This window comes from Parapedobacter flavus (genome assembly GCF_035818675.1).
Classification (GTDB): Bacteria; Bacteroidota; Bacteroidia; order Sphingobacteriales; family Sphingobacteriaceae; genus Parapedobacter; species Parapedobacter flavus.
On the sequence record NZ_JAYKZZ010000027.1, the window covers coordinates 1 to 57,341 of the forward strand.

47 protein-coding genes are annotated in these 57,341 nt (G+C 49.2%); 24 read left to right on the forward strand and 23 right to left on the reverse strand.

Annotation, left to right across the window (positions count from 1 at the left end; genetic code table 11):
* A partial coding sequence (locus tag U9S71_RS18530) for a cold-shock protein (protein ID WP_326329270.1) occupies nucleotides 1–151 on the forward strand: 151 nt, incomplete at its 5' end.
* Nucleotides 152–280: 129 nt separating this feature from the next.
* A complete protein-coding gene (locus U9S71_RS18535) occupies nucleotides 281–1,348 on the forward strand; it encodes a fatty acid desaturase family protein (RefSeq protein WP_326329220.1) in 1,068 nt (355 codons plus the stop codon).
* 67 nt (nucleotides 1,349–1,415) lie between these two features.
* On the opposite strand, the gene U9S71_RS18540 is transcribed toward U9S71_RS18535, so the two are convergent.
* Genes U9S71_RS18540 through U9S71_RS18555 form a run of 4 tightly spaced genes read right to left on the reverse strand, consistent with a single transcriptional unit; the run spans nucleotide 1,416 to nucleotide 9,501 of the window.
* Nucleotides 1,416–3,074 carry a DUF4998 domain-containing protein gene (locus U9S71_RS18540; RefSeq protein ID WP_326329221.1) on the reverse strand — a complete coding sequence of 553 codons (1,659 nt, stop codon included), beginning with the start codon at nucleotides 3,072–3,074 and terminating at the stop codon, nucleotides 1,416–1,418.
* Nucleotides 3,075–3,098: 24 nt separating this feature from the next.
* Nucleotides 3,099–4,373 carry a DUF4959 domain-containing protein gene (locus tag U9S71_RS18545; protein ID WP_326329222.1) on the reverse strand — a complete coding sequence of 425 codons (1,275 nt, stop codon included), beginning with the start codon at nucleotides 4,371–4,373 and terminating at the stop codon, nucleotides 3,099–3,101.
* A gap of 23 nt (nucleotides 4,374–4,396) precedes the next feature.
* Nucleotides 4,397–6,361 carry a RagB/SusD family nutrient uptake outer membrane protein gene (locus tag U9S71_RS18550; protein ID WP_326329223.1) on the reverse strand — a complete coding sequence of 655 codons (1,965 nt, stop codon included), beginning with the start codon at nucleotides 6,359–6,361 and terminating at the stop codon, nucleotides 4,397–4,399.
* Between the two features lie 11 nt (nucleotides 6,362–6,372).
* Nucleotides 6,373–9,501, reverse strand: coding sequence for a SusC/RagA family TonB-linked outer membrane protein (locus tag U9S71_RS18555; protein ID WP_326329224.1), 3,129 nt, complete (start codon nucleotides 9,499–9,501; stop codon nucleotides 6,373–6,375).
* Nucleotides 9,502–10,019: 518 nt separating this feature from the next.
* On the opposite strand from U9S71_RS18555, the gene U9S71_RS18560 reads away from it, so the two are divergent.
* The 6 genes from U9S71_RS18560 to U9S71_RS18585 all read left to right on the forward strand — a co-directional run bounded on the left by U9S71_RS18560 (nucleotide 10,020) and on the right by U9S71_RS18585 (nucleotide 18,862).
* The gene (locus U9S71_RS18560; protein ID WP_326329225.1) at nucleotides 10,020–10,490 is read left to right on the forward strand and encodes a 3-oxoacyl-ACP synthase; all 471 of its coding nucleotides are present in this window, start codon (nucleotides 10,020–10,022) and stop codon (nucleotides 10,488–10,490) included.
* A gap of 62 nt (nucleotides 10,491–10,552) precedes the next feature.
* Nucleotides 10,553–11,116, forward strand: coding sequence for an RNA polymerase sigma factor (locus U9S71_RS18565; protein ID WP_326329226.1), 564 nt, complete (start codon nucleotides 10,553–10,555; stop codon nucleotides 11,114–11,116).
* 79 nt (nucleotides 11,117–11,195) lie between these two features.
* On the forward strand, nucleotides 11,196–12,404 hold the full coding sequence (locus U9S71_RS18570) for a FecR family protein (protein WP_326329227.1): 1,209 nt from the start codon (nucleotides 11,196–11,198) through the stop codon (nucleotides 12,402–12,404).
* Nucleotides 12,405–12,601: 197 nt separating this feature from the next.
* On the forward strand, nucleotides 12,602–16,033 hold the full coding sequence (locus tag U9S71_RS18575) for a TonB-dependent receptor (RefSeq protein WP_326329228.1): 3,432 nt from the start codon (nucleotides 12,602–12,604) through the stop codon (nucleotides 16,031–16,033).
* 11 nt (nucleotides 16,034–16,044) lie between these two features.
* Nucleotides 16,045–17,478, forward strand: a complete 1,434-nt coding sequence (locus U9S71_RS18580) for a RagB/SusD family nutrient uptake outer membrane protein (protein ID WP_326329229.1) — start codon at nucleotides 16,045–16,047, stop codon at nucleotides 17,476–17,478.
* A 13-nt stretch (nucleotides 17,479–17,491) separates the two neighbouring features.
* The gene (locus tag U9S71_RS18585) at nucleotides 17,492–18,862 is read left to right on the forward strand and encodes a sulfatase family protein (RefSeq protein ID WP_326329230.1); all 1,371 of its coding nucleotides are present in this window, start codon (nucleotides 17,492–17,494) and stop codon (nucleotides 18,860–18,862) included.
* A 55-nt stretch (nucleotides 18,863–18,917) separates the two neighbouring features.
* Here the strand turns inward: U9S71_RS18585 and U9S71_RS18590 are convergent, their stop codons facing one another.
* The 9 genes from U9S71_RS18590 to U9S71_RS18630 all read right to left on the reverse strand — a co-directional run bounded on the left by U9S71_RS18590 (nucleotide 18,918) and on the right by U9S71_RS18630 (nucleotide 34,101).
* Nucleotides 18,918–19,619, reverse strand: a complete 702-nt coding sequence (locus U9S71_RS18590; RefSeq protein WP_326329232.1) for a porin family protein — start codon at nucleotides 19,617–19,619, stop codon at nucleotides 18,918–18,920.
* A gap of 252 nt (nucleotides 19,620–19,871) precedes the next feature.
* A complete protein-coding gene (locus U9S71_RS18595; protein ID WP_326329233.1) occupies nucleotides 19,872–22,640 on the reverse strand; it encodes a family 78 glycoside hydrolase catalytic domain in 2,769 nt (922 codons plus the stop codon).
* 50 nt (nucleotides 22,641–22,690) lie between these two features.
* A complete protein-coding gene (locus U9S71_RS18600; RefSeq protein WP_326329234.1) occupies nucleotides 22,691–23,857 on the reverse strand; it encodes an SGNH/GDSL hydrolase family protein in 1,167 nt (388 codons plus the stop codon).
* A 26-nt stretch (nucleotides 23,858–23,883) separates the two neighbouring features.
* Nucleotides 23,884–25,212, reverse strand: a complete 1,329-nt coding sequence (locus U9S71_RS18605) for a hypothetical protein (RefSeq protein ID WP_326329235.1) — start codon at nucleotides 25,210–25,212, stop codon at nucleotides 23,884–23,886.
* Between the two features lie 42 nt (nucleotides 25,213–25,254).
* On the reverse strand, nucleotides 25,255–26,481 hold the full coding sequence (locus tag U9S71_RS18610; protein ID WP_326329236.1) for a DUF4998 domain-containing protein: 1,227 nt from the start codon (nucleotides 26,479–26,481) through the stop codon (nucleotides 25,255–25,257).
* Nucleotides 26,482–26,505: 24 nt separating this feature from the next.
* Nucleotides 26,506–27,723, reverse strand: a complete 1,218-nt coding sequence (locus U9S71_RS18615) for a DUF5000 domain-containing lipoprotein (protein ID WP_326329237.1) — start codon at nucleotides 27,721–27,723, stop codon at nucleotides 26,506–26,508.
* 19 nt (nucleotides 27,724–27,742) lie between these two features.
* Nucleotides 27,743–29,659, reverse strand: a complete 1,917-nt coding sequence (locus U9S71_RS18620) for a RagB/SusD family nutrient uptake outer membrane protein (protein ID WP_326329238.1) — start codon at nucleotides 29,657–29,659, stop codon at nucleotides 27,743–27,745.
* A 10-nt stretch (nucleotides 29,660–29,669) separates the two neighbouring features.
* Entirely contained in the window at nucleotides 29,670–32,816 is a 3,147-nt protein-coding gene (locus U9S71_RS18625) for a SusC/RagA family TonB-linked outer membrane protein (RefSeq protein WP_326329239.1), read from the reverse strand.
* A gap of 349 nt (nucleotides 32,817–33,165) precedes the next feature.
* Nucleotides 33,166–34,101, reverse strand: a complete 936-nt coding sequence (locus U9S71_RS18630; RefSeq protein ID WP_326329240.1) for an AraC family transcriptional regulator — start codon at nucleotides 34,099–34,101, stop codon at nucleotides 33,166–33,168.
* Nucleotides 34,102–34,300: 199 nt separating this feature from the next.
* Between U9S71_RS18630 and U9S71_RS18635 the strand changes: the two genes are divergently transcribed.
* The 3 genes from U9S71_RS18635 to ilvD are packed head-to-tail and all read left to right on the forward strand — an operon-like array spanning nucleotide 34,301 to nucleotide 37,979.
* Entirely contained in the window at nucleotides 34,301–35,176 is an 876-nt protein-coding gene (locus U9S71_RS18635; protein ID WP_326329241.1) for an amidohydrolase family protein, read from the forward strand.
* Nucleotides 35,173–36,246: a Gfo/Idh/MocA family protein gene (locus U9S71_RS18640; RefSeq protein WP_326329242.1), complete on the forward strand. Its 1,074-nt coding sequence runs from the start codon at nucleotides 35,173–35,175 to the stop codon at nucleotides 36,244–36,246. Before U9S71_RS18635 ends, U9S71_RS18640 begins: the two co-directional genes overlap by 4 nt.
* A gap of 41 nt (nucleotides 36,247–36,287) precedes the next feature.
* Nucleotides 36,288–37,979 carry a dihydroxy-acid dehydratase gene (ilvD, locus tag U9S71_RS18645; protein ID WP_326329244.1) on the forward strand — a complete coding sequence of 564 codons (1,692 nt, stop codon included), beginning with the start codon at nucleotides 36,288–36,290 and terminating at the stop codon, nucleotides 37,977–37,979.
* 5 nt (nucleotides 37,980–37,984) lie between these two features.
* On the opposite strand, the gene U9S71_RS18650 is transcribed toward ilvD, so the two are convergent.
* The 3 genes from U9S71_RS18650 to U9S71_RS18660 all read right to left on the reverse strand — a co-directional run bounded on the left by U9S71_RS18650 (nucleotide 37,985) and on the right by U9S71_RS18660 (nucleotide 39,770).
* The gene (locus U9S71_RS18650; RefSeq protein WP_326329245.1) at nucleotides 37,985–38,560 is read right to left on the reverse strand and encodes a DUF4142 domain-containing protein; all 576 of its coding nucleotides are present in this window, start codon (nucleotides 38,558–38,560) and stop codon (nucleotides 37,985–37,987) included.
* A 78-nt stretch (nucleotides 38,561–38,638) separates the two neighbouring features.
* Nucleotides 38,639–39,253, reverse strand: a complete 615-nt coding sequence (locus tag U9S71_RS18655) for a hypothetical protein (protein ID WP_326329246.1) — start codon at nucleotides 39,251–39,253, stop codon at nucleotides 38,639–38,641.
* Nucleotides 39,254–39,263: 10 nt separating this feature from the next.
* Nucleotides 39,264–39,770, reverse strand: a complete 507-nt coding sequence (locus U9S71_RS18660; RefSeq protein ID WP_326329247.1) for a hypothetical protein — start codon at nucleotides 39,768–39,770, stop codon at nucleotides 39,264–39,266.
* 250 nt (nucleotides 39,771–40,020) lie between these two features.
* Between U9S71_RS18660 and U9S71_RS18665 the strand changes: the two genes are divergently transcribed.
* From U9S71_RS18665 to U9S71_RS18680, 4 genes are all read left to right on the forward strand, one after another.
* Nucleotides 40,021–40,269, forward strand: coding sequence for a hypothetical protein (locus U9S71_RS18665; RefSeq protein ID WP_326329248.1), 249 nt, complete (start codon nucleotides 40,021–40,023; stop codon nucleotides 40,267–40,269).
* A gap of 4 nt (nucleotides 40,270–40,273) precedes the next feature.
* Complete coding sequence (locus U9S71_RS18670) at nucleotides 40,274–40,669, forward strand: hypothetical protein (RefSeq protein ID WP_326329249.1); 396 nt, start codon at nucleotides 40,274–40,276, stop codon at nucleotides 40,667–40,669.
* A gap of 199 nt (nucleotides 40,670–40,868) precedes the next feature.
* On the forward strand, nucleotides 40,869–41,516 hold the full coding sequence (locus U9S71_RS18675; RefSeq protein WP_326329250.1) for a response regulator transcription factor: 648 nt from the start codon (nucleotides 40,869–40,871) through the stop codon (nucleotides 41,514–41,516).
* A gap of 25 nt (nucleotides 41,517–41,541) precedes the next feature.
* A complete protein-coding gene (locus U9S71_RS18680; protein WP_326329251.1) occupies nucleotides 41,542–41,784 on the forward strand; it encodes a hypothetical protein in 243 nt (80 codons plus the stop codon).
* A gap of 16 nt (nucleotides 41,785–41,800) precedes the next feature.
* Here U9S71_RS18680 and U9S71_RS18685 read toward each other — a convergent pair whose 3' ends face one another.
* From U9S71_RS18685 to U9S71_RS18705, 5 genes are all read right to left on the reverse strand, one after another.
* Entirely contained in the window at nucleotides 41,801–43,783 is a 1,983-nt protein-coding gene (locus U9S71_RS18685; protein ID WP_326329252.1) for a PAS domain S-box protein, read from the reverse strand.
* A 99-nt stretch (nucleotides 43,784–43,882) separates the two neighbouring features.
* Complete coding sequence (locus tag U9S71_RS18690; protein WP_326329254.1) at nucleotides 43,883–44,374, reverse strand: hypothetical protein; 492 nt, start codon at nucleotides 44,372–44,374, stop codon at nucleotides 43,883–43,885.
* Nucleotides 44,375–44,402: 28 nt separating this feature from the next.
* Complete coding sequence (locus U9S71_RS18695; protein ID WP_326329255.1) at nucleotides 44,403–44,861, reverse strand: PA2169 family four-helix-bundle protein; 459 nt, start codon at nucleotides 44,859–44,861, stop codon at nucleotides 44,403–44,405.
* A 116-nt stretch (nucleotides 44,862–44,977) separates the two neighbouring features.
* A complete protein-coding gene (locus U9S71_RS18700) occupies nucleotides 44,978–46,183 on the reverse strand; it encodes a phospholipase D-like domain-containing protein (protein ID WP_326329256.1) in 1,206 nt (401 codons plus the stop codon).
* Nucleotides 46,184–47,338: a baeRF3 domain-containing protein gene (locus U9S71_RS18705; RefSeq protein WP_326329257.1), complete on the reverse strand. Its 1,155-nt coding sequence runs from the start codon at nucleotides 47,336–47,338 to the stop codon at nucleotides 46,184–46,186.
* Between the two features lie 134 nt (nucleotides 47,339–47,472).
* Here U9S71_RS18705 and U9S71_RS18710 point away from each other — a divergent pair, with 134 nt between their 5' ends.
* From U9S71_RS18710 to U9S71_RS18735, 6 genes are all read left to right on the forward strand, one after another.
* A complete protein-coding gene (locus tag U9S71_RS18710; protein ID WP_326329258.1) occupies nucleotides 47,473–48,423 on the forward strand; it encodes a CvpA family protein in 951 nt (316 codons plus the stop codon).
* 11 nt (nucleotides 48,424–48,434) lie between these two features.
* Nucleotides 48,435–49,115 carry a DUF421 domain-containing protein gene (locus U9S71_RS18715; RefSeq protein ID WP_326329259.1) on the forward strand — a complete coding sequence of 227 codons (681 nt, stop codon included), beginning with the start codon at nucleotides 48,435–48,437 and terminating at the stop codon, nucleotides 49,113–49,115.
* 108 nt (nucleotides 49,116–49,223) lie between these two features.
* Nucleotides 49,224–50,486 carry a M23 family metallopeptidase gene (locus tag U9S71_RS18720; protein WP_326329260.1) on the forward strand — a complete coding sequence of 421 codons (1,263 nt, stop codon included), beginning with the start codon at nucleotides 49,224–49,226 and terminating at the stop codon, nucleotides 50,484–50,486.
* Between the two features lie 16 nt (nucleotides 50,487–50,502).
* Nucleotides 50,503–50,679, forward strand: coding sequence for a hypothetical protein (locus U9S71_RS18725; protein WP_326329261.1), 177 nt, complete (start codon nucleotides 50,503–50,505; stop codon nucleotides 50,677–50,679).
* Between the two features lie 10 nt (nucleotides 50,680–50,689).
* On the forward strand, nucleotides 50,690–51,607 hold the full coding sequence (locus U9S71_RS18730) for a YihY/virulence factor BrkB family protein (protein ID WP_326329262.1): 918 nt from the start codon (nucleotides 50,690–50,692) through the stop codon (nucleotides 51,605–51,607).
* A 367-nt stretch (nucleotides 51,608–51,974) separates the two neighbouring features.
* Entirely contained in the window at nucleotides 51,975–52,490 is a 516-nt protein-coding gene (locus U9S71_RS18735; protein ID WP_326329263.1) for an RNA polymerase sigma factor, read from the forward strand.
* Nucleotides 52,491–52,580: 90 nt separating this feature from the next.
* Here U9S71_RS18735 and U9S71_RS18740 read toward each other — a convergent pair whose 3' ends face one another.
* Nucleotides 52,581–53,066, reverse strand: coding sequence for a YciE/YciF ferroxidase family protein (locus U9S71_RS18740; protein ID WP_326329265.1), 486 nt, complete (start codon nucleotides 53,064–53,066; stop codon nucleotides 52,581–52,583).
* An 82-nt stretch (nucleotides 53,067–53,148) separates the two neighbouring features.
* Between U9S71_RS18740 and U9S71_RS21105 the strand changes: the two genes are divergently transcribed.
* Both U9S71_RS21105 and U9S71_RS18745 read left to right on the forward strand, forming a co-directional pair.
* Nucleotides 53,149–53,280 (forward strand): KTSC domain-containing protein, encoded by a 132-nt coding sequence (locus tag U9S71_RS21105; protein WP_436410340.1) that lies wholly within the window; start codon nucleotides 53,149–53,151, stop codon nucleotides 53,278–53,280.
* Between the two features lie 76 nt (nucleotides 53,281–53,356).
* Nucleotides 53,357–53,743, forward strand: coding sequence for a response regulator (locus U9S71_RS18745; protein ID WP_326329266.1), 387 nt, complete (start codon nucleotides 53,357–53,359; stop codon nucleotides 53,741–53,743).
* 183 nt (nucleotides 53,744–53,926) lie between these two features.
* On the opposite strand, the gene U9S71_RS18750 is transcribed toward U9S71_RS18745, so the two are convergent.
* On the reverse strand, nucleotides 53,927–56,302 hold the full coding sequence (locus tag U9S71_RS18750) for an alpha-L-rhamnosidase C-terminal domain-containing protein (protein ID WP_326329267.1): 2,376 nt from the start codon (nucleotides 56,300–56,302) through the stop codon (nucleotides 53,927–53,929).
* 351 nt (nucleotides 56,303–56,653) lie between these two features.
* On the opposite strand from U9S71_RS18750, the gene U9S71_RS18755 reads away from it, so the two are divergent.
* Nucleotides 56,654–56,824, forward strand: a complete 171-nt coding sequence (locus tag U9S71_RS18755) for a hypothetical protein (protein WP_326329268.1) — start codon at nucleotides 56,654–56,656, stop codon at nucleotides 56,822–56,824.
* Nucleotides 56,825–57,341 lie beyond the last annotated feature (517 nt).

The window sequence follows — 57,341 nt, forward strand, 5'->3', positions numbered from 1 at the left end:
ATTCGGTTTCATCACCCCCAATGACGGCGGAAACGACGTATTTGTTCATACTTCGGGGTTGAAGGACCGTATCCGTGAAAACGATGAGGTTTCCTTTGAAGTCGCTCAGGGCCAAAAAGGGCTCAACGCAGTAAATGTCAAATTGATTTAATCCATTTTTCAGGTATTGTATAGTAACCATCCGGTGATCTAACCGGATGGTTTTTTTTAGGGGTACGCCCTATCCTGCTTCTAAATCCGTATATTGGAGCGCGTTATTTTTAAACACACTCATTCATACATGTCCAAGACTAGTTTCAACAGCATAAACAAGCCCTTTGCCTCCACGCTTCGCGCGCGGGTAAACGACTATTTCAAGACCCGGCAGCTCGCCAACACCGGCAACCGGAAGCTCTATATTAAAAGTGTTACACTGGTCACCACAGCCATCGCGCTGTACGTCATATTGCTTGCAGTGACCATGCCGATATGGCTTTCCTGCCTGCTGTGTGTTTTGCTTGGCATCAATTTCGCGGCCATCGGGTTCAACATTATGCACGAAGGGGGGCACCAAAGCTTTTCCAAAAGCAAGCTGTTAAACTCCATATCAGCGTATAGCTTGAACATGCTGGGTGGCACCATATACTTCTGGAAACAGAAACACAACATCAACCACCATACGTATACCAACATAGACGGTCTGGACCACGATATCGACGTGAAGTTTATGCGTATGCACGCCGACCAGCCTCATCGCTGGTTTCATCGGTTTCAATTTGCCTACTGGTTTGTATTGTATGGCATTTCCTATATCGCTTGGGTATTGTTCCAGGATTTCGAAAAGTATTTTTCGGGTAAGATGGGACAACAGGCCGAACGTAAAACCATGCCGTTGCGTGAGCATTTTATCTTTTGGGCTACCAAAATCGGTTATATAGCGGTTTATTTGGTTATTCCCATTGTTGCGGTAGGCTGGCTGCCGGCATTGGTAGGCTGGCTCATTGCCGGTGTTGCTTGCGGATTGTTTTTGGCGGTTGTCTTTCAGTTGGCCCACGTTGTCGAAGCCACCCAGTTTCCGGTTGCGGATGAAGGGAGCGGAAAAATCGAACAGGAATGGATGGTGCACCAATTGAGCACCACGGCCAATTTTGCAACGGGTAGCCGTACGGTTTCGTGGTTGCTCGGCGGGCTCAACTTCCAAGTGGAACACCACCTATTCCCGCGCATCAGCCACGTGCATTATCCGGCCATCAATAAATTGGTGAAAGCCACGTGTAAAGAATTTGGGGTAACCTACCTGGAGCATCGTACCATGGTGGGTGCACTTGCCTCTCACCTCCGGCATATTTACCGGCTCAGCCGGGCATAACATAACCAAAAAAGGCCATTCCCTTTTTAATGGGGAATGGCCAATATCCTAAAAACCGGTTTCGCGGCTACTCTTTCGTAAACCTGAAATTTGCGAAGTAATAGACAATGTCTGCGGGAGGATCGAACGTAAGCGATGGTTCGCCGCCTACATTCATGACCACGACCCGGTTGTGTCTACCCAACGCTTCGGATAAATCGACCGTCACTTCTGTCCATTTCTCCAGATCGGCGTCATTGATCTTAAAGTCATTTGCATTAGGCGCCCAATACTCCTGCCCAAAATTGCTGTGCTGATTAAATGCCCACATGTAATTCATAAACCGTGGCCAAAGGCGTTGATAAGGCGCGTATATACCGTCGAACGAACTTTTCGCCGGCGCGTACACTTTGAATTTAAGGTATTTGTATTCTTCGACATTATACCGGTATTCGGTCGGCAAAGCGAAAGCGAAGGATGCACTGCGGTTTTTCAGAATGGTCTTAAACACATTTTGTAAACCTGTACCTGCAGGAGCGTCCGTTGCCGGATAGGTGATATCCATACGCCAAGCACTCGATTGCAATTCACCATCAAGGAAGTAATTCGCCGGAATCAGCACTTCATCCGGTGTCGTGACCAACTCCACTATACCGCTTTCTACATACGGGCTCAGCAGGGCGTCCAAACCCATGGTGTTCGGCACATAACGTACCTTTTCAATGAGACCCGACTCCAGCATATCTTTAAGCGTCTGTGCATTTGCCGATGGAATGTCGGCCACCTTCCGTGCAAATGGCACCCAATCGCCACCGCCAACGGTCATTTGGATGCCACTGCGATCATAGTCGAGCGTGGTCATTTCAAACAAATCCCCGCCCGTCAGGTCGAGTTCCTTGAGGTTTTGGAAATAGAAAATATCCTGCAACGAATTGGCGTGTATCGGGTAGACCAGCTTGGTGATTGACGCTACGCCATCCGCCGTGAACGTGGTTACCCCATTGGCTTCCAATATCGACCGCTCTGTAGGTGCAAACGGGGTGCTACTGGTGGGCATATTGATGACCAACTCTTTGGTAAGCGGTATTGAATCGAGGATCGGAACGTTATTGATCTTGGGTACCACATTGTAGGTAATGGTTACCGTCGTCGGTTCGCCCGATTGCAAATTGGGAATGAAGAAACGCGAGTCAGCTCCCCGCTCATCGGTATGCGTCTCACCATCTTTATCAGTATAGCTAAACGACAAGCTTTTGTAATCTAATAATACCGAGGAAAGACCGTTCGGCCAATCGACCACCGCGGAAGAAGGCGACGTGAGAACCCGGGGTGCGCTAAGGGCAAGCCCTGCTACATCGCTGTCGGTATAAGGAATGAGCGCAATTTCATGCGGCACCGATTTGTTGTCAAACTCATCGATGGTATAAATCTGGAAACGGTACAACTTGGGCTGGGTGAGCCCCGTGATGTTCACCCACGAAACCAATGAGTCGATCACGATCCGTTGGTCGTCGTACTCCACGACGGTTTTCTTTGCTTTCCCTAAATTGATTTTATCACTGGCGATACGGCCCGCCTTCATCAAATCGATTTCAACCCGCTCATAACCGATATGCCCTACGATGGTATCGTATTTAGCAGGGTAAACCACTTCGCCCGAATACTCATCCAAGCTATCGTACATGCCATCGCATGCACCTAAAAAGGTGATGGATAGCAAGGAGAAAAATATGATTCTGCTTAACATGTCAACTGTATTTTGAAAAACGCGTTATTGATTGGCCTTACGCCCATAGAGGGTGATTTCAGACAAACAGTTTGCGTCTTCAAGTGTATAATTTCCGTTAAAACTCTTTATCGCCTCATACCTGAACCAACGGGTTGGCTTGGTATATTGTGGGTCATCGGGGTACATGTAGGCTTCATCGCCCGCTTCGCCGGCCTGGACGTATTCCAGTTCACTGAGCCCTACCGGTACCGGTATTTTGTGCATGGAAATAAACACCCAATCTTGGGCGTCATCGTCCCACGCGTACATATTATACATCCCTACATTTTCCGACTGGTAGTATTGGCCCCTATTGATGTTGGATAGCCCCCCCGAGTGCCGCTGCACGGTCACGATGCGGCTCAGCTCATAATAGTCGCCCATATCGATGATGAAGTTCCACGGCATATTGCCGTCGGCTGTATTGCCGGTGCGTCCACGACTGTGGGTGTGCATGAAATTAAGGTTATCACCCTGATCGATGATGCCATCGATCACCTTCGCCGAACGTCCTTCGAGGCCGTCCCCAAACACCATCGGCACACCGCCGATGCTGTCGTTGGCATCGGGCAAAAACCAGTTGTCTTTAGGTATCTCGATGTCTTCGTATAACGAAAGGGAACCCTTATCCACCGGCTCGGTGATGTTACCGAACTGGTCCTCTACCCGTACACTCACCTTTACCTGGTCTTGGGGCGAGAGGTACAGGTCGCGGATAAACCGCCGATCCTCCGCCAAATTCGAGGAGAATACGGTCGTCAACTGCCGTTGCTCCCCATTGAGCGTAAAACTATAATCGACATACACGTTCACGTTCTGCTCCAGCTCGTTGGTCCAATCGAGGAAAAACGAGCTGAAGCCCGACTTCACTTCGATGGACGAAGCCACGCGGCTAAAGGCCGGTTCCAACGGCGTAATCGATACGGTCACCGGGTCGGAGCGGTTGCCCGAACGATCGACTGCATACAGCGTAACTTCATGCGCATCGGTACTCCCGAATCCGTACACATCGAGTGAATCGATGAAGTAAGACGACGAAAAAGTGTACTCCTTACCATTTTCGGCCGTGTATACCGCTTCTACCTGAAGCAGGTCTTCATCCGTCGGCAGGTCGTAGAAAAACCGTGCGCCACCGTACAATGGTTTTTGATCAACGATGGTGATCTTACCCGGCGCATCGCTATCGTTAACGTGGCTGGCATATCGGTTTTCCTCCTTGCAAGACCCGATAATGAGCAGCGTAGCCACCAGCATTGCAACATATTTTATCTTATTCATAATGCTCCTTATGTTATGGATGGTTACCATCCTGGGTTTTGGATCAGATTTCCATTTGTGTTCAATTCATTCAAATCAATGGGCCACAGGTAGTCGGTAATGGTAAACCGCCGGGCCTGCTTCACTTCAAGCTGGAAGAACGATTCACCTGTGGTACCGGTATGGGTCCATCCCCAAACCGGCGAAGAAAATTCCGCTACCGCCCGCTTGTGCCGCCACATATCCCAGAAATGCTGGCCTTCGAAAGCAAGCTCAACCGCGCGTTCCTGAAGAATGATGTCGCGCATCCCCTCCTTCGTCAGGTGCTTGTTGACCGTTTTCGCCAAGCTGGCATCCGACCAAACTTCTTCCACATCGGGGATACCGGCCCGTTCACGGACCAAGTTCACGGCATCATACACCTCCTGAGTCGGCGCGCTGCCGTATTCGTTCAACGCTTCCGCTTTCATCAGGTACAGATCAGCCATGCGCACCAGTGGATACGGATAACGGATTACCCGCTGCCATGCATTGGACTGTGATTCGGGGTGTACCAGTTTTTGTACACCGATACCCGTCGTCAGGAAATCCGTGGCATGAGTAGACGAATTGTAGCCCCCATCGGCACCGTTATACATCATCGTGTTTATCCGTACGGTGTGCGCACGCCAGAACCCACCCGTGATCCCCAAATTCGCATAAAAGCGGGGTTCGCGGTTGAGGTACATATTAATGGTCTCCGCCCCCGGCTGCATGATACCGTTCAACTCGGTATATTCCGGATCGAGCAAGCCCGGGGTTTGGGTAAGCTCGTGCATGGAGGCCGTGTTGTAGGTCAAATCCTCGTCGAGGGGCAACCCGTTGCGGGTATAATACCGTTCCACCATCTTATACGTAGCGGCCATCCATTGCCATGAATAGGCTGCGGTATTCACCACGCCATCGCCGTAACCCTCGGGAAGGCGGATATTGGTGGAGTGGGCCAGCTCGCCCTGACCGTAGTAATTGTGGTTAGAATAACCCCATACCAGCTCGTTGTTCCACGGGTCGCAGATCACCATACGCAGATCGTACAGCGTACGCATATTCTCCTCGTTTGCCGCAAAGGCTTCACGGTCGTAAATAAACGGCTCTTTTTCAAAATGGTAAAGCCCCAAGCCGTTCTGCTCGCAAAGCGCAATGGATTCATTGATGGCGTCGAGCGCCTGTTTCCATTTTTCATTATCGTATTCGAGCGGGAAGAAAGGCTGGCCGTCGTGATCCACGAAATCGCCGAAATACTCTTGGTTGCCGTTGAAGAACGGGCTGGCGCGGTAAAACAACACCCGGGCCTTGATGGCCTTGGCTACAACCTGATCAACCTGGCCCATGTTGCTCTCGGTGGTCCGCTCGGTAAGGTCCGGGATGGCCTCATCCATCAGGGTCAGGATATAATTGAAGCAATCTTCCACCTTTGAGCGCGGCAAGAAGAGTTCCTCTTTCGAGGACTCAGGCGACACCATTTCGGTTGGAAGCACGATGGGCCCGTACTGCCGCACCAGTAAAAATGCATAATACCCTTTCAGGAAGGTCACCTGCGCGGCCCATTCGGCTTTTTCCAAATCGCCCATATCCCGCACGGTGTTGATGTTCTGTAGAAACACATCGCATTGGCGGAGGCCGTCGTACAGGCTTTTCGCCCCTTCGGTGCCCGACCAGGTGCCTAACTGCGGGCTGGTGGCACTCTGTAAGCCCCGCATGATGCGCATGGCCCGCAAGTTGCCTACCGCCGTGTTGAGATCCAGCCGGCCAACAAACTCATCGCCCAACGACCACATGGTTAAATGCGTATCATCTACCCGGGGGATGTAACTGTATACCCGCGCCAATGCTTCATAGGCGGTTTCCCGGGTATCAAAGAGATCTTCCAAGGTCATGGTGTTGTCTGGAACCACATCGAGATATTTGGAACAAGACTGCGACAATAATGTTGCACACACCACTAACCCAACTTTCAAAAACGTCTTCATCTTTATTTATATTATAGAGACAACTGAATTCCTATGTTAAACCTTCTGTTTGGCGGATAACGCAATCCGCGCCTACCCATTTCGGGGTCCCACAGCTTAAAGCTGCTGAACACCAGCGGATTTTCCGAACTCACGTAGATACGCGTGCCCGGGCCTAAACCAATACGCTCAAGCCCTTTGGGGCTGAAGCCCAATTCCACACTTTTTAACCGCAGGAACGAGCCGTCGCGCAACCACCAAGAGGATTGCTGGAGATTATTATCAATCGGTTCCGTGGACAACCTGGGCCAGAACGCGTGCACATTCGGATCGGTTTCCGTCCAGTAATCCCGTGCCACCACTTCCAACGCATTCCGACGGTTGACAAATGGCGCAATGCCCTCGTCATTATCATTTCCGCCACCTACACCCGGGTTGATGAAAAACGACACCCGATCGTTGCCCTGGAAGAAGAACGAGAAATCAAACTGCTTGTAACCGGCCGACAAGCCGAAGCCGTATTGGATTTCCGGCACCGTGGGGAAACCCAGCGGCACCTGATCGTTCCCGTTCACTACGCCGTCGCCGTTGATATCCTTATACTTGATATCGCCGGCCATGTATTCGCCAAAATCCTGGCGGGGTGAATTGGCGATTTCCGCTTCGTCCACAAACAACCGCTCGGCCACCAACCCCCATTGTTGGTTGATGTTATGTCCGAGTCGGCTCAAGTACCTATCCGCATAATCGCGTTCATCCAATTCCAGGTATTCGTTGGTCGCATAGGTAAAGTTGGCACGTCCATTCAGCCAAAACTCATTGTTAAAGAAATGCTGGTACGTGATGGAACCGTCGAAACCCTGGGACAATGCCTTACCTACGTTTCCGCTGATGCTCGCCTCCAAACCTGCTGTCGATGGAAAATTCTGGCGTACCATATAGATGTTGCTCCGAACATCCCGGAAAAAGTCGCCTTCGATTTTCAGCGCTTCGTTGAACAAACCGATTTCGAGGCCCAGATTATATTTTTCAGACACCTCCCAGGTAATATCGGCATTGGCGTACCGGTTGATGTAGTATCCGCTATAGGCGTTCATGAAATTGGTCCCCCAGCGATACCCATTAATTGTCGTATTTGTTCCACCCTGAAGACCGATATCGGACAGGTAGAAGAAGCGCCCCGAACGATTGGCGATGGCATCGTTACCGACCAGTCCCCACGTTGCACGGAGCTTCAACGTACTGAAGATATCCGTTGCCGGCTCAAAGAACTTCTCGTTGGAAATCAGCCAGCCGCCACCAAACGAAGGGAAAAAACCGTACCGCTTGGATCCATCAAATTTTTCCGACCCGTTATACCCGTAGGCAAATTCGAAGAAATACCGGTCGTCATAGTCGTAGGTAGCCCGCCCGGAGTTACCCATATTGCGTTCGGGCAACGTTTCGTAAATCGACGTGCTATTTCCGGACGTGAGCAGCTTCTCTTCCATCATACCTACGGTCATCAAGCCGACGGTATGTTTTCCGAATACGCGATCCCAATTAAACCGGCCTTCGAAATAGTAATGGCCGTCAGCATTCCGTCCCGGCACCACATTACCCAAGAAAACCGACCCTGAATTCGGATTCAGTGAATACAGTGTGTAATCGCCCGTCACTTGGTTGTAGTCTTGCAACGAATAGAAAAACGGACTATAGGTTCGTCGGCTTTGGTACTGGCTCCAGATGTTGGCCGAGACACGGCCCTGGAATTTTAATCCCTTGGTGACAAAGTCCAGATCCTGCATCAACGTCGCTTGGGTGGTCAGTCGACTTTCATTGCGATCTTCATACCCCCGTACCATCGACGCATAAGGATTAGCTTTCATGCCGCCGCCGACCCAGGTGTTACCGAAAAGGGTATGATCGGCAAACTCGTTGGCTGCATCGGGTTCATATACGGCCGGAAAATCGACCGGATTACTCTGCATAACCTGAAAGAAAATATCCGTTGCCGATGCCCAAGGCCCGGTATAACGCTCAAACTGCCCTTGAATCCGGGTATCTAGTGTCGTCGTCGGTGTGAGCTTGAAAATCACGTTCGAACGGATGAACGCCCGGTTGATATCAATGTTATTATTGAAATTATTGCGGTTATCCACTTTCAACAGTCCGGTTTCTTTCTCCCAACCGGCGGATACATAGTAATTGGCCACTTGCCCGCCGCCCGAGAGATTAACATTCGCCTTGGTATTATTCGTGGACTTATTGAATAACGTTTCCTGCCAGTCCACATTAGGGAACAACATGGCGCTCTCCTTATCGATGGTCGACTGGATCTTTTGTTGCGAGTAGTAGGCACCTAATAGCGGGTCGCGGGTAATCCGCGCCTCGTTATAAAGCTGCATATACTCCACCCCGTCAAGCAACTTGGTCATCTGCACCGGGGTCGTTACGTTGAAGTCTATCCGTGCGTTCACCTGCACCGGCCCCTCGCGGCCCGACTTCGTGGTGATCATAATGATACCATTCGCCCCGCGGGCGCCGTAAAGTACGGTGGCCGACGCATCCTTCAGGATGGAAAAGCTTTCGATATCATCTGGCCTGAGCCGCGCCAAGGCATCCGTCGATGCTTCGAATCCATCAATCAAGATAAGTGGCGATGTTTGGTAACCAAACGTGGTAACCCCCCGGATAAAGAACTGCGCATTATCTGCGCCCGGTTCGCCCGTGGTTTGGAACGACACCATCCCCGGAATACGGCCGGCGAATGAGCTGGTCAGGTTGGAAGACGGCACCCGCAGGTCCGCGGCCCGTACGGTGGTAATCGACCCGACGACACTGGTCTTCTTTTGGGTACCGAAAGCCACCACGGTAACTTCATCCAATTGGCTCTCGTCGTCGTATAACAGGATTTCCAATACGTTACGATCACCTACGGCCTCTTTTGCAGGCAGTTTACCCACAAACGAGAACACCAGCGTATCGCCGATGGCCGCTTCAATTGAAAACTCCCCGTTCGCATCGGTCTGCGTAGCAAGGGGCTTCCCTTGCACGGATAAACTGACCCCCGCCAACGTGGCTCCGTCTGTGGCGTCTTTCACAACCCCGGAAACCTGCTTGGTTTGGGCCTGGCTTACTCCATGCAATAGTAGTAAAAACAAAATTCCAATAATTCTCATGGCATTTTAATGGTTTTTAAAAAAGCGAATACACTCTTGGTTTGCTTGCAACATCGTACAAACAATAACATCATTTTACGCATAGCACCACCGTACCACCGTACGAAAGCGTATGCCTGATTTTCGATTGAACTCGCGCTACCTCTTATTCACATACAAAAATTGGCAAGAGGCGCTTCGGTTGCTAATCGTCTAAAAAATCGTTAATTCCTAAATGGGTTACTAGTAGGTGCCTTCGCAATGAAAGGCTTGTAAAGTGTCTGTTTCTCTCCATACTCGTTTAGTTTCTAGTTTTAATCGGCAGGTGACCACGTTCTACGATCGTTTAGTTTGGCTGTCACCGGCTTGTTACATACAAATGTATATTATATTTTGGTAACTAGAAATTTTATTTCATTAAAAATTCTTAAAATTTTCAAGTATTGTATAAACGGCAGGGGTTGTGATGTCCCAAACATTTTATCGATATTCACCCCGCATTGCAAAAAATGGAAACCCTCGATAAGGAAGATACATATATGGATAAAGCAACAGCACCTGAAACCACGAAGACGGCTCTACTGGCGGCGTGCAAGGGTTACGTGAACCAACGCATCGCAAATGCGCAGCAAGCCATCGCTTCGGCAAACGACGCAGCACAAGACGACACCAAAAGCAGCGCTGGCGACAAATTTGAGACCACGCGCGAGATGATGCAACAGGAATTGAAACGACATCATCAGTTATTGGCGGATGCGAAACGCATGGAGCACGTGCTCGTTAATATAGATATGCGTATGGACCAGGGACCTGTAAGGCTAGGAAGTTTGGTTACCACAAACCGTGGCATCTTTTTTATCGCCATCAGCATGGGGCAATTGCAGATTGGCAATGTGTCGTACTGGGTTATTTCAGCCGTGTCACCGTTGGGCCAACGGCTTATGGGTATGCAAGCCGGCGAGCAGGTTGTATTCAACGGTACGGAATATCAGGTATTATCTTTTTGTTAAAAAGTGGATAAGCATGGGGAGACAACCCTCTTTCCGCCTGCTTTGTGATATATTCGCAAGCGATGAATACCCAAGATTATGATTATCTACATTTATTAAAGAAGGGTCATCAACATGGCCTGCGGCATTTCATGGAGCTGCACATGCGGACATTGACGTATTTTGCGCAAAATATCGTTAAAGATACTACTGTTGCCGAAGAAATTGTCCAAGATGCCTTCGTTAACGTATGGAATAGACGCGAGCAGTTCGAATCTACGGAACATGTAAAAGCTTTTCTCTATCTAGCAACACGCAATGCTTGCATTAACCACTTAAAGACTTCTTATACAAGGCACCAAGCCAACGCTGAGGAGCTTTCGGAAAACCTCCCGCTTTCGGATAACGATGTACTCACTAAAATGATTCATGCGGAAACGATTACGCATATACATGCGGAGCTGGAGCGGCTCCCACCACAACAAGCCGCCGTTTTTCGCCTCAGTTATTTCGAAGGTTTCACGACCGACGAAATCTGTGAGGCATTGGGAATTTCTACCAATGCCGTGTTCCTTGCCCGGTCAAGAGCTACCCAAGCGCTGCGGTCGATTTTTAAGCACAAAAGCCCGATGATTAGCCGTCGATAAAAAATTTATTTTTTATCGACAGGTTTCCGCCGCTTTCTTGTATCTATTTATACACAGGTAAAAAACCAATCACATGCCCTTGTCTGAAGACATATCTTCATTGATCTTAAAAATGCTTCAGGAGAACATCACCCCCGAAGAAATAAATCGGTTGGAGACCTGGACCGCAGCAGACCCTGCGAACCGGAAATTGCTTGACCAGTTCCTCGATCAGGAAGCTGTGATCGCCGATACAAAAGCGTTCGACGAGCTCTGGGGTGGTGAAAACGGCACAACGCGCTTCGACAGGATGGAGCAGGCTGTACGGGCCAAAACGTCCATGCCCGTAAAGAAACTGAGTCGCCGATGGTTACGATATGTTGCTGCAGCCATCGTCTTGCCGCTGATCGTTACCGCTTGGTTGATGTTCGATCTTCGGATGGGCCCATCGGATGGGACAGCACCGACGATATCTCAAACCGCTGACATCCAACCCGGTGGAAACCGGGCCGAGTTGACCCTCCCCGGCGGCCAAACCGTTGTACTGGATGAATGGCAACGCGGCATATTGGTGGGCGATACGTTAAAATACACCGACGGTAGTGCTGTGCTTTCCGCTTCAGCGGACGATGCATCGCGAGGCAAGCTGTCGCCAATGGTTATTTCGGTCCCCCATGGCGGCCAATACCAAGTTACCCTCTCTGATGGCACCATGATATGGCTCAATGCAGCCTCTACATTGCGATATCCAGCCAAATTTTCGGCAGAAGAACGCGTCGTTGAGTTCGAAGGTGAAGGCTACTTCGTGGTTGCACACGATAGCGACAGGCCTTTTAAAATCATTAATCAACGGCAGACCATCGAAGTGCTCGGCACGGAATTCAATCTCAGTGCCTATCCGGAAGAACCCTTGGTACGCACCACACTAGTTGATGGAAATGTGACCGTCAGTTACGGCGACCCTGCCATCCGTCCACTTCATTTGTCGCCTGGACAGCAAGCGGTGGTCGACGGCTCATCCGGCCATGTCGAAACCGTGGATACGGCCCCTTTTACCGCTTGGAAAGATGGGTTCTTTTATTTCGATGGCGATTCGCCAGAAAGTGCTTTTGCGCAGCTGGGCCGGTGGTATAACATCGAGGTGGTTTATCCACACCATGTACCCAACGTACAATTCTATGGTAAACTCGAACGTAATAAATCATTGGGTGCTATCTTGAAAATACTGGAAAAGGCGGGCTTGGTCTTTCAGGTTGTTCCGCAAGACGAAAGATATCAGCTCATCATCGGTGGTAAAACAAAAACATAACCAAAGCGATTAAGTAACCGAAATAGTCATCATTAAATTGAAAATTATGGAAAAGACCGTACCAGAATAATCACAGAAATAGTGCAATAAAAAACCGGATGATGCTCACAACACCACCCGGATAATGTCTGGACATCGTAATGCCAGCGTATTGCTACGTGGAGTTAACCAATTTTATTATCCAAACATACAAATATATGAGTTTTTCACAACTTGTGATGAGCGATATTCATCTCATCAAATACCGGTTCATTTTGATTATGAAGCTAACCGTTTTTATTACACTGGTATTCGTGCTGCAAGCTACGGCCGAGAGCAAGGCTCAGAAAATTACCTTGACGGCGCGCAGCATGCCCCTCCAGGAAGTCATGAACACCATTCAGGACCAGCAAGGGTATTCATTTTTTTTCCTAGGCGATCAGATTGCCCAAACACGGATAAGTGTTGATGTGAAACAAGCCGAGCTAGCCGAGGCGATGACCGCCATATTGGCTGAGAAAAACCTCGACTGGTATATTGAAGACCGTACCATTATCATTGCTCGCGCCGAAAGCAACCCCTCGACTACCCGTACTAACCCAACATCGTTACAAACATCCCAAAATACCGTGGTCGGACGGGTTACCGACGAAGAAGGGAAGCCACTCGCTGGGGTTACCGTTCGCGTGAAAGGCACATCAACGGCGACCACCACCGACACCGATGGCCAGTATACCCTTACGGTTCCCAGTGGAGGCACCACCCTTTCTTTTTCCATTGTAGGGTTTGAATCCGGCGAGCAAACCATCGGCAGCCGAACTTCGGTTAACGTCACTTTGAAAGCGACAATGAGCGACCTGAGTGAGGTGGTCGTTATCGGTTACGGCACCATGAAACGCAGTGACCTGACGGGTTCCGTTACCGATATTTCGGCAGAAGAGCTCGGCGACCAGCCGGTTACCTCGATCGACCAGCAATTGGTTGGCCGGATTGCGGGCGTACAAATCCAACAGGGATCTGGTGCCCCCGGGGTTGGCACCTCCATTCGAATCCGTGGCGCGGGCTCATTGGGTGCCGGCAACGAGCCCCTGTATGTCATTGACGGCATGCCTTATTCATCGTCGTCCAACTTGATTCTCAACCCGCTTTCGTTTATCAATCCGGCAGATATTGAAAATATATCGGTATTGAAAGACGCATCATCTACCGCCATCTATGGCTCCCGTGGTGCCAATGGTGTGATTCTAATTACCACCAAAAACGCAGGAAAAGAAACGAATGAGATCAATGTCTCTTCTTATGTAGGTATCAATCAGGTTCCGCAGCAAGGGCGACCTGAGATGATGAATGCACAAGACTTTGCCATCTACCAGCGGGATCGTATCGCGGCAGGTGTACGCCAACGGCTGGACCGCGAACCGGTTGAGTCCGACTATCCTGCAATTTATCAAGACGTGGAGCACATCGGTGAGGGCACCAATTGGTACGACCTTATCCTGCGGGACGCCATTGTACAGAATTACTCGGTTGATTTACAAAAATCGATGGACCGCTCGAGATTTTACCTCGGCTTCGGTTATTACGATCAGGAAGGCGTTGTTTACAACTCGGGGTTCAAGCGGTTCTCCACAAATTTCAATTACACCTATCAGTTTAATGATAAGATACAAATCGAAGCGTCGCTACGCCCCTCGTATGTAGACCAAGATCGCATCGCGAGTGGTTCGAGCCGCAGTGAGGCCATGAGTATTGCACTTTGGGCACCCCCCAACATGGAGCCTTATGACGAGGCAGGGAATCTCATTCCCTATATCCAAATGCCGGCGAATGTGTATGCGTCTAACCCATGGAGCTTCCCCAATCCGCTATTTATGTTGGAAGAAACCAGCCACCGGTATAACGAGCTTCGTAACCTCGGGAATGTCGCCTTCCAATGGGACATTATTCCGGGACTGCAATTCCGCACCGCCTTGAGTACGATATACAGTACCACCAATACCAATACCTTTAGACCGAGCACGGTCGGCTCGCCCAATGCGGCGCCACGCCCGGAATCGGCTTCTGCAGGTCGCGTACGTAGGGTAGGATTCAACTGGCTGGTAGAAAACACCCTCACCTACCAAGAGACCTTTGGCGATCATGCCTTTTCTGGCTTATTGGGGTACACTACACAAAAAAACAGGGACCGATCGCTGATCGTCAATGCCGGCCCCTTTGCCAATGACCTTATCGAGACCATCAATGCCGCTCCCGGCATCACCTCTTGGGACGAAGGCATCAGCGAATGGAGCATGATTTCTTACTTGGGTCGACTAAACTATACGTACAACGACCGATACCTGTTTACCGCCACGCTTCGTAGCGACGGCTCATCGCGGTTTGGCACGAACAACCGCTTCGCTTTATTTCCGTCGGCAGCCGTTGCCTGGCGGATGTCGGAAGAAGCATTCCTCAACGACGTAAGTGCCATAGACCAACTGAAACTACGGGCATCTTATGGGCGCAGTGGCAACAACAACATCGGCAACTACTCGCACCTCTCATCGGTAAACGCCACCCAATATGTTTTCAATAACCGAACGGTATCTGCCGCTACGGTTAGCCTTTCCAATCCGTATTTAGGGTGGGAGGAGTCGGAACAAATAGACGCCGGACTGGATTTGAATATACTGGACAACCGGATCGCTTTTACCGCCGATCTCTATCGTCGCCGGAGCGTACGGATGCTACTTAACGACTATATCCCCACCATCACCGGATTCTCCACGCAGTTGGTAAACAAGGGAACCGTGGAAAACAAAGGCATCGAGTTGGCTATCGATGCCAGTCCATATCGCGGTGCATTTACGTGGGATGTAGGCTTCAACATCGCATTCAATCGCAACAAGATCATATCTACTAACGAAAACAATGACCCCATTCTATCGGGCAGCGTAGACGGGCGGGCCTCAAACTACTCCGCGGTCGGGGACCCGATCGGCATGTTCTATGGTTTCATACTGGAGGGCGTTTATTCGCAAGCCGACATCGACAATCCCGACGTTCCGAAATACCCCGGCGCGACTGCCGGTTGGCCCAAATATCGTGATATAAATGGCGATGGCTCGGTGGCAGAAATACTGGACTACACCTCATTGGGTAGCCCACACCCTGATTTTACCGCTGGATTCTACAGCACGGTAACTTACCGTAATTTTGATTTCTCGGTTGCTTTAAGCGGGCGCCAGGGTGGGTACATCATGAATGGTGTGCGGCAGACAACCGACAACCTCCAAGGATTATTCAATATCGGGAAAGAATGGGTCGACCGTTGGCGCGGGCCGGAAAACCCCGGCGATGGCATGCACGCCGCCGGCCCACAGATCGTTCACCGAGTCAATACGTTATGGCTGGAAGATGCATCTTACCTACGGATCACGAACCTTGCGCTCGGCTACACTTTACCTACCGGATTATTCAACGGGTCGGATGTGTTTAAGCGTTTCCGGGTGTATGTAAGTGCCCAGAACCTGGCGACGTTCACGAAATACAAAGGAGCCAACCCAGAGGGGCAGGCATCAAACGTGGACAATACGCTCTCGCCGGGTTTTGACTTTAACGCCTATCCGATTCCCCGTGTCATCACCGCTGGCCTAAATGTTAAATTCTAATCTCTGAAATCATGAAAATTCATTCCATCATACTCATCGTTGCGTTGTTGTCGGTCTCCTGTTCCAATAGTTTTCTAGACCTCTACCCGGAGACCGGTCTCAACGAGTCTAATTTTTACCAATCGGACGAAGAGTTCGTTTTATTGGTCAATGCAAGTTATATTCCACTACGCAACCTAGGCAAAGTCGTAAACTGGGATGTCAACGAGGTCAAATCCGATAACATGACCACCCAGGCATTGAATACCAACATCGAACAGAGCCGAAGTGACAATTTTAAGCTAAGTTCAGCTAGTATCAGGCACGAAAGTTTCTGGAGCAACTCGTATACCGGAATATACAACTGCAACATCGCTATCCAGGCACTGGAATCTATCGACCACGCTTGGTCAACGCCGAACTTAAAGAACCGGTCATTGGGCGAAGTGTACTTTTTGCGGGCGTTATACTATTTCGATCTGGTGCGCCAGTTCGGCGGTGTACCCTTGGTTACCAAAGAAATCACCGGCCAAGAGGCTGTAGGCATCAAGCGCTCACCCGTTGATGCCGTTTATGCACAGATCGTTTCGGACCTCGAAACCGCCATCGAAAACCTTGGTAATATCGGCGACACCGAAGAACTGGGCCGGGCAAACGTGGGTGCAGCCCAAGCCTTATTGGGTAAGGTTTATCTAACGACCAAAAATTACGATGCTGCAGAACAACATTTGCTGGCCGTTATCCAATCCGGTCGTCATGGATTGCTATCCGACTATGCGGATGTATTCGACCCCACAAACAAGGATTACTACGAGACGCTATTTGCTATCCAGTATGCGGAAAGTGCAGGTGCATTGGCCAATACGTTTATCTTTTTCAATGCGCCCGCCACTTCGGCCGGCGAGGTTACCGGGCGTCCGAACGTTGCCCTACCCGTAGGCAGTTCGATACGGCCCACCCCCGAACTACTGAATGCATTTGAAGAAGGTGATAAACGGTATGATGTATCCATCGGTAAGTGGGTTGGGCCCGATTTGAACGGCATAGAAGACGAGTTTTTTTACTGTGCCAAGTACAAGGGTCCGCAGAGTGCTACCCTGGGGTGGAGCGGTGATAACTTCCCGGTTCTCCGCTATTCGGATGTGTTGCTGATGTATGCTGAAGTCTTAAATGCGCTTAACCGCACCGCAGACGCGATACCGTTTGTTGAACAAGTACGGCACCGCGCCGGATTGATGGATGACATTTCGGGCCTGAGCAAAGCCCAGCTAACATCGTTGATTGAACGGGAGCGGCAGGTCGAATTCTGCTTTGAAAATCAGCGTTGGCACGATTTGTTGCGCACAGAACGTGCCATCGAGGTATTGCGTGCCCAAGGAAAGGACATCCAGCCTTACCACCTTCTCGCCCCCATTCCGGCAGAGCAAGAATTGATTAACCAACTTGAACCGAACCCAGGTTACTAAAATTTGATGGATCATGAGATTACTTATCTTCTTATTTTTATCGCTATCGCAATTGGCCTGCTCCAAGCCGGCGGAACCCAAGACCCCTACCCCACCACCGTCGGCGTCTAAGCCAAATATTATTTTTATCGTCGTTGACAGTCACCGAGGCGATGCCCTCGGTGTTGCGGGCAATCCGTTTGTCATCACGCCGAATTTGGACCAGCTGGCCCAGTCGGGCGTGATGTTTGACCATGCCTACGTTACTACGGCCATCTGCTCGGTAAGCCGCGCCAGTTTATTGTCGGGTCAGCACCGCGCCCGTCATGGCATTAATGACTTTACGACCAGCTTCACCCACCAGGCGATGTTGGAGACCTTTCCCGTTTTGCTTCGGGCAAACGGCTATAGTACCGCATCTATCGGCTCGTATGGTGTAGGTAATGTGGCGCCTAGCGGCTACTACGATTATTTTGAATCGGGTATCCCATGGATGGCCAACGGGGTTCATAATACGGATAATATCGTCCGTAAAGCCGAAGCTTGGTTAGAGAAGCAATCGGACGACAAACCCTTTCATCTGTATTTAGGTTTCAGCGCAGCCCATGAGATTGACCCGAAGGCTGATGTCCCTGCCCACTACCTCGTGCCGGAAAGGCATCAGGTACTGTACAACAATGTAACTATTCCGCGACCCGAAACAGCCGACGAACGTTACTGGGAGGCGTTCCCCGATTTCTTCCGCACCGATGAGAACATCGCTCGCGAACGGTGGCACGGTTTCTTTTCGTCTGACGAGCTTTTCCAGCAGAATGCAAAAGATTATTACCGGTTGGTAACTGGCTTGGATGAAGCCGTTGGAAGGATCCGGGAGAAGCTGGCCTCGATGGGTGTTGCCGACAACACGATCATTGTCTATACGAGCGACCACGGCGTTTCCCTCGGCGAGCACGGTATTATGGGGAAATGGTACGGTTTTGATGTCGGTATCCACGTTCCGTTGATTATTTATGACCCCCGCAAAGACGCACTGCACGATGTCGAAAGTCAGTCTATGGCATTGAATATCGATGTGGCACCCACCATTTTGAACATGGCCGGAATACCGGTGCCGTCGCGGATGCAGGGTATTGACCTGATGGATCTCGCTGGTGGCAAAATCGACGGACGTGATGCGTTCTTCTATGAACATACGGTTTTCGATACGCCGCGATTGCCAAAAGTGGAAGGCGTGGTTACGAAAACAACCCGGTACATGAAATACCCCGAGCACGATTACGAGGCGCTCTACGATTTTGCAAATGATCCTGAAGAGCGTGTCAATGTAGCTGAGGACCCCGCATACGCGGAGACCTTAGCGGAGATGCGCGCATTATTTGAAAAAGAGCGAGCGGCAGCTCGTTAAATAAAAAATCTCCGGCCAGCAATGTCCGGAGATCTTTTTTATCTACCAATAGGCCCTAAAACCCATACCCGATAGTGAGGCCATACCCATTGTTACGTATGCTACCGTCGGGTTCTTTACCATCTACCTCCGGCATCAGGTTAGCGATACCAAACTGACCTTGGAGTTGGAGCGTCAGTTTTGGTGAAAACTGGTAGCCTACCACCACGTTCGCACCGTAGTCCCAAGGCTTTCCGTAGAGATAACTGCCATATTCACCATCTGCCACATCGTTCTTAAAAATGACGTCGCCACGGCTTTCGGCGAGTACAACATCGCCAATGGCCACGTTCCCCTCAGCCTCCCACGTGCCACCAATCCCGTACCCTACGTATGGGCCGGCCCCCACCACGAGGTTTCCCGCACCTATCCATAGCTTGTAAATCAGATTGAGCGGTACTTCGACATAAGATACCGCCGCTTGGAATTCATTATCGGCATCCGCCAGCCAACCGCCGTCTTGTTTGAACCCTTTACCGACGTACATGGCTGCTGGCTGCAGGTATAATCCCATTGCCAGGGGAATATCAACCGTGAGGCCAGCCTGCACACGCGGTATTATCCCGGTATGTTCATGCTCGCCGCCTGCATCAGTGAAACTGACACTCGAGAAATGGACACCCGCGCGTAGGCCAACGATCGTTTGAGCTTGAGTAGAAAAGGAAAGTGCAATTAATAGGACGATTAATCCAGGAATCAGGGTGCGTTGAGTGGTCATTCGATTTTAATCTTGTTTAGTGGTTAAAAATATGTAGCCGCGCCCCCATTATTCTGATGTTCAGTGATAGGCAAAGGCAGGCGGCGTTATCGAAAGATAAACGGAGGCAGCGCGGGGAACGCTACACGGGCAGCGAAAAAAATTTAATTAATTTATCAATCCAGCTTTTCCTGGCATCGATTACCGAGAATTACTTGGCACAGCCGGAACTCAAACGTCCTGGGGAGTATTATACGAAGGAAATGAATGCGCTCATTTAGCGGTCTTAAACCGATAATGCCCCGAACCGGTTAGCACCACGGTATAGTCCTCGTCATCTCGCAGGCGGGTGATTCCTTCAGCCTGATCCAACGCTTTCCCACCCTCACTCATCACCGTACCATAGGCACGTGGAATCCAGATTTCGGCTTGGGTATTTACCGGTATGTCGACATCCAATTCGAATCCGTTTTCCGCAATGCGCCATGAACTGCCGATGGTACCATGAACCGATTTAAATTCGCCTTCGGCATGGCGTAAGTCGCCCGCAGGTTGTGGCTTGATTTTTATGCGCTTAAAACCGGGTGCGGCCTCGTTGATGCCCAGTAACGACCGATAGAACCATTCGCCAATGGATCCGAACATCGGATGGTTTTGGGAGTACGTATTGTCGGAGTATTTCCATGTTTCCCAAATCGTTGTCGCGCCATTCTCGACCATATGGCCCCATCCGGGGAATGTACGTTGGTTTGCTACGCGATACGCCAGTTCATTATCATCTCTTTCGCGGAAAACATCAAACATCATTTTCGTACCAAAAATACCTGTCGATACATGCCAATCTTTCTCATCAAAAGCGGCATTAAGCAGCTGATACACCCGCTCGATATCCGCATCATCAACTACCCTACCCCATAAAGCAAACAACTGGTCGGACTGTGTTCCGCTACCAACGATACCACTCTGTTTGTTTACAAACTCAGCGGAAATCGCCTTCTCGATTCGAGCCGCTAACGCGGTGTATTTCCGTTCGTCGCCCGATCGCCCGAGAATCCCGGCAAATTCGGCCATCAGTTTCGCGTGAAGGTGATAGAAAATAGAAGCGGTCAACGGCTTATTCTTGGGTTCCAACGACTCATGGTCACCGAGATCCGTGCTAAACAAGTTATTAGAAGTACGGGCATTGAGGAATTCGATTTGCTTTTGTAGCGACGCATAGTATTGCTCGATAACCCGCTTGTCGCCATAAAAATCATACATTTTTTTGATAAGGTACGGGTATCCCGCTTGATACCCCAGTGGTCCGGACCCATCCCCGGGGCCATCATCGGCAATCCCAACAAACGGGGCAGTTTCGGTAATGCCCCCTAAAGGGCGTTGGTCATTGGCATGATCTCGTATCGTCTTGGTGTAAAACTGACTCATATCATAATTGAACATAAATGTCTCCGCACCACATAATATATCACCGCCATACGCTAATTTCTCACGTGCCGGACAATCGGACAGGACGCTGAACACATTGCTTAAGAATGTCCACTGGATGACGTTATCCAATTTATTAAATAAATCGTTTGAAGAAGAGAAATAACCCGCCTTTTCCAAATCCGCACTCATGCGTAACCCTTCAATATCGTCCAGCGTTGGTTGGCCCGGCCATCCGCTCACCTCCACGTATCGGAACCCGTGAAAGGTAAACTTCGGCGCCCACACTTCCACTTCTCCTCCTTTAAGGATGTAACTATCTTCTTGCCATGCAATCTCCGGTGCGCCGGGCCCACCATTACCGGCCTTAATCTGGCCGGCCACCGTAGTCATCAGGTTCACGTGCCCGTCGGGATACCGATCTTCGCCATACCGTAGGGTAATCTTGGTACCTGCGGGCCCTTTTACACGAATACGGGCTACCCCCGCAAAATTCTGCCCCATGTCGTATACAAACACGCCCGGCTCTACCTCATTCACTTCGATCGGTTTCACCACTTTCGTTATACGAACCGGTGGTTGTTGCTGCACCGTCATCACCCCCTTAGGCCCGTCAACTACGGTAGCGCCTGTCCACCCCGCTAAACTTCCTTCTACCGTACACCAGTTCGGGTCTTCCAGCCTTGCGTCATGGTGTTCGCCCAAATAGATGCTATTTCGTACAATGGGTCCCGGCGCCGTTTGCCAGGTATGATCGGTGTCAATTACATCAACCGAACCATCCTTATATTCCATTCGAATCATGGCCTTGACTTTCGGGCGCCCGGTGGCTAGTGCATCCCGCCAGTTGTACACCCCCCAGAAACGGAGTGGAAGCGGGTTATACCAACCGTTACCTAACATCACGCCTACGCTATTTGCACCTCTTCGTAATTGATCGGTAACATCATACACCGAATATAGCACCTGTTCATCATAAGCAGTCCATCCCGGCTCCAGTAGGCGATCACCGACTTTCTCGCCATTCAGATACGCCTCGTAATAGCCCAACCCACTGATATACATCCGTGCCGATGCAATGCGCTTCTTCGCATCAAACGATTTGCGAAATAATGGGTTACGATCATCCTGGTAAAAATCAGCATCTTGAGCGAACGGCGAACGGCCATCGGTTATCCAATCCCCTTGCCAATCGCCACTCGTCAAGGCAGCCGTCTCAAACCAATTGATTTCGGACCACCGAGAAACGCCGCCGTCTTTATCATAAACACGCACGCGCCAGAAGTACCGGGTAAACGGTTCCAGTGGCTCCCCTTCATACACCACATGGATACTCTGATCGGTGTCGACCTTTCCGGCCGACCACGTGCCACCTATTCCTTTCCTGATCTTCCGCATATCTGTGGAGACAATAAGTTCGTAAGCCGTCTGCCGCTGACCCCTTTCATCCGAAGACAGTATCCAGCTAAACCGCGGATTGGTCACATCGATGCCGAGCGGATTGACCCGGTACTCACAGGTAAGGGATGCAACTGAAATAGGATTAGCAAAGAGGCTGGTGGAAAAGAAAACAAAGTAGCCAATGGAGGCTACGAATTTATAAAGATTAGAATACATCGTCGTAATTATTAAGTCGGAATGAGCGGTTATCGAACTTGTGAATTTTGTTACTTATAGATTTCCGGCACATCGATTAATGTTCTCAAGAACATCAATTTAGACCCCTTTACATTGGGATGATGGTATATTTTACCCCAATCGTAGTCTTCGAAGTACATCGTGGTCTGATCAACATCTTTACCGTCATGATCAGCGGAGGTAGCCAGATCAAACCTGCATCCCTTAATTCCATATTTCTGCCTGATCTTTTCTATCATCACATTTGCGTCAATATGGGTATTGCTTTCATTGGCTGGGATATTATTCAGAATCGGGATCGCGCCTTGACTTTTTATGTACGCTACCAGTTCGCTTAGGTTTTCTTCCGTATTACCACCATTTGTACCGATGGTTACCATCACATATTTCGCTTTTATGTATGGCAATTCGTTTTTAATACGGTCAAGCAGCTGGTGGATGGTCGTTCCTCCCCGCCCACTAGACATCGCCTTCCCCTGCACACGATTGATGATCAGCTGTGTCCAAGATTGGTGAAAATCTTCTGTCGGAAAATAACCTTCTGGCTCCGTTATGGAATCACCATAAATCAACAAGGTCAAATCCGTTTCCTTCGATTCAACAATGAGCTGTTTAACCCAGGCGTCTGATCCCTTTTTTAGACCGAAGCAATAATAATCATGCTGCAGCCCGACGTAAAAGCCTGACTGCACCATACCCCGCCCAACGCCACCGCCACCATCCATGGTAGCAAATAATTCGGCCGATTGGCCAGTGAATAAATCAACAATCCGAATACCGGATGTCTGATAATCCCGATGAATCTCAACTAAGTACTCATGGGAGGCGTCCAAAAAATCAACCTGTTTGTAAAGGGCTGGGGTAGTTGCTATACCTATTCGCTTGCTACCCATATCTACCTGGGCACTGAAGTCCCCCTCGTTACTGCTGAAAACCATCTCAGCATCGGCCGACAACCGGACATGGTAGCGTATCAACCTCCGCCCCAAGGCAAAGTACTTGTTTAACTTCACCAATTGGTCGTTCTCACGTAAGTGCAATCCATCGTCGGTATACGTCAGATTCGTTCCCAAAAGCTCGGGATAGTCGCGGTTTTCCGACAGCACTTGATTGTAGAGGATACTCGTTGGAGAGCTGGCTTGACCGAAGCAGACCACGGGGCCTAAAAAAGCGAGAAACGAAACAATAAAACGCATAAAATAAGGAACGTATAATGATTTACCTATTGACGCATTGATTTCAGCACGATGTAGGGTGCGCTTACAGTGGTTAAATATACCGGGCCCCGCGTGTAGTTGGGCGGGTAAAAACACTCCCAGGGACCGTTGAAATCGCTGCCTTGTCGGAAATCGCTTTCGCGTAGTTCGCTGATATATTCTTTAATGAGCTGGGCCGCCAAATCGTTATCGGATTGGGCAATGGTATAGGCCACCCATCCCGTGGGCGTACCCCAGTATGCCCCGTTCTGGAATTGGTTGGGGGGCACAATCCCCTTTTCCCAATAAGGGGTACCATTAAAACCTTCTCCATCAATGATATGCCGGACATTCCCTTTATAGGATAGCGTGCCATCTACATAGGCTTTAGCCAAATGCTCAGCAGCCTTAACTGCATGGTCTCCTTCTAATAACCCCAAGTAAACAGCTAGTGCGGTGGCCCACACGTCAGGGTGGCTCCCGGTGGCTGTTGAGGCTTTTATCATCCCGTTTTTATCGGCAAAAACAGCAGGCAATGCCACTTTAATTTTCGCTGCAATACCGCGATAGGTTTCGGCTTTGCTGTCGTTTCCGAGTTGTTCGAATAATGCCGACAACTGTAGCGCCGCGCGATACTTAAGGATGGAAGAGTAGCTCAGGTACCCCGTGATGTAGATGGCATCCCTAAAACCGAAATCGACTCCCCTAAACGCGTCATTCGTATAGACAATGTGGTTGTCCTGTCGGGAGGGCGGCACTTTAAACGCGATCTCCAAGCGATCTATCAAAGACGTACCATTGATTTCCTTCTTTAGCATATCGATATCGTTGGCGTCGTTAATATAATAGTGAGCCATATGGATAAAGTAATATTGATCGCAGTACGGCGGAACCATGCCGAAGTCCGCTCCCCCCTGTTCGTCGTAGTCATAGGTTCCCGGAAAATAAATAGGCAACAAATCGTCTACACGTACATGGTCTGCGATGGCCCCAAAAGGGACCATGCTACCTCGCTTGGTTATCCAGGTTTGGTCGCACTGGGTGGCAGCCGTAAGCAATAGCATGTGTTTCTGCTCTTCCTGGCCTACGAGCCCTGTTTCGAGTGTCATGGCGTGATCGCGAATCCAGAATGATGGGTACGTTTCGCGTCCGCCGGGCCGGATCAATACGCCCTCGGTATTGTTTGCTCCATAGGGGGCAACCAGTTCTTGGCCGGGATAAATGCGTGAACTATCCAACACCGCTTGGGTTAACCCTTCCAGAAAGGTGAAATCGTTTTTATTAATAATGGATTGTGCCTGCATACCCTGAAGACATACCATTTGGCAAATCAATACAAACCCAATTTTCTTCATGATTCTTGACTATATAAAGTGGTGATAAAACGCCTCCAATGACTATTCATTGATTACCTCACCGGCAAAACTTAATTCCATAACGTGTGCACTTGGTCTATCCGGCTTCCAAACCTCCAGAATTCGAAACCGAATATAGCGCACAGCCGTGGTTGGATCGTCAAAATAAAAAGTCTCCCCTGTTGATGCTACTGCGATATCCTCATCGCTAAGTTCACCAAGCGGTAGGCCCGACGGCTTTACGGATTGAAACTCCCCTAGTTTCACCCATCCATTGTCACTTCCATCACTACTCGGATCTTGCGATCCCCAAATTTCAAACTTTTTCGGATTACCTTCATTAAAATAGGCATTGTCCACTTCGCGTTGCCAAAGCTTCATCTGATGTAAAACAGCCAACGTTCCCAAATCGATAGAGAACTGCACAGGGTATCCGAGCTCTGGCGTATGGAAACCGCGCCCCTCGGCCGCGGTGCCGTCCCAGGCATACGGCAACTCCCACCCGTATGCACTCGGTGCGTCCCCCGGTAATGTATAAGCACGGAATTTCGCGTTGTCGAGATCGGGGTAGGTAACCGGTGGCGCAGCTATTTCCACCGAAGATGCATAAAACGTATCGACTGCCAACGAGTCGGGAAGGAACAGGGTTCGATAAGAGAAGTCCGTTCCCGGTTTATAGCGAGTAACCGTATCGGGCTTACCTGTATTGGGTAGGATTACCTTTCTACTATTATTTTCCACATCGGTATACGTAACCTCAACCGCAATGTCCGTACTATCCGCCGCGAACCAGCTGATCTGTGCCGTTGATTCCAATGGCGAAACCTGAATGGATTGTATACCTCGGTTCAGTAACGTTCCTGCATAGTTATCTCCGTAGACCCTCCCCGCAACCGAGCTTTTTACCGATTGGTTCCCATCTTCATCAAACGAAACAACGTCAAATTCATACTCTACTTCTTCCAGGCCCTCAATCCAGGCTTCCACGGTATCCACACCATCTTCACTGCCGTTCATCGGCACCTCCACGCGGATAGAGTCCGTGCCGAGGTTCCAATACACCTGGTAATGCGTAACCCGCGGATCGGTTCTAATCCATGAAAGCATGATCCGGCTATCTCCTGGATGAACGTTTATGGAGTCCGCTTTCGCTGGATAGACAATCTCACCGCCAGCCATGTATTTTTTATAGTCATCTGATTTTCGACAGGCAAATAACGCCACGGAGGCCATCAGTGCGACTACATACCAATTGATATACTTTTTCATAATTTTTTCTCTTTTATTTATGGCTTACCCTTCCGCCTCCGAGCCCCAGAATGCCACCTGCATGATATAAAAACTATCGGCACCCGACCATGTTTCCAATACTTTAATACGAATGTATTTCACCGCCGGCGTGCCAGCTGGAAATACAAACTCTTCTCCAGCCCCTACTAATGCCAAATCTTCATCCGAGTTGTCTCCCATAGGCAACCCCGAGGGTTTCACCGATTCGCCTTCCAATAACAACGTCCATCCATCGTAACTGCCATCGGGAGCGGGGTCTGTACTTCCCCACACTTCAAATTTCTTAATGTTTCGATCCGTAAAAGCAATCCATGCGCCCCGCTGCCAAAAACGGAAGCGACTCAATTTGGCTTCTACACCCAAACTGAATGTAAAATGCTGTGGCCATCGCCCAGGGGCAGTATGGAACCCGGGTTTATCGACATTGGTGTTGTTTACAATAATACCGTCCCATATGTGAGGCATCGTCCACCCCCACGCGGACTCTTCATCGGTGGGCAATCGGTATTCGCTAAACTTGGTACGATCCAACTGTTTTTCAAAGATGGGAACCAAGTCTCTTTCCAATGTATCCGAATAGTTATTCCACCGATCTTTAATATACACGCCAAACTTACGCGGTTCCGTGTCATACCCTCGCACCGAAAAAAAACCTTCAGGACGCTTGGTATAATAGATGTCCGCAGTTACCCAGTCACCCGCGGAGTCCGTCGTTAACAGTACAATATTCAAATCGCCTTCCGATGGGTTTTTGAAGCCTACCGTGGCACCACCAAAGTCTTCGAACAAATCGAGCGAAGAAAAAGCCTCTTGCACGGGCGATGTGAGGGGGGTAACAGTGATATACACAGGTTCCGAAGCGACCTCATCGCGACTCACGGCATACAGCGCTACCTCATACTCCTTCGAATCACCGAATCCCTTTATCTCTAATGAATTTTCATAGAACGAGGATCTCGATTCGCGCTCCAGTCCATTGACTTCTACAACCGCTTTCACATACAGCAGATTCTTATCACTGGGTAGGCGATAGGTAAGTTTCACCGCCCCCGGCAGTGCCTCAGCCACTACGTTAGACACCGGACCCGGAGCCACTCCATCACCACCAACGGGACCTAGCTCCTTGTCCTGGCAGCCTGCGCCGCAAAGTGATCCGATCAGCATATAACATAGTAGTCTATAGGGCCACCGAAACTTGTTCGTAATTATAATTGATTTCATTTCCTTCTGTATTAATTAATTACCATCCCGGATTTTGGACCAGATTCTTGTTTACGATCAAACTGCCTTCACTTAGCGGCCACAAATAGTCTCGAACACCGAAACTTTTCGTAAACAGCGTTTTGACCCGATAATACAAAGTGGCTTCCTCCTGCTCGATATCCCAGCCCTGAATATTACCCGCGAACATTTCCCTACCCCGTTTCCAACGCCGGATATCCCAGAAGCGATGGCCTTCGAAAGCCAACTCGATTAAGCGTTCTTGCTGTATAATCTCCCGGAGACCATCTTTATCTGCATACTTATTATTTTGCCGCGAATAGGTCGACCATGCTTCTTGCACGCCAGGCAATCCCGCTCGTTCTCGGACCAAATCAATCCAATGGTATGCTTCATCCGAAGGACCTGCGTATTCATTTAGCGCTTCTGCATACAAAAGGTATAGATCTGCTAATCGCATTACCGGCCATGGGTAAGAAACGACGCTATACCCGCCTCCATCTCCTTCCTGCAAGGTGTTCTGAAAATGAACCAGCTTTTTCGGCCAATAACCTGTAACCGAGTAAAGGGACGCGCTGAGTTTCCCTCCTACCTGCCTCGATTTTGCCCGAAGCACCCATGGATCATTATCGTCATAATTGCCTTGTCCGAACCAGACGCCGCCGTCAAATCCCAAACTGGCATAATACCGGTTTTCTCTATTAAAGTTAACGCTAGCGGTTTCATATCCTTCTCCGATATTGTAGCGGTCGTCACTGGTCGCATTTTTCAAGGTATATCGATTGGCATAATCCCAGGTCACATCCTCGTCAATCGGCACGCCATTCTCCGTATAGAATGTTTCGGCCACTTTCATGGTTACGGCCAAGAGCGAGCGGGCGCCGGCATTGTTTGGTTTATCCGGGTCTACCCGCGCTTGCGACAACGTCTGCATCTGGTTGGAAAGACTGCTGGCGTTCCCCCAGATAATCTCGCTGTTCCAGCGCTGCGCAACACTGTTCCGGATTGACATCTTAATGGTTGTTGTGTCTGAGACACGGGTAGATAGCGAAGCCGGGTTAAAGGTATAAAGCCGTAAGTTAACCGAATGGCATAGTTCAATCGCTTCTACACATGCTTCTGCTGCTACTCGCCATTTTTCCGCGTCATAGGTCGTGTTAAATAACGGTTCCCCGTCTTTATTCGTAAACGTTGTATAATCGGTATTCCCATTGAACAGTGGACTAGCTGCTTCAACCAAAACGGCCGCTTTTACTGATTTCGCTATCACTTGGGTAATTCGGCCTAATTCGTCGTTTTCATTACTGACGACTGGTGGTAGGTCTGGGGCTGCTTCATCCAATAGCTCCACAATATACGCAAAACACGCATCCACAGGCACCCGGGCTACCTGAACTTCTTCAACGCCAGCGGATATGGGGAGATTTTCTTTGATAAGCGGTATAGGTCCATACATGCGCAATAACCAAAAATGATAATAGGCTTTAAGAAATTTTACCTCGGCAATCCACTGAAGTCTTTCACGTTCTTGCATACCGGGTACCGCTTCAATATTCTCCAGGAATATATTACAGTCCCTCAATGCTTGAAACAAAGGTCTGCCACCGTTAGAACCATCCCAATAATTGAGTCTCGGAGACACAACGCCCTGATTTTCTCTCGCAATCTCCTCAAAAGTACTGCTCCAGAAAAAAGGCTCACTTTGTGGGTAAATCGTCCAAAATTCATCCCCAGCAAAGTAGGCCGGGTTGTCATCATAGCTTCCGTGGCTGGGCATGTAAGAGTAACAGGTAAACAGGTATTTTTCGGCCGTGGTACGGCTCGTAAATGCGTTTTCAATGGTCGCCACACCGTCTGGCACAACATTTAAATAGTCATTGCAAGCATTTAGGGCCGTAAGCCCCAAAATGGAAAAAAATATATTAAGATATCTCATAATCGGATAGTTATAGTGTGACGTGGAGACCTAAATTAAATACTCGCTGTACGGGGTACCCCAACCCGTTTCCGCCCATTTCGGTATCCCATAATTTAAAGCTGCTAATGGCAAACAGATTCAGGCCACTCGCATAGAAACGGACGTTGGCCACCCCTAGTTTCTGCAAAAGGACGTCCGGGAACGTATAGCCAAACTCTGCTTGTTTCAGGCGAAGGAACCCGCCGTCTTGCATAAACCAGGTGCTCCGTTGCGTATTATTACCGACAACTGTGGAGCTAAGGCGGGGCCAGAGTGCATACGAGTTTCTATGGTCTTCAGACCAATAGTTATCTGCATACGCCTTTAATAATTGTGTTTCCTCATTGAATGGTGATGTGGCGACTGGATCGATCCAAAAAGATGACCGGGCCGACCCTTGGAAAAAGAACGACATGTCGAAACGCTTGTACCCGAATGAAGCTCCAAATCCATAAATAATCTCCGGGTCGGTCGGGTGTCCGATCGGGACACGGTCCCTTTCAGTGATTTGCCCATCGCCATTGAGGTCCCGATACTTGATATCTCCCCCCATATAGTCGCCGAAATTCTGTCTCGGTGCATTAGCTACTTCGGCATCGTCTACGAAAAGACGCTCGGCAATGTACCCCCACTGCTGTGACAACGGATAGCCTACCCGGGAGAGGTAACTCTCTTCATACTGGGGTTCTTCATAGACCCTGAACTCACTGGTGGCATACGTAAAGTTGACCCTGGCCTTCATCCATGCATCTGGACCAAAATTATCGGCATAGGTCAATGAGCCATCTATCCCGCTCCCAGACGCTTCCCCCACGTTTGCCCTTACGGGTGCTGTGAGGCCCATGGTAGATGGTATGGATGCCCGTGTCATTAGGATATGGCTCCGGTCTTCATGAAAATAATCGGCCTCGACCGTTAACTTGTTCATGACCCCTAATTCAAAGCCGATATTCGTCTTCTTTGCCTTTTCCCAGGTAATATCTCGATTCGAATACCGGGAAACCAAAACTCCCGTACGCGTATAATCGCTCAGTGTGCCGAAACTGGCGGCTCTGGACGCGGCGTTCATATCAACATTAGATAAATAGAAAAAACGATCATACTCGCTGCCTATCGCATCGTTGCCCACTAAGCCGTATGTAGCCCGAAATTTCAACATGGATATCACAGGGGCGATTGGTTCCCAGAACGGCTCATTGGACACCGTCCAAGCCACACCCGCCGAGGGGAAGAAACCGAACCGCTCCGTCTTGTAAAACCGTTCGGAACCGTTATAGCCGAAATTGAATTCTGCAAAATATCTGCTATCGAATGAATAGGTAAACCGCCCAGAAAGACCCGCGTTCCGGAAGGGCAGCGAGCGCTGCAAATCTCCGGCATTGCCCGCAAGGCTACCGCGTATAATGGAGATTAGGGCTGTACTGATATTATGCTTTTCGCGGAATGTCTGATTATAACTAATCGCAGTTTCTAAGTAGGTAGATGAGAAAACATCTTTGCCCCCAGCCTGAAAACCGAGGTATTCTGTACCAGTGGTTTCATTCAGGGCGGCTAACATATATTTGTCCGTAAACCGATCATAGCCGCCGCTGGTGTAATAGAAGGGGGAGTATTGCCTGATGACGTCAAAATAAGAACTGCGTGACGTATTAAAAAGTGCCCGAGCCGTCAGCCCCTCCAATAAAAAGCCAAAATCCTGATTGAGCTCGAACTGGGCATCCATTCGCGAATTAGCGTATTCTTTATACCCTCGCACCAAATTTGCGTAGGGGTTGATATAATTGGCTTCCGTTCCATAATTACCAAACAAGATATGGTTCACATGACCATGTGCCTCATCGGGCTCATAATATGCAGGGAACAAAACCGGATTGGCATGCATGGCTTGCCAATACACATCTGCGCCACCTTCGATTGGCCCCGTATAATCATCAAATATGCCGGACAACCTAACCATGGCCCGTGTTGTTTTGGTCAAGTTGATCCCGATGTTTGACCGGAGGGAATAATTCTTCAAATTGACATTGCTGTTGAAGTTATTGCGCCCGTCTACCTTTAACACACCATTATCTTGATTGAATGTGCCCGACAAATAATAATCGGCAACTTTTCCTCCACCACTTGCATTGAGGTTCACGCGTTGGTTCATGGTATAGTCTTTAAAAAGCGCTTGGTGCCAATCGGTGGCCGGATATACGTAGCGATTGGTTCCGGCAATTGTATTATCGATTTTACGTTGCGGATACGGCTGAGGGGCCAACGGATTACGGGTAACCACCGCTTCATTGCCCAGCCTCATGTATGTGATCGGATCGGCCAGTTCGACGTTCCGAGTGGCCGCCGAAAGTGAATTCTCTACACGGACATTGATCAAAATCTGGCCTTCTTTACCTGTCTTGGTCGCGATCAAGATAACACCGTTAGCACCTCTAGCCCCATATAGGGAGGTCGCGGTTGCATCTTTTAAGATAGAAAAACTGGCGATATCATCTGGTTGCAAGCGGGCCAACTCCCGTGAACTAACTTCAATGCCATCAATGAGGATCAATGGGTCCTTTTTATAGCCGAAAGTCGTCACGCCACGGATAAAGAAATCTGCGTTATCGGCACCAGGTTCACCGCTCCGCTGATACGCGATCATTCCGGCAATCTGTCCGGCCATTGCCGTAGTGAGGTTACTTGATGGAATCTTCAGGTCTGAAGGATTCACGCTGGTTACAGCGCCAATAACATCCTGCTTTTTCTGCTTTCCGAATGCCACAACTACCACTTCGTCCAGGTTATCAGCTGACTGCACCATTGATACATCCATGTTGGCTTGTACAGGGACCTCCTGTGCTTCATAGCCTACCATTCGGAATTCGAGTATTGACTGTTGATTTGGGACAACCAATATAAACCTGCCGTTTGGATCCGTTGTGGTACCGATGCTGGAATTGTTTTTTACTACAATGGTCACGTTGGGAAGTACACCAACCGAATCGCGAACGATGCCCTTTACCTCAAATGATACCGAGTCTTGCGCGTACAACGTGTTCACCTCCCTTCCAGCTGAAAAGGAAGACGCTCCATACAAAAGGCCGTAGCACAATTGGAATACGAATACCATTAATACGATGTTTCTATTTCTTTTCATAAAATTGCTTTTAGTCACTTGTTGGTTTCTTATTTGGCGAATACATAATGAAATTGGCAGTTACGCAAACCATCGCCCTGATTAAATAAAATGAGTGAACTACGATTCTCGATAAGCGCTTTCAACCTCGAAAACGCTTGTCACGACATCGAAACATGCGAATGATTAACTGCTGCGAAAAACAGACCGGCTGCCTTCACCATAGAAGCGTTATGCAAGTTATAACTTCGATTAGAATGATCATTTACCATCAGCTCATCAGGATTACAATTATTTAGACAAATAACGCCCGAAAGAGCCAAATGGAACAGTACGGATTTGCCCACAATCAATACGAAATTGACCATGCTCAAGGCGTTACCACAGCATGCCCGGTTGACGCCTCCTTCTTGTTATTATGGTAAATGCCCGAAATGCTCGTGCGGTATTGTTGAGGGGTAATCCCTTTGAACTCTTTAAACCGCCGATTGAAATTGGAGATATTGTTAAATCCCGCTTCAAAGCAGATCTGGGTAATACTCAGTTGATTCTCTTCCAACAGCTGGCAGGCGTGGTTTATACGGAGGTCGTTGACAAATTCCTTGAGTGTGCGTTTGGTACGTGCTTTGAAATAGCGGCAAAACGCGGAAGGTGAGATATGTGCCTGCTTGGCAATCTCTTCCAGTGCGATCTCCTTGGTAAAATGCTGAATAATGTACTCGTAAATTCCACTCATCCGCACGGCATCGTTATCGTTTAAGTTGTCCCAGTACCCCGCAGACGAGAGCAAATCATACTCGGTAGTTGAAGCAATTTCTTGCAAAATCTGGATCAGTAAAATCACCCGGGCCGAGCCTGTATGATCAACCAACTGGTTCATCCAGCCGGCAATCTTTGCCCTCGACTGCCCCTTCACCACCAAGCCATGTATGCTCTTCTTAAGTACAGTCTGAATGGCGTTCATCTCTGGAATGGAAAAAAATGATTCACCAAAACAGTCCGCACTAAAATGCACAACCACTGCATGGTATGACAGCCCGTTATTATAAGATGACTCGTTACGTGTTCCCGGAGCGGGCTCGTGGGACCAAGCATGGGGAATATTAGGCCCATAGAGCACCAGATCCCCTTCATCGAATGTTGCCATGCTGTTGCCCGCAATGCGCTTACCGTGAGGGTAATTAATAAAGGCCAACTCATATTCCGAATGATAATGCCACTTGGTATCGAGTATGTCGAAATAGTCTTTCCGCACCTGAAAAGCAGCTCTACTTCCTAAAGGGGGCTTTGCATAAATGGGTTTCATGATTATCTTTACATTTACAAATCGTTCAACACATACTTTTTTGACCAGTTATTCAAAATATCCGCGACAACTAATCAATTAAATATCGAAAATACAACAAATCACACACAAATTCACCAAAGCATCAAAACGGTACAGATACTTGCTAATCCAATACCATTGGAACCATCATTTTCATTCTACCTTTAACAAAATTTTTATGACCAAGATAGACGACAAATACAACAGCCTGTTAATCGCAGATGCCCACGTGCATTTCTGGGATCTGACGTTATTGAACTACCCTTGGCTGGCTGATGTGGCCGCAATCAATAGATCCTTTGGACTCGCCGACTACGAAGCTGCGACACAAGGTATACCGATTTCGGATATGATTTTTGTGCAGTGCGAATGCTTGCCTAGCGATTATCAAGCCGAGGTGGACTACGTTACGGCGTTGGCCAGGAAAGAACCACGCATCCGCGCCATCATTCCGTATTTTCCGCTAGAGGCTGCCGACGCGGAAGAACAGTTGCTAGCGCTTATGCGCAATAACCTCGTGAAGGGAATTCGCCGACTCGAGGAGGAGCCTATGTCTTTGTATCGGGACCCACGATTCATATCGAACATGGCCCTCCTGAATCGGCATAACTTGAGTTTTGACCTCGGCGTAAAAGCACATCAGCTGCCCGCAGCGGTGCACCTCGTACAAGCTGCACCGCACAACCGGTATATACTCGACCATTTCGGCAAACCCGACATCAAAACCGGTGAATTCGCCCAATGGCGAAGTAACCTCAGCGCCTTGGCAGCATATCCAACTGTATATTGCAAACTATCGGGATTAGTTACAGAAGCAGATCGGGAGACATGGAACATTGCCGACCTGCAACCCTATGTAGATACCGCTCTGGAATACTTCGGCCCCGACCGACTTGCATTTGGCGGCGACTGGCCGGTGGTGACCCTTGCCTCGAGCTATACCAGGTGGTACGAGGCGGCGCAACAGTTATGCCGCGCGTTAGCACCACAGGAGATGGCTAACTTGTTTTACCATAATGCACTTGACTTTTATCAAATCAGCAAACGCGCATGAACCGACCCACCTTAGTATCCGATTTTGCCATGCCTGCCCACCCAAAACCGATTGTGATCATCGGGGCTGGCGGTATTGTAGAAGAAGCCCATCTTCCCGCCTATCGAAAAGCGGGTTGGCCGGTCCTTGGCATCTATGATGTTCAGGTAGAGAAGGCTGCACGACTAGCGGCGGCATTCGAACTTAACGAAGTATATAACTCGATGCAGGAGCTTATTGACCGTGTGCCCCCGCATACGGTATTCGATATCGCCGTGCCAGCATCGAAATTAACGGATATCTTGAATCAATTGCCTCATGGCGCATACGTGATGATGCAAAAGCCCATGGGAGAAACCCTCAACGACGCCAAAGAAATCATCGAAATATGTTCGCGTAAACAATTCACCGCCAGTGTAAATTTCCAAATGAAACTGATTCCGTCGGTAATTGCGGCAAAACACCTGATTGATCAGGGTGCTATCGGTGAATTACACGACATGGAAATACGGATGAACATCCATCACCCGTGGGAGCTTTGGGATTTCCTCTTTGGCCTGCCACGCATGGAGATGCTTTACCATAGCATCCATTACATGGATATGATTAAATATTTCCTGGGCTTGCCCAAGCGGCTATACGCTAAAACATTCCAGCATCCCAAACAAATGCAATTAACATCAACACGATCGATTATCGTGTTTGATTATGAAAAACCCATCCGGGCGTTTGTCAACACCAACCATGGGCATGATTTCGGGTTGGAACACCAGGATTCGTTCGTGAAGTGGGAAGGAACGAAGGGCGCCATCAAAGCGACACTTGGAAAAAACATCAACTTCCCGAAGGGCGAAGCCGATTGCTTTGAATATTTCTTATCCGATAATGCCCGTGACGGGTGGGTAGAAGGGCATGTTCCAGGTGCATGGTACCCCGACGCATTCATGGCCACCATGGCCGATTTGCAGTGTGCTATTGAAGACCCAAACGCTCCGCATGCTACATCGGTGAAACATGCCTACGATACCATGCGTTTGGTGGAGGCTGCCTATTTATCAAATGATTCGGGTGGCACGCCCCTCCCCAGCTAATAACAAGTTAGATCATCATTAACACGTCACACTAATATATAATGGACACCATACTAAATAAATTCAGCCGAAAACTCACCGAAAACGACGACCAGCCAGGTTCGAGAGCGATGCTCCACGCCATTGGCTTGGACGAAAGGACCATCAAACTACCGCAAGTGGGCGTTGCCAGTGCGGGGTATGCGGGGAATCCCTGCAACATGCACCTCAATGAACTTGCCGCCATTGTGGTTGAGGCTATGAAACCACATGACTTAACAGGACTCACGTTCAATACCATTGGTGTGAGCGATGCCATCGGGATGGGCACGCGAGGGATGAACTTTTCGCTGCCTTCGCGCGATCTCATTGCCGACTGCATTGAAACGGTGATGGGCGGCCAATGGTACGATGGCCTGGTAACGGTGATGGGCTGCGACAAAAATATGCCCGGCGCGGTAATTGCCATGGGACGACTCAACCGCCCGGCGCTCATGGTCTACGGCGGAAGTATCCACTCGGGAAAACACAATGGAGCGAAAATCAACGTCCTGTCGACATTTGAGGCTTACGGGGCAAAGATGGCAGGCATCATCGATAACGAAGAGCTCAATCAGATCATACGCAACGCATGCCCTGGCGCGGGGGCCTGCGGTGGGATGTATACCGCCAACACCATGTCTTCATCCATAGAAGCGCTGGGCCTGTCATTACCCTATAGCTCATCCAATCCAGCAACCAGCGACGAAAAGAAACAGGAATGTGTAGATGCAGCGGCGGCCGTCAAGAATTTACTGCGGCTCGATTTAAAACCGCGCGATATCGTTACGCGGCAATCGCTGGAAAATGCATTGGTGGTGGTGATGGCACTCGGGGGGTCTACTAATGCCGTACTGCATTACCTCGCTATTGCACGAGCTTACGGTCTTTCATTGACCTTAAATGACTTTCAGTACATCAGTGACCATACACCGCTGATCGCCGATTTGAAGCCCAGTGGAAAATACCTCATGGAAGATGTGCACGATAGCGGTGGAACGCCTGCCATTTTAAAGATTCTGTTGGATGAAGGTTTATTGAACGGCGATTGCCTAACCGTTACCGGAAAAAAACTTCGTGATAACCTCGTGGACATCAAGCCTTGGAATAATGCATTGAATATTCTGAGGCCCTTTGACCAACCGCTGAAAAAGAGCGGACACCTACAAATTCTTCACGGGAATGTAGCCCCTGCTGGCTCCGTAGCTAAGATTACGGGAAAAGAAGGCGAATTCTTCGAAGGCACAGCCAACGTATTCGACAGCGAAGACGACACGGTAGAGGCCGTAAAGAAAGGCCTGGTTAACAAAGGCGACGTCATCGTGATCCGCTATGTAGGCCCCCGAGGGGGCCCGGGCATGCCGGAAATGCTCAAGGTTACGGCCGCCATTATGGGCGCTGGATTGGGCAACGATGTAGCATTGATTACCGACGGGCGTTTTTCGGGCGGCACACATGGCTTCGTTGTAGGGCACATCTCACCCGAAGCATTCGATGGGGGGACCATTGCGCTTTTGCAAAATGGCGACCGCCTTACCATCGATGTGGTAAACCGACGGGTCGATGTGGCGTTAACTCAAGCGGAGTTGGACGCTCGTAGCGCCGCATGGACCCAACGCCCCCCCTCGGTCACTTCCGGTGTATTATTCAAATACCTTCAACAGGTGTCTTCAGCATCCATCGGGTGTATCACGGATGAAAAAGTAATTGGATAACCGAGCTAAGGCATTAGCCGCTGTACGGTGGTCGTATCCATCGGGCTTATCGAGTCGCGAAGTACTTTTGCTTCCTCGAAATGCTTTTTCAACGTGGGAAGCGTCTTCGCAGCGAATGCTTGCAATTCGACGTTCCGCGCATCGGATGCGGCATCTTCAAACAGCGAAACCACCCGATCGTGATCCTTCACCATGATATCGACATACGCTTCATCAAATGCGTCGCCTGATTTGTCCCGAAGCTTCCGTTGCTTGTCTACATGGTCTTCACTGATTACCGGTGGCAGCGTAATGTTGAGACCCGTGGCAATAGCCATCAGTTCATCATTTGCCTTTTGATGGTCGGTAACCATCCGCTGGGCGAAATCCTTTAGGCGTTGGTCTGTCGCCTTTTCCACGGCCAGCTTACCCAATTCGATTTCTGCCAAACCGGCATCTGCGGCTTTAACCGCAAAATCGGCATCTTGCTCATTAACCATGGCCGAAGTATCGTTGACGCCCTGTGCTTGTTCCACACTGTCGTCTGCGGCCCTTCGGTTTGTATTGTTGCATGCGGCCGTAATGACTGACGCTATAGCCACTATCAAAAAAATTTGTAAAGTTTTCATAACATTTCAATTTAACATGTACGATTCTATTTTATAGTCGAAATCCCTCCGCTAAGGATGCTCCAGCAAACCATCCAGTAACCCCTGCCACTGCGGGTATGACAGTCCGAGCTTGGCGCTGACACCTACTACCGCATTCCTTATATTATCTATGGTAGATTCGGTATGGGTGTTGGTTACTTCGTTTCGGCCATAATATCGTGCAACCACTTCGCGATCGTTCCTTTCAACGACAATGGTAGAGCTGGCCGACGCTTTGAAGAAATGGCCCGTATCGTCTCCTTGCTTCAGCGGGTTCGGTGCAGGCTGAAGCGTGATGGCGCAGAACGTTTCGGCAACGTCGGTGATATCGGTGATGATTACCCAATCGTATCCGTCGCCAGCTGCGGTACCCGGACCGGGAATATCAATCCTGACGTGATCGCCTTTTTTCGGGTGCGTCTTTATTGCTTCACCGCCATATTCATCCGTTAGCACAAACGTGGCTACCGGGACGGAAGCTACAGCCCCCCACTGGTTGATATCAAATAGCCGGTTTTTCACGACCTGCAAAAAGTGCTTTGCGCTACCACTATCCGGTAAAATGGTGCGCGACTCGAGATCGACCTGCTTGCCTTCCTGTTGCGCCGGTATCAGTGGCAACTTCATATGGTTATCTGCTTCCATAGTCTCTTATTTATCCACTGGTTTCTGTAGGATCGTCCGATTGAATTTGCTTATCGCCTAGGGGGTCCCGTTCGTCTCGGCGGGGATAACCTTCGGCATCTAAATCGTCGCGGGTATCCTCGGCTGTATTAGCGAGTTGCTCATCAACCTCGTCAAGTTGGGTCAGCTCTTCATCGGTAACGGTCCTATCGAGCTCATTCAACTCACCTTGCATTTCGTTTTGCTTATCGCGGTATTCATTCGGCGTGTACGGATTTTCTTCATCGTAAGCGGAATTATCATCTTCCCCCTCGGGGGCGGCTGTGTTGTACGGTTGCGGGTGGCGATATTCCTTGTCGGCAGTTTCAGGGTCGAGTTCAAAACTGTCTTCCGACTCATTATACCGAAGGTCTTCCCCTGTGGGTTCCCTCGTTTCGTCTGTATCCGCTACATCAAGCGGAATAACAGGTGGATTTTTCTTATTATCCTTATTTTCATTATCCATGATCTTCTCCTCCTTTGGAATTATTATCTTCACATATTACGCCGTTTTCCGTTGGCACGCTAATGGAGCCTTATCGCTTAGGTTTCACATCATTTGCTAGCTCATGCATCAACTATTTTGGACACCCTGTTTGCTTTAGTTGGTTTATTGTTCTGAAAAACGCACAATTTGGCCCCGCGGCGGTAGGGTGCTTGCGCAGCGGCTCATCTACAGGCCCGCATTATGGCCTTGGCACTGTCTATGCAACCGATTACGGAAAATAGAAAGGAGTACCCTTATGGCTATGAATGAAAATCCACAACACCGGGAAGGAAACACCACCAAGGCAATCGAAGACCAAACAGCCAAATTGCCGTCAAAAATATTCTTATGTGCAGCGTTGACCGCCATGGGCGTTTCATTGGCGCTTAAATGCTCGGGACATAAACACATGGCGCTTTTCGTGGGCCAATGGGCCGCACCATTCCTGTTGTTGGGCACGTACAATAAAATTGTGAAAACGCACGGACACGATCAGCAAGATCGCTACTGATTCCATGGCTACCATACCGCATAACCAAGCACTGGGCACTGCATTTCTCATACAGGGGATTTATTTTGTCGTAACCGGAATGTGGCCTTTGCTCAATATCGCCAGCTTCATCACCGCTACCGGCCCAAAGCAAGATACCTGGCTCGTAGAGATGGTAGGCCTTCTATCCGCGTCGATTGGACTTACGTATATCGTAACCAGCCTACGCAAGCGCCCTTTGCCCATATTGCTTGGCTATGCGGTTTCGCTCAGTTTTCTCATCATGGATATCATGTACGTGACGAGTGGCGAAATCGACCAGATCTATCTCCTGGATGCGGCCATCCAAGCAGCGTTTATCCTTGCGGCGACCGTTATCCTGTTGAGGCGACCGCAAACGAACCAAAATCACAGCGCATAAACCCCATATCTATCCAGTAAATTGCCGATGCTCGTTTTCTAACGTTTACTTTGCCGCTCGCTACTGTACTAAAAACCCGACGCTTTGTCGCCAGAAAGGGAGAATTTGAAAATAACTAAAACCTTTCGGTCGGTTGAGGCGTATTCCCTACGGTAACAAACGAAGTAAAACGGTTTTAAAATTCTAGAAAATCAAGCATATGGAAAATTCAGCAAAAATTATTTGGGCTTCTCCTCAATCGCTCACCCGTGACGGTATCATCGCACTTTTGGACCAAGAGCCCGATTTCACTTTTGCGGAGATTGTTTCTGAACAAGCCGATATGGTAAACGTGATCGCCGCACAACCCACGGTTAACCTGTTGATCGTCGACCACCTTTTCTTAACTGAGCAGCATCAACTCCTTACGGCGATAAAAGAAATTGCACCTTTGGTGAAGGTATTGGTGTTGTCGGGCACAGAACATAATGAGGATATTCTCGATTTAATGAAATCGGGCGCCGATGGCTACATCATCAATGAGGCCAACAAAGACGAACTTATTTTCGCCATCAAACACATATTAGCGGGTAACACCTATATATGTACGGCATTGTACATCCAGGTTCTCGAGTCTATCGCTGCCCTAGACAAGGAAAAAGAAGGAACCGCCGTAGAGTTTTCGGCACGCGAGGAACAGATCCTGAAGCTTATTCTGGAGGGATATTCCAACCAGGAGATTGCCTATCAATTGTTCACCAATAAGCGAACCATACTGAAACATCGGGAAAATCTACTCCACAAGACGGGGGCTCCAGACATTGGCACCGTCATCCGTATGGCATTGCAACAGGGCGTATTGAGTTAATTCACGTTCACGAACAAACCCCATAGTGAAAAAATCAGAGGACGTATTTGAAATCGAGATCACCGAAGGATCACTTTCGAAGCGACTGGTTATCCGGCCAGCACACACCACGGACGGGATTCCGGTTTATCAATGCCATCTGCAAGATGGCTCATCAGTTTGTGAGCTGCGGCGCGAGACTTCTGGCGAGTGGGTACAGCTGTGGGGAAATTTGTCTGACGATTCGGTAAACCGAATAGGAGACGCTATTGCTCATCACACCGCATAAATGGCCGCCAGCCGTATCAATGTTGCGGCGTGCGCGGAACGGAAAAATAAAAAGTAGACCCTTTTCCAACCTGACTATTCACGCCCACATGGCCGCCGTGCCTTTCTACAATTTCTTTACTTAAATATAAACCAAGCCCCAGTCCCGTCATCTTCGACGACCCTTCAACCTGGTAGAAACGGGTAAACACCTTTTCCTGCTGCTCGGGTGTCATTCCCATCCCCTCATCCATAACTTGCACGGTCACTTCGCCGGGAGAAGATTGCAACATCACATGCACTTGGTGTGCATCTGGCGAATATTTTATCGCATTGGTAATTAAATTGATCACTACCTGCTCCAGGCGCTGCCGATCGGCCTCCACCAGGTAATCGCCATGGGTATTATTCACGAAAACGGTGTGGGTTTGGCTGCTGAAATGAAAGGTCTCTACGACATCTAATATCATTTCGCTCATATCGAACTTCTCAAAGTGGAAACTGAGTTTACCCGCTTCGATTTTCGAAATATCCAATAGTTCGGCAATCAATGCATTGATCCGTTCTAATTGTTTAAGTGCCTTGGTGAGGAACCGTCGGCCGACTTGATCGATCTCCGACCGTTCCAATATTTGAAGGTAGCCTTTGGTGGTTGTGAGCGGCGTCTTTAACTCATGGCTGGCCAGCGCGATAAACTCATTTTTCCGCAGATTCAATGCGTTTACCTCTTCAAACAGCCGTGCATTATCCAGCGTCACCGCCACCAACGATGCGATGCTGTGCATGATATCCTCATCGGCAGCATTGAATTCATCGATCTGTGCATAACCAAAAAACATCGCCCCTATTAATAGCTTATCGGCCGACCGGACGGGTATAGCCAAGCTATGTCGAATGGTAGGGGCATTCGGGCTTAGGCAGGGCTCAAATAAGGCTTGGATATGTGGGGTAGCTGCCATATCATCGAACTTCATGGCGCTTTCGCCCACAAAAATGGTGTGGATAAGTCCCTCTTCGACCTGTGTATCAGGGAAATCAACCACTACCTCTCCCCCAAGTGTCGCTGCAGCCGCCGATAGTTTCGACCGCCCCTGCTCATCCGATATGCCGTAAAAACAAATGCCTACATCGGCTGCGGCAAGATGGGTAGTTGAATTGATAACGGTTTGAATGAGTGAGGGCGTATCTAATTGCTCGGTGATGATTTTACCAATCGCATGTAACGTTTCCAATTTTTTCTCATGGAACAGTATCGTCTGTTCCCGCCGGATTTTGTCGGAAATGTCACGGGCGATTTTCGAAGCCCCGATGATGTGCCCCGCTTTATTTCGCATGGGCGATATCGTAAGCGAAATGGGTATCTCTTGTCCCGACTTCGTCGTGCGGATGGTTTGGTAATGGTCTACCGTCTTGCCGGCCTTTATCTCGCTGATGATGGTACTTTCTTCATGTTGAAGATAGGCTGGAATCAATGTGTTTATCGACTTACCAACGATTTCGGCTTCACTATACCCGAAAATCCGCTCGGCGCCGTGGTTCCAGCTCATGATGATTCCATTGAGGTCTTTGCTTACAATCGCGTCTTCAGACGATTGGACAATTTCCGATAATATGGCCTGCTTTTCCTCGTACTGGGTGTACTCGGTGATATCAACAAGTGTGTTATGTGCACCAAGCAGCTGGCCTGCCTCGGTTCGGATGGGCTTGGGAAAAGCCAGTACAACCCGTCTGGCACCATTCGGGCGAGCAATAATTAACTCTTGCCCGCATGTATCTCTCTGTTCACGTATCGCTCTCGCCATCGGGGTATCTTCCAACGCCATGGGCTGTCCGTCAGCATAATACACGGCCGCGGCACCGGACCACTTTTCGTCAGCTAAAGGCTTGCGGCCCCACAGTAATTCAGCCGCGGCGTTAAATTCTACGATAACCCCGTTGTGATCACATATATAACTCGCGACAGGCGACGCCAAAAACAATTCCTTGTAGATGCGGTCATCGATCGTTTGTGGTTTCTTCATTTCAGATGCCTCCTACACAAAGAGGTAGGAAGACAACGAAATTACGATTGTTTTGCCACAATAGCACAAATTAATTTGATGGTCGATTGAATAAGCGATTTAGATCGCAGCGCCTACCGGCTGCTCGTGCAATGGCTGCTGCGGAGGCGCTTCAAAGTGGGCAATCCAGTCGCGTGCCGCGATAACCTCCCGCTTTTGCCGGTTAATCAACAGGCGTACCGGCTCGGCCAACCCGTCTGTACCTTCGATGCTGTGGTAGGCGATCAGCAGCGCATTCTCGCCCGACCGGCACCGATCCAATAGATAACAAGGCATTCTGCTGGAAAATACTGCTTTGACCACCGACCAAGCGAGCCCGTACTTACCATCACCTTCCGATTGATCCCTGACGTTCGATCCCCAATCTGCCCCTAGCTTTTTCAACTCTTCGCCCATCGCATTACTTTGGGCAATAAAAGCATTAAACAAGGTTATTAAATGCTTTTCGTCGCCGGCGAGGCTATCCATCATGGAGCGGTAACCGGCCACCCGTTCGTTGTGGAATGCCGCCAAATCCCGGAGGCATTCCACAGTTATTTTTAGGTTTTCCATAATTCGTGGTGTTGATGATTAGCCCAGGCTAATCGTTTGCAATCTTCTCCCGATCGCGCAGTTGCTTTATTTGATCGTGGGATGCCCGCAACTGGGTCTTCTGACTCGAGATGAGTGCCTTGGCAGCTGTAGATATATCGTCCGCTTCTTCGGCCTGCCGATATGCATTTTGCGCGGCGTCTTCACCATATTCGCAGCTTTCCAAGACGGACTTGCGATCGTCTAATGCAAAAGTCTGTTTAACGTCCATCCATGCCCGGTAGATTTTGCCCGACGCGGTAGTTTGGTCATCGACCCGATCTTCCCATGCACTGATATGTTGCTGCAATTCATCCTTCAGCATTTGGCTTTGTTCAATCAAACCGCTGAAAAGGGCCTTTAAGTCCACGTCTGCAACGGGCAGTTCGGCAATCGCCTTTTCATAGCCCGCTATCCGGTCGTTGTTAATCTTGATGAGGTCATTTAACACTTCTGCTGTTTTCTTCATTGGCTCCATAATGTTTCCTTTTTAGTATTTACTTATTTGTTTAGCCCGTTCTACCGGGCTGTGTTTGCTATTGACAATCGATCATCATTTATTGTTTCAAAAATTTTAGATCATCGCTACACAGGCTTTTCTTGCCGCATGTAGAAGGTACCCAAGAAGAACAACACGCGCAAGGTCCGGAATGCCCACCACCTCACGAGCCGGGCCCACGCGGTACTCTTCAGCTTCACGTTCTCCCGCATTATTCGTTCACAATCGTCCGCGATGATTTTCTCCATTTCCGTGATGGCTTGCTGCACCATTCCTTTACTCTGTAGGTCGATATTAAGTTCGATACTCACCCGGGCACTCAGGTCGTTGACGTTAAATGAGCCTACGGTCATCCATTCCCGGTCGCAGGTAGCTAACTTACCGTGGAGCATGCTTCCGCGGTATTCATAGATTTCCACACCATGGTGTAATAGCCAATCATACATGTATCGTTCTGCATTTTTAACGAAGGGTACATCCATTCGGCTGCAGATAATTACCCGGATACGTACGCCCCGCTTGGCTGCAGCTTCGATATCTTTCTGGACGGAACGGCCAGGGAGGAAATAACTGGAAAGTAGGGTGATCTCTTCTTCGGCATCTTGGAAAATTTCCCGATAGGTACGGCTAATCTCATACTTACGGCGCACCCAGTCATTGCGGCGCATACGTGCTGCGCAACGGTGTGTTTGCCCGAAATCGATATCGGTAGTTGCCGGCTGGCAGCCTTTCGGCAGGCGCCTGGTAAATCGGAAATTTTTCCACGTTGTCCAACACGCGTTGCATAAGCTCGCTGCCACCTCGCCCGCTATACAGACGGCCGCATCGAGCCAAGCTGCTTGTCCGGGTAGGTCATTATATTTGTTACCGATGTTCACACCCGTGATTACGGCGTATCGCGCATCGACGACCAGTACTTTACGATGCAGCCGCCTACCGAAATAGAAATGCCTGCTCCGCAATAAGGGTTCGAAAACACGGAAATGCACGCCCCCTTTCCGAAGACGTGTTACAAATGCTTTGGGCAATCGCTGTGACCCATATCCATCTACCAGTACATACACCGCAACGCCTCTTTCGGCTGCCGCAATAAGCGCATCGGCGACTAACGTACCGGTTGCGTCAGACTCATAGATATAAACCTGCAAATGGATACATTCTCGTGCCCGTTCAATAAGGCGAATAAGTAGGTCGAAAAAGGCTTTACCACCCCATAATAACCGTACATGGTGGCCCGATACAAACCGCCCCCGATCGGCAGACTTCCTCCCCGGCATAGCCAGCACAGCCACCTAAAACCTGTTGATCGAAGCGGCGCCGGTTGCTGCAGGCATCCTTTCTTTCGGGATAACCCAGATTTCGCCTTGCTTCTCCAGCACAAGTTCAGCCAGATCGTCCAACACGTCGTCTATTTGGTGGTCGGATTCCGGTGTACCCAAGGTAACGTCCGTCCGATCGTTGATTCGCCCGGGAATAATCCGATTTTCCTCGAGCAACAGGGCACCCACTTTCCCATCGTAGGCATCCGTAACGATGGCACCGATTTGATCGGTACCCAATCCTTGGGAAGCCGCGTGCCTGTATTGACCGATGACTGCATCCAGCTGGCCTGTATACGCAGGTTCAAATACGTCCCACGCCAGCTTCCGAAGCTCCTGTATATCCAATGCTGTTGCGTTGACTTTTATGCCATTTTCCACTAAACGCTGGTTACGGCTTACCCGCCGGAACAGATGGTGGTGTTCGGGCAGCGCAGCAAGAATCAGCGGAATGCCGGACGGCACGGAATACCTGGCGATGACCGCGCGGTCGACCGCCCTGAAAAACTGTTCAATATCGTTGTCAATGTCCGTCTTTTTTAATCCGTGGTTTTGTGCGGTCTCCCATTTCTCGCCGGTTGCCGTCCGGTAAGCGGCAAGTGTGGCGTGTAAGTCGCGCATTTCATGATCCAACGCATCAATCATCGCCTCCGGCACATCATATTCCGAAAGATTAACCTCATCCAGTTGGTAACGATCACCTTCATAGAGTTGCGCGGTATTGGTGGTAAGCACCAAAAGGTGGTACCTGTCTTTTGTTTGGAGGTATTTCAGCAAGGGCTTCATATGTGCGGTATCCGCGACGATGGCAAGGGGTTGAACCGCCCTCGGCAATCGGTAAACATCGAACGAATCCCTTGTCGCAAATACGGCCAGACCGTCTTTCGTATGCTGCCAGAATTGAAAATCTACAGCCAAGGCATCAAACTTTTCAAAGATACGCTGCACCCCTTCGTCTCCCGCGTATTGATCCTTTACCGGATCAAACTGTTCGATCAGCTTGCTAAAGACCCGTGCATCGTTCGCATTGTCGGGATGGGTACGGTGGGTTGGCATGTATACCGAAAAAACCGGAGCTTCTTCATAATTTAATGCCTTGTTTACATGTTTTGCTGTGAATGTTTCCATACTATTTATTCTTAAGCCTTGTACAAACCATTTTCTTATCTGCGGCGCCTTATTTACGCTAACAGACGTGGTGCCCAATTGTTGGCTGGTTGTTCCAAAACATTCAACGCGAACGATTGTATTATCAAAACCATATGAATGTAATTGACATCATACTCATCCTTATTATCGCTTTCGCGATATGGCGGGGCATATCCAATGGTTTCTTAGCAGGGGTAGTCGGGCTGATTTCTTGGTTAGGTAGCCTTGTGCTTACGTTCTTGTTATATCACCATATTGCGGAGCTTTTCGGAGCGGGCCCCACAGCCAGCATATGGGCCATCCCTTTGTCGTTCTTACTTACATTTTTGTTTATCAGTGTCGTATTATCGTTGTTGACAAACCGGATTTTAGCGGCGCTACCTTATAAACTCCACCAACACTGGCTAAATAAGCTGTTTGGTGCGATTCCGGGTTTGGCTATCGGCGTATTGTATGCAGCCATTACCGCCGCACTGTTATTATTGTTACCGTTGTCAAACACCGTTACGTCGTACACGCGCGACAGCGAGGTCGCCCAGCGGCTCACCAGCGGACTGGAGCGGGTGGAGCGGCCGTTTGCGCCGGCGCTGGAAACCGTAAATCGGTCGATCAACCGGATGACCATTCCGCCGGGATCGTCCGAGAGCGTCCGCCTCCCCTTTTCGGTAACGGAGCCTATCCCTCGTGCCGGATTGGAAAGCGAGATGCTCCGACTGATTAACAGCGAACGGAGCAATGCCAATCTTTCGCCGCTGCGAGCAGACGAGGAGTTGCGGCAAGTAGCGCGGCGGCATTCGGCAGATATGTTTTCGAGAAGCTATTTTTCGCACATCTCTCCTGATGGTGATACACCGTTTGACCGTATCCGCCAGGCCGACATCACTTTTCTCACCGCTGGTGAAAACCTAGCGATTGCACAAACGCTACCGCTTGCCCACGAAGGGTTGATGAACTCGCCCGGGCATCGGGCAAACATTCTCCGACCCACCTTTGGAAGGGTAGGCATCGGTATATTAGACGGCGGCATTTACGGCCTTATGGTTACACAGTTATTTCGCAACTAACAACAAACGCATTGGATTGGAATCGAATTTTTCTACATGACCTGGATGGCTCATTTGCCCTGGAAATCCTTTTCCGTACGGTATTTATGTTTTTGGTCGTCGTGGCCATTCTCCGGTTATCAGGCAAACGCGGCGTGCGTCAATTATCGATATTTGAATTGGCCATCATTCTTACATTAGGTTCCGCAGCGGGCGATGCCATGTTTTATGATGATGTGGCGCTATTTGCTACCTTGTTGGTATGCGTTACAGCGATTTCGCTATACCGCTTGATTACGTGGTTGGCAGCCAAAAGCAGGCGATTCGAAAAGCTGGTTGAAGGTAAAGCAGTATACATCGTTGAGGACAGCGTAATGACGATAAAAGACGACGAAAAAGAAAGCCTCTCCAAGGAGGAATTTTTTGCAGAACTGCGCGAGAAGGGCGTAGAACACTTGGGGCAGGTACGCGCGGCCATTCTGGAAACGGGTGGAAACCTCAGTGTATTTTTCTATGCAAATGAAGACGTAAAATATGGTTTACCTATCCTGCCCCACGCGTACGATAAACACACGGACACCGTCAAAGATGAGGGGCTATACGCGTGTGTGGTTTGCGGTACGCTAGAGCGATTAGCGGCAGGCCGGCACCGATGCCCGCGGTGCAAACACCATGAATGGGTAAAAGCCATCAATACGAAGCGAGTAAGCTAACGATAAGTTTAGGCCGCTATTGTTGTGTCGACAAACAAACCGGCCATCTTGCTTGTAACTAAGCGTATGGAAAGTCGCATTCATCGTTTACTATATTTCATTACAATCGTGGCAGCATTCACGGCTTGCAGTGATCAATTTACGGGATCACTTTTCAAAAGCCAGTACCCGCACCAGCGTTACCTGGAACAGCTTGGCAATGCCGGATTGGAGCACAGCACATTGTACCATCAGTGGAAGCGAGCTGCAGTAAGAGGCCTTACCCATCCGACACCAATCACCGTTCCCCATCAAGAATCTGGATACCTGGCCGCTGTGCAACCTCACGCAATTGGCTATACTTTCGACGCTCGCCAAGGTGAGCAACTGGAGGCTAACATTGCCGTGCGAAGTTCAGTCCCCACGCAGGTATTCGTCGATCTTTTCGAAATCCCCGAAGATACGTCTGCTAACCCCAAGCACCTTATCTCAGCAGATACAGGCAATACCGTACTCTCTTGGGAGGTTCGCCGCGATGGCCAGTATCTCCTCCGCATACAAGCCGAATTGCTGGCCGAATTGTCTTTCAACTTACGGCTCACTGCTGAACCGTCGCTTACTAATCCGGTCGAACCTGCCGCCAAGCAGCACATTGGGAGCATCTTTGGCGATGCCAGAGACGGCGGCCGCCGGAGGCATGAGGGGATCGACATCTTTGCATCACGACTTACACCGGTCGTGGCTGCGGCCGATGGCATGGTTAGCCGTGTAGGAGACAATAGGCTGGGCGGAAAGGTGGTGTGGCTACGGCCAACGAGCGGCCGGATAACGCTATACTATGCCCACCTAGACAGTCAGCTGGTGGCACCGGGGCAACTGGTAAATACGGGTGATACCCTTGGTTTGATGGGCAATACCGGAAATGCACGCACCACACCGCCCCATCTCCATTTTGGTATTTACGGCCCCCAAGGCGCAGTCGACCCACTCCCCTTTGTACGACCAGGAAAGTCGAACCCGCCCAAAATTGTGGCAGACACCACGCGGGTCAGCGATACACTGCGCGTCGCATCGCAAATTGGCACCAACGTGTCCGGCCATTCGCCTGCCATCGTTGAGGCTGCATATCGCAATGGATACCGGATTGTACTGCCCGATAGCAGGAAGCATTTCGTGGCGGTTAAGCAGCTAATGGCCTTGGCAGGTATCCGCCCCATTCGTCTCGGCCAACCGCGCATACTGTACGCGCGGCCCGACACGTCGTCTGCACATATAGCCGAACTACCAAGTGGCGAAACCGGTGCGGTCGTTGCCGAATTCGCTGATTTTTTGCTCATCGAAGGCCCAATACGTGGCTGGATACTTAAAAACACCAACAAACGAGGCGGCTAACTGTTGGCAATAGTATATGAAAGACCGGAATAAACTTTGGATAGCCTTTGCGCTGGTATTGGCAGCGGGACTACTGAGCCGTTTTGCTTGGTTATATATCCACCATACGGTGGGTGTTGTGCTGATCATCCTTAGTGCCGGCTGTATTGTCGCCGCATCGACCGTATTTGCGATATATTTCAGGGAGCGTTAACTGGTAACTTATGATGAAGTCAAAAGGTCTTATTAGCAGATGGGTGACCATCTTTAAAAACACATTCACCATTTTCATGAACGTAAAGGGCCTCAAGTTCAGCGCGTCTCTAGCGTACTACACGATTTTCTCGCTAGCACCATTGTTGGTACTGACCATTTCGTTGGCTGCGATTTTCTTTGGCCAGGAAGCCGCCGAGGGAAAAGTTTTCGAAGAAATCAACGGACTGGTGGGCGACAACGCTGCGGCTCAGATTGAAACCATGTTGCAAAACATACGGGTGCAGGAAGACAATACCCTTGCATTCGTTATTGGTATCGGCACACTCCTCGTTGGCGCTACAACGGTGTTTGCCGACATGCAGCATTCCATCAACAAAATATGGGAAATCAAACCAAAACCCAAGCGCGGTTGGGTTAAATTGATCAAAGACCGACTCCTTTCATCCTCGCTCATTCTATCGCTGGGTTTCCTCTTAATCGTTTCGTTGATCATCAACGGACTGCTCATGGTATTTATGGATTATGTAATGCGGTTGTTCTCCGACCTGGCCGTTTATCTATCCATTGCGCTTGATGCGATGATCAATTTCATGGTCATCAGCGCTTTATTTGGCGTTATTTTCAAATTCCTTCCCGACGTGCGTATTAAATGGAAGGACGTCCGGGCAGGTGCATTTTTTACCGCCTTGCTGTTCATGCTGGGCCGTGTGCTCATCGGTTTCTATATCCAAACCACAGGCCAGGGATCTACCTACGGCGCTGCCGGCTCGATTATCATCCTGTTACTTTGGGTGTATTACACGGCGGCCATTCTTTATATAGGCGCTTCATTTACCCGGGCTTACTCCGAATCACGCGGCCGAAGGATTGCCCCGGCCGAATTTGCGGTACATGTAGAAGAACGAGAAACAGAAAAAGAAATGTAATATCCAGCGTCCTCAGTCGTTTATATGAACCAGGGTTTGCAAAAAACAGACACGTTTTGAAAACTATTTCAAATTTTTTCAAACAAAATTTAGCTACTTCCTGTTAGCTATATCGCGAAGCAACTAACAAAAGATTAAGATACTAACAAACAGTCCATCGGTAAAGACGCAATAACACGACAACTATGAAAAAAACGGCTACTTGCATTATTGTTTCTTTGAGTTCTTTAATGATAGGATTGTAGACATCGATAACTTCCGGGTTTCTTTTCTTATCATATACTTGACCAGTCGGCCCTGCTAATGCAGGGCACGGATCTGGCGGCACTAGATGTAGCGTAATATATCATTAAAAAATAGATGGATTATGGATAAGATTGAGTTCAACACCAAGGTCGTACAAGAAGTAAATTCGTTAAACAGCTATGCGCTGTATTTCACACGCGATGAGGAAAATGCACACGATCTTGTGCAAGACACGATGCTGAAAGCATTTTCGTATTACAACAAATTCAAAACAGGCACCAATCTCCAAGCGTGGCTTTACACCATTCTCAAAAACACCTTCATCAACTACTATCGGAGGAAGGTGAAGACTAATGCCATCATCCTTAAATCGGACACCATATCATCATCGGATTTATATAAGAGCTCGATACGTAATGGCGCGGAAGGGAAATTTGTGATGGACGACATCGAGAACGCGTTATCCAAACTGTCAGACGAGTACTATTCGCCATTCTCTATGTACTATGAAGGTTATAAGTACCATGAGATTGCCGATCATTTCAACATACCGATTGGCACGGTAAAAACCCGTATCCACGTGGCACGGCAGCACCTGAAGAAAAAACTAAAACCGTATTCGCCGAAAGTAAATTAAAAATCCATCAAGCGCGCAAAAATGAGGTGCAACTAAAAAGGAAGCCCGGCTAAATTGCCGGGCTTCCTTTTGTACTATACGACCACAAAACTAGGCGGCCACGTTTGCTTCCGATAACGCGATGTCGGTGAGTTTCGCGTCGGTCTCCTTTTCCTCGTTCAGTGTGGTACCCAGAATTTCCTTCGCATCGGTGTGCTCCATGAGTTTTGCATAGGTAACCAGGCATCCGTAAGAGGCAATTTCATAATGCTCCACTTTCTGGGCGGCAGCAATCAACGCGGCGTCGAGCGACTCGTCGCCTTCGAAGCTTTCGATGATTTCGTCGGCTTCTGCGAGCAATCCTTCCATCGCCTTACATTTTTTTCCGCGTGCGGAAAGTCCTAGCGATTCCATCACCTGTTTCAGCCGGTCGATGTGCCCTTCGGTTTCCGCATAATGCGTCTCAAACGCGGTCTTCAGCGATTCGCTTTTGGTCGCGTTTGTCATCTTTTTCAACCCTTTCAACAGTTGCCGCTCTCCACCTAGAATGTCACGCAGTTCATCCACAAATAATTCGTGAAGATGTTCGTTTGGCATTTTACCATTTTGATTTTTACTAGCCATAAATTCCTCCATTTACTAATTAAACATATATAAAATCAACATACGCCCGCCTCTTTTGTTTAATAAATCAACTCAGCATGTCGCCTACAACGAAAACGATAACACGCTTAAAATTACGTTCCAAACGGGAGCGTTATACGCGCACTATGACGTGGTGCCGTCGGTACACCTCGGACTGGTGATTTAAAAACAATTAAAACATTTTTCAATTTTGTTTGTACTAACTTGGCCGAGCGCCATGGGGTGTTAGTCGTTATATTCCGATGAAAAAACAAATTTTATACGTAGAAGACGATGGTGATATGCTTGAAGTGGTGGCTGAATTTATGCAGTTTGAAAATTATCAGGTCATTACCGATTGTGGCAGGTCGCTCGACAAAAAATTAAAGCAGTTTGCTATTGGGCTCATTTTGCTCGATGAGAACCTCAACTGGGGATGGGGAAGTGATTTATGCAATGGACTGAAAACGAATGCGGAGACTGCCCATACACCTGTTATCCTTATCTCTGCCATTCAAAATATCGGTGAAATTGCTGAGCTATGTGGGGCCGACGCCTATATAAAGAAGCCATTTGATATTTACGATGTTATCGACGTAGTAAATCAATATTATTTGAACCCTCAGGCCGCCACCAACCCTGACTTGTAACAAACCGCCCAATCCCGTCGGACGGATGTTTGATCAGCGGCCCGATTAGCCGGCCAACTTATTGCGGATAATCAAAACACACCAGCCTCGAATTTTCGATACCGAAATCGCTCTCGATAGTATGATACGGTGAAAGCAAATAGGTGCTAAGTGATTGTGGTAGGTGATTTAGGGGAAACCGAGCTAATCGAAGAACAAAGCGCTACAAACGGCGTTTACCCCTCGGACTTGGTTGATACGTATCCTCACGGGCCGGTCGATGGGGAAGGTAACATATTTTCCCTCCTTGTAATCCCGCACCATGTACACGGGCATCAACAGCTCTTTGGTGTCTAAATCGAAAATTTCTATCGCGGATCGTCTGCCCTGTTTGTCAAAATCCACGAAATACAACGACAAGTTGGTAGAAAATTCACCTTCGGTCTTGACATCGATGGTCATGGTCTGCATGCACGCATGCGGGTCGTTCGTATAAATGGCGCCCAGATGGCGCTTATCTTTCACCTTTAGCCCCCGATGGTCGTTGCCGTCAACGGACCAATTAACGGGAAACGCTTTGTTTAGTTCGATACTGGTAACAAACGTGGGCACCAAACTATCATTCACCGCATTGTCGTAATAATTGAAAAACAGATGCCCTTGGGTGCCGTATTTTGCTTTCCAATCACCGCCGGTTGACACATCCTCCTTGATTGTTGATAGGGCATAGTGAAACGCTTCTTCCGGAAGATCTTCCCAGCCACCCACGTAAGATACGTGCCCTTGATAGTTACCGGCGGGCAAGTTATCATAATAGATGAACGCGTCATCCTCAGCATCACTACGCAAGGCTGCGCCGTTATTCAACTGGAGGTTTTTAATCCGCCGTCCGGCTTTTGGAATGGCTAAGTTGGCCACCGTTCCGTCCGGAACAGATAACCGGATAACCCCCGTTTCTGCGTCGATGGAAAACGAAATCGTACCTTTCGGTGTGGGAACATCGCCCTTTACGCGGGTAATCCGCGATGAAAGGAAAGGCTTAACGGTAAAGGTCTCAAATCCCGGGGTCAAGGGCTTGATGCCGAGGATTTCTTCGGTCATCCATTTTGTTACACCCGCGCTCCAGGGATGTGTAAGGCTCGTATACCCGCATTGATTGTTAATGGGTGCATCATTCGGCATGGAAACATCGTTCCATGAGGGCCTAAAAACTTCAAAGAACGTGGTGCCCCCATACCTTATTTGGCCACCCCAACAGTCATCCACCGTGGTAATCGCCTCGGCATGCTGTTGCATTTGAGCCATGGCTTGTAATATGAAATATTGATTAAAAGGTGAATAAGAAAGTCGCTGCATCCGATCAGCGAAAGCATGGTGCCAAATCGCCTGTTCTTCGCTTCCTGATGCGAACAGCGCATTTACTGCATCTGCCGAAGCGTGGAGCCCAAAGGGTTGCCACCAATCTTTATCACTGGTTAATGCGGTGATTTTTTCGTCTGCATAGCGTTGAAATTTATCGGCAAGGCGGTCCTTCCCCATCTGTCTCATACTGGCTGCGAATTCTTTCCAGGCACGGACGCAGAGCATGTGATAAGCATTATGGGTCTCCGGAATCTCCGGATGTTCGAACCCGGCACCGAGTCGTTCGTCCCAACCATAGAAGGCCAGTTTTACGTCTTCGCCATAGTGTCCGTAGGCAGTATCCAGCTTTGCACACGCGTTTTCAAGCATCTCCTCCATAAGCGCTTTATCGCCGGTATAGTTATAATAATCGATTAAACTCAACACCCAGTATAACGAATAGCTGGCAATCCCGTTATATTGGTCTGAAGTATATCTGATATTTTCCTTTACGAAGTCAAAATTGCCGAACGCGACCATCGCGGCCGCCTGCGATGCATGGGCATCCCCGGTCCACGAGTGCCTATCGCTCCGTTCCATCAATATGGCACCGAAGTGATCTTTCAACAAGTTCAGTTTTACGGTGTATGCTCCGGTGTACCATATCCGAGTCAGCAGCGTATCGTTGGTTTCGAAACTACCGTTATAATTCGTTGGCTTGATTTGGCATACGAGTCGGGGCGATCTAATTTCCATGGGCTCGTTCAGCGACCGGATATGTATCCATCCAAAACGAACGCCTTCGTAAAGTTCTTTGTTCAACTCGAGCCTGTAGGTTTGACCATGCTTTATAGGCGTCGCTGTCTTTTTAGGGTGCTGAGATCCCGCGTTGAACACCGCAGGCTCATTAAATTCGCTGATGCTCATCTCGACTTCTCCATCAAAACCCGGCGAATCGAATTCGAACCAAGCGGCATTGACCTGCCCGAAATCAAACATGATATCACAGGGAGCGGTAACGGTTAATGCCGAATGATTACGAACAATAACCGCATTGGGCCTATCCGCGGTGATAGAAACCGGCGGCAACGTGTATGTCTCCAAGCCATCGGTGGCCGTTGGATGATCCCATCGGTAGTGGACTAGGGGATCGGGCGATTGCGGCACTTCTTTTCCGGTGGGGACGGCGCTTAATCGCGGGTAATCAATAGGCTTGTCGCTTAGGCGTTCTTGTGCCATCACCACCCCGATTTGGAAAAATAGAACTAAAAAAATGCAGCTTAAATTCTTGATGGTGTATTGGCTCATAACACCACTAATATAGATACAATAATTGAGTAACCATACCGCACTATCCTGCTTTAGCCATCATGTTCCTGCCATTTAATACGGAAGTCACTTCTTCAAAAATAAACAGTCGGTCGCCAATGTCGGTCGCATCGGAGTACCCCGAGGTTCTATTGGAAAGAATGGTGAAAGCGGCTTATTGGTATCGCAACCCGCTATGTAATTTAAAACTAAATGCCCCGCTGGTTGTTTGATTATACAATAAACAAATTTACAGCTCATCGTTAACTAAAATTTAAGGAAATGAAAACGATTAAAATGCTTTTCACTGTTTTGGGTGTTGTCACGTTCTTTACAGCATGTAACAATACCGGGAATAACCAACAAAATGACAGCGACACAACGCATCAAAGCGACAGCGACACCATGTATATGGAGCCGGTACCGCCAGCCAATGATACCGATACGATGTAGTTGGATACGATAGTGACGGTTTACAGGATCAATGAAGGAATCGCTTCAACGAGTGGTTCCTTCATTGTCACTTGCCCCCCGAACGCTGTGCATCACGGACGTACCTGCGGCGTACCTAACTGCGATCTTCCTGCTACCATGCTGCTTTGAACAGCAGGCGGACAGCACAGTCAAAGCAAGCGGACAGCCAAGTCACCCGCAGCAGTCTGGCAGCAGTCAGGGAGCAGTTGTACAGCCTTTAGGGTTTTTGCCCCGTTTCAAGAACCACGTGGCCGTGCCGCATCCTATACGTTTTCCTAAAATCATCAGCGACCTATCCGTTGATTAATCAACTCCGTTGGGGTGTACCCGAACTGCTTCTTAAATGCAAACGAAAAATCTCCCCCGAAAAACATACACATTACAACCTAAAATTGTCGGATGCTTAAAAAGGCCGTATTTTGCAAGCGCTACTAGCGTAATTCCCTTATGAAATCACTAGTGTCCGGTAAAAAATAAAAGGGTTGGCGCAAGCGCC

Coding starts and splice junctions, on each gene's coding strand:
- U9S71_RS18580 (WP_326329229.1), top strand. CDS start 16,045: ATGAAAATTCATTCCATCATACTCATCGTTGCGTTGTTGTCGGTCTCC.
- U9S71_RS18665 (WP_326329248.1), top strand. CDS start 40,021: ATGAATGAAAATCCACAACACCGGGAAGGAAACACCACCAAGGCAATC.
- U9S71_RS18695 (WP_326329255.1), bottom strand. CDS start 44,861: ATGAAGAAAACAGCAGAAGTGTTAAATGACCTCATCAAGATTAACAAC.
- U9S71_RS18575 (WP_326329228.1), top strand. CDS start 12,602: ATGAGTTTTTCACAACTTGTGATGAGCGATATTCATCTCATCAAATAC.
- U9S71_RS18590 (WP_326329232.1), bottom strand. CDS start 19,619: ATGACCACTCAACGCACCCTGATTCCTGGATTAATCGTCCTATTAATT.
- U9S71_RS18675 (WP_326329250.1), top strand. CDS start 40,869: ATGGAAAATTCAGCAAAAATTATTTGGGCTTCTCCTCAATCGCTCACC.
- U9S71_RS18545 (WP_326329222.1), bottom strand. CDS start 4,373: ATGAATAAGATAAAATATGTTGCAATGCTGGTGGCTACGCTGCTCATT.
- U9S71_RS18630 (WP_326329240.1), bottom strand. CDS start 34,101: ATGAAACCCATTTATGCAAAGCCCCCTTTAGGAAGTAGAGCTGCTTTT.
- ilvD (WP_326329244.1), top strand. CDS start 36,288: ATGGACACCATACTAAATAAATTCAGCCGAAAACTCACCGAAAACGAC.
- U9S71_RS18550 (WP_326329223.1), bottom strand. CDS start 6,361: ATGAAGACGTTTTTGAAAGTTGGGTTAGTGGTGTGTGCAACATTATTG.
- U9S71_RS18635 (WP_326329241.1), top strand. CDS start 34,301: ATGACCAAGATAGACGACAAATACAACAGCCTGTTAATCGCAGATGCC.
- U9S71_RS18750 (WP_326329267.1), bottom strand. CDS start 56,302: ATGGCACAAGAACGCCTAAGCGACAAGCCTATTGATTACCCGCGATTA.
- U9S71_RS18625 (WP_326329239.1), bottom strand. CDS start 32,816: ATGAAAAGAAATAGAAACATCGTATTAATGGTATTCGTATTCCAATTG.
- U9S71_RS18640 (WP_326329242.1), top strand. CDS start 35,173: ATGAACCGACCCACCTTAGTATCCGATTTTGCCATGCCTGCCCACCCA.
- U9S71_RS18585 (WP_326329230.1), top strand. CDS start 17,492: ATGAGATTACTTATCTTCTTATTTTTATCGCTATCGCAATTGGCCTGC.
- U9S71_RS18685 (WP_326329252.1), bottom strand. CDS start 43,783: ATGAAGAAACCACAAACGATCGATGACCGCATCTACAAGGAATTGTTT.
- U9S71_RS18615 (WP_326329237.1), bottom strand. CDS start 27,723: ATGAAATCAATTATAATTACGAACAAGTTTCGGTGGCCCTATAGACTA.
- U9S71_RS18600 (WP_326329234.1), bottom strand. CDS start 23,857: ATGCGTTTTATTGTTTCGTTTCTCGCTTTTTTAGGCCCCGTGGTCTGC.
- U9S71_RS18655 (WP_326329246.1), bottom strand. CDS start 39,253: ATGGAAGCAGATAACCATATGAAGTTGCCACTGATACCGGCGCAACAG.
- U9S71_RS18740 (WP_326329265.1), bottom strand. CDS start 53,066: ATGCCAAACGAACATCTTCACGAATTATTTGTGGATGAACTGCGTGAC.
- U9S71_RS18605 (WP_326329235.1), bottom strand. CDS start 25,212: ATGAAGAAAATTGGGTTTGTATTGATTTGCCAAATGGTATGTCTTCAG.
- U9S71_RS18620 (WP_326329238.1), bottom strand. CDS start 29,659: ATGAGATATCTTAATATATTTTTTTCCATTTTGGGGCTTACGGCCCTA.
- U9S71_RS18725 (WP_326329261.1), top strand. CDS start 50,503: ATGAAAGACCGGAATAAACTTTGGATAGCCTTTGCGCTGGTATTGGCA.
- U9S71_RS18540 (WP_326329221.1), bottom strand. CDS start 3,074: ATGTTAAGCAGAATCATATTTTTCTCCTTGCTATCCATCACCTTTTTA.
- U9S71_RS18560 (WP_326329225.1), top strand. CDS start 10,020: ATGGATAAAGCAACAGCACCTGAAACCACGAAGACGGCTCTACTGGCG.
- U9S71_RS18565 (WP_326329226.1), top strand. CDS start 10,553: ATGAATACCCAAGATTATGATTATCTACATTTATTAAAGAAGGGTCAT.
- U9S71_RS18755 (WP_326329268.1), top strand. CDS start 56,654: ATGAAAACGATTAAAATGCTTTTCACTGTTTTGGGTGTTGTCACGTTC.
- U9S71_RS18730 (WP_326329262.1), top strand. CDS start 50,690: ATGATGAAGTCAAAAGGTCTTATTAGCAGATGGGTGACCATCTTTAAA.
- U9S71_RS18735 (WP_326329263.1), top strand. CDS start 51,975: ATGGATAAGATTGAGTTCAACACCAAGGTCGTACAAGAAGTAAATTCG.
- U9S71_RS18610 (WP_326329236.1), bottom strand. CDS start 26,481: ATGAAAAAGTATATCAATTGGTATGTAGTCGCACTGATGGCCTCCGTG.
- U9S71_RS18710 (WP_326329258.1), top strand. CDS start 47,473: ATGAATGTAATTGACATCATACTCATCCTTATTATCGCTTTCGCGATA.
- U9S71_RS18595 (WP_326329233.1), bottom strand. CDS start 22,640: ATGTATTCTAATCTTTATAAATTCGTAGCCTCCATTGGCTACTTTGTT.
- U9S71_RS18535 (WP_326329220.1), top strand. CDS start 281: ATGTCCAAGACTAGTTTCAACAGCATAAACAAGCCCTTTGCCTCCACG.
- U9S71_RS18555 (WP_326329224.1), bottom strand. CDS start 9,501: ATGAGAATTATTGGAATTTTGTTTTTACTACTATTGCATGGAGTAAGC.
- U9S71_RS18690 (WP_326329254.1), bottom strand. CDS start 44,374: ATGGAAAACCTAAAAATAACTGTGGAATGCCTCCGGGATTTGGCGGCA.
- U9S71_RS18705 (WP_326329257.1), bottom strand. CDS start 47,338: ATGGAAACATTCACAGCAAAACATGTAAACAAGGCATTAAATTATGAA.
- U9S71_RS18745 (WP_326329266.1), top strand. CDS start 53,357: ATGAAAAAACAAATTTTATACGTAGAAGACGATGGTGATATGCTTGAA.
- U9S71_RS18670 (WP_326329249.1), top strand. CDS start 40,274: ATGGCTACCATACCGCATAACCAAGCACTGGGCACTGCATTTCTCATA.